This window comes from Rhodanobacter sp. 7MK24, from assembly GCF_014842995.1.
In the GTDB taxonomy this organism is placed as follows: domain Bacteria; phylum Pseudomonadota; class Gammaproteobacteria; order Xanthomonadales; family Rhodanobacteraceae; genus Rhodanobacter_A.
On the sequence record NZ_JACYXL010000011.1, the window covers coordinates 1 to 57,180 of the forward strand.

General features: G+C 64.9%; 57 protein-coding genes (1 of these 57 only partly in view). 50 read left to right on the forward strand and 7 right to left on the reverse strand.

Annotated features, from left to right (window positions below; translation table 11 throughout):
* Window positions 1–501: 501 nt before the first annotated feature.
* The 5 genes from IHE49_RS15445 to IHE49_RS15465 all read right to left on the reverse strand — a co-directional run bounded on the left by IHE49_RS15445 (window position 502) and on the right by IHE49_RS15465 (window position 4,753).
* Complete coding sequence (locus IHE49_RS15445; protein WP_192159523.1) at window positions 502–1,779, reverse strand: HDOD domain-containing protein; 1,278 nt, start codon at window positions 1,777–1,779, stop codon at window positions 502–504.
* A 103-nt stretch (window positions 1,780–1,882) separates the two neighbouring features.
* A complete protein-coding gene (locus IHE49_RS15450) occupies window positions 1,883–2,326 on the reverse strand; it encodes a flagellar protein FlgN (RefSeq protein ID WP_192159525.1) in 444 nt (147 codons plus the stop codon).
* Complete coding sequence (gene flgM / locus IHE49_RS15455) at window positions 2,323–2,643, reverse strand: flagellar biosynthesis anti-sigma factor FlgM (RefSeq protein WP_192159529.1); 321 nt, start codon at window positions 2,641–2,643, stop codon at window positions 2,323–2,325. Before flgM ends, IHE49_RS15450 begins: the two co-directional genes overlap by 4 nt.
* 101 nt (window positions 2,644–2,744) lie before the next feature.
* Window positions 2,745–3,452, reverse strand: a complete 708-nt coding sequence (gene flgA, locus IHE49_RS15460; protein ID WP_192159531.1) for a flagellar basal body P-ring formation chaperone FlgA — start codon at window positions 3,450–3,452, stop codon at window positions 2,745–2,747.
* Window positions 3,449–4,753 carry a methyl-accepting chemotaxis protein gene (locus tag IHE49_RS15465; protein ID WP_192159533.1) on the reverse strand — a complete coding sequence of 435 codons (1,305 nt, stop codon included), beginning with the start codon at window positions 4,751–4,753 and terminating at the stop codon, window positions 3,449–3,451. The genes flgA and IHE49_RS15465 overlap by 4 nt, the downstream gene beginning before the upstream one ends.
* 184 nt (window positions 4,754–4,937) lie before the next feature.
* On the opposite strand from IHE49_RS15465, the gene IHE49_RS15470 reads away from it, so the two are divergent.
* The 21 genes from IHE49_RS15470 (at window position 4,938) to IHE49_RS15570 (ending at window position 24,704) form a co-directional block, all read left to right on the forward strand.
* The gene (locus tag IHE49_RS15470; protein WP_192159535.1) at window positions 4,938–5,870 is read left to right on the forward strand and encodes a chemotaxis protein; all 933 of its coding nucleotides are present in this window, start codon (window positions 4,938–4,940) and stop codon (window positions 5,868–5,870) included.
* Between the two features lie 168 nt (window positions 5,871–6,038).
* Entirely contained in the window at window positions 6,039–6,452 is a 414-nt protein-coding gene (flgB, locus tag IHE49_RS15475) for a flagellar basal body rod protein FlgB (protein WP_192159537.1), read from the forward strand.
* The gene (gene flgC, locus IHE49_RS15480) at window positions 6,452–6,901 is read left to right on the forward strand and encodes a flagellar basal body rod protein FlgC (protein WP_192159539.1); all 450 of its coding nucleotides are present in this window, start codon (window positions 6,452–6,454) and stop codon (window positions 6,899–6,901) included. Before flgB ends, flgC begins: the two co-directional genes overlap by 1 nt.
* 10 nt (window positions 6,902–6,911) lie before the next feature.
* Window positions 6,912–7,643 carry a FlgD immunoglobulin-like domain containing protein gene (locus IHE49_RS15485; protein ID WP_192159541.1) on the forward strand — a complete coding sequence of 244 codons (732 nt, stop codon included), beginning with the start codon at window positions 6,912–6,914 and terminating at the stop codon, window positions 7,641–7,643.
* Window positions 7,644–7,680: 37 nt separating this feature from the next.
* Window positions 7,681–8,901 (forward strand): flagellar hook protein FlgE, encoded by a 1,221-nt coding sequence (gene flgE, locus IHE49_RS15490; protein ID WP_192159543.1) that lies wholly within the window; start codon window positions 7,681–7,683, stop codon window positions 8,899–8,901.
* A 20-nt stretch (window positions 8,902–8,921) separates the two neighbouring features.
* On the forward strand, window positions 8,922–9,662 hold the full coding sequence (flgF, locus tag IHE49_RS15495) for a flagellar basal-body rod protein FlgF (protein WP_192159545.1): 741 nt from the start codon (window positions 8,922–8,924) through the stop codon (window positions 9,660–9,662).
* Window positions 9,663–9,690: 28 nt separating this feature from the next.
* Window positions 9,691–10,476, forward strand: a complete 786-nt coding sequence (gene flgG, locus IHE49_RS15500) for a flagellar basal-body rod protein FlgG (RefSeq protein ID WP_192159547.1) — start codon at window positions 9,691–9,693, stop codon at window positions 10,474–10,476.
* Window positions 10,477–10,487: 11 nt separating this feature from the next.
* Window positions 10,488–11,165, forward strand: a complete 678-nt coding sequence (flgH, locus tag IHE49_RS15505; protein WP_192159549.1) for a flagellar basal body L-ring protein FlgH — start codon at window positions 10,488–10,490, stop codon at window positions 11,163–11,165.
* Window positions 11,165–12,325 carry a flagellar basal body P-ring protein FlgI gene (locus IHE49_RS15510; RefSeq protein ID WP_192159551.1) on the forward strand — a complete coding sequence of 387 codons (1,161 nt, stop codon included), beginning with the start codon at window positions 11,165–11,167 and terminating at the stop codon, window positions 12,323–12,325. Before flgH ends, IHE49_RS15510 begins: the two co-directional genes overlap by 1 nt.
* 12 nt (window positions 12,326–12,337) lie before the next feature.
* Window positions 12,338–13,318, forward strand: coding sequence for a flagellar assembly peptidoglycan hydrolase FlgJ (flgJ, locus tag IHE49_RS15515; protein WP_192159553.1), 981 nt, complete (start codon window positions 12,338–12,340; stop codon window positions 13,316–13,318).
* Between the two features lie 306 nt (window positions 13,319–13,624).
* Entirely contained in the window at window positions 13,625–15,517 is a 1,893-nt protein-coding gene (gene flgK, locus IHE49_RS15520) for a flagellar hook-associated protein FlgK (RefSeq protein ID WP_192159555.1), read from the forward strand.
* A 13-nt stretch (window positions 15,518–15,530) separates the two neighbouring features.
* Window positions 15,531–16,742, forward strand: a complete 1,212-nt coding sequence (flgL, locus tag IHE49_RS15525; protein WP_225578489.1) for a flagellar hook-associated protein FlgL — start codon at window positions 15,531–15,533, stop codon at window positions 16,740–16,742.
* 266 nt (window positions 16,743–17,008) lie between these two features.
* Window positions 17,009–17,674, forward strand: a complete 666-nt coding sequence (locus IHE49_RS15530; protein ID WP_343227588.1) for a class I SAM-dependent methyltransferase — start codon at window positions 17,009–17,011, stop codon at window positions 17,672–17,674.
* A gap of 104 nt (window positions 17,675–17,778) precedes the next feature.
* Window positions 17,779–19,248: an aminotransferase class I/II-fold pyridoxal phosphate-dependent enzyme gene (locus IHE49_RS15535; protein ID WP_225578490.1), complete on the forward strand. Its 1,470-nt coding sequence runs from the start codon at window positions 17,779–17,781 to the stop codon at window positions 19,246–19,248.
* 2 nt (window positions 19,249–19,250) lie between these two features.
* The gene (locus tag IHE49_RS15540; RefSeq protein ID WP_192159557.1) at window positions 19,251–20,783 is read left to right on the forward strand and encodes an amino acid adenylation domain-containing protein; all 1,533 of its coding nucleotides are present in this window, start codon (window positions 19,251–19,253) and stop codon (window positions 20,781–20,783) included.
* A gap of 5 nt (window positions 20,784–20,788) precedes the next feature.
* Window positions 20,789–21,607, forward strand: coding sequence for a GNAT family N-acetyltransferase (locus tag IHE49_RS18685; protein ID WP_192159559.1), 819 nt, complete (start codon window positions 20,789–20,791; stop codon window positions 21,605–21,607).
* Window positions 21,604–21,834, forward strand: a complete 231-nt coding sequence (locus IHE49_RS15550; protein ID WP_192159561.1) for an acyl carrier protein — start codon at window positions 21,604–21,606, stop codon at window positions 21,832–21,834. The genes IHE49_RS18685 and IHE49_RS15550 overlap by 4 nt, the downstream gene beginning before the upstream one ends.
* Window positions 21,831–22,907, forward strand: a complete 1,077-nt coding sequence (locus tag IHE49_RS15555) for a ketoacyl-ACP synthase III (RefSeq protein WP_192159563.1) — start codon at window positions 21,831–21,833, stop codon at window positions 22,905–22,907. Before IHE49_RS15550 ends, IHE49_RS15555 begins: the two co-directional genes overlap by 4 nt.
* Window positions 22,907–23,131, forward strand: a complete 225-nt coding sequence (locus IHE49_RS15560) for an acyl carrier protein (protein WP_192159565.1) — start codon at window positions 22,907–22,909, stop codon at window positions 23,129–23,131. The genes IHE49_RS15555 and IHE49_RS15560 overlap by 1 nt, the downstream gene beginning before the upstream one ends.
* A 4-nt stretch (window positions 23,132–23,135) precedes the next feature.
* Window positions 23,136–23,906: an SDR family oxidoreductase gene (locus IHE49_RS15565; RefSeq protein WP_192159567.1), complete on the forward strand. Its 771-nt coding sequence runs from the start codon at window positions 23,136–23,138 to the stop codon at window positions 23,904–23,906.
* A 45-nt stretch (window positions 23,907–23,951) separates the two neighbouring features.
* Window positions 23,952–24,704 carry an SDR family oxidoreductase gene (locus IHE49_RS15570; protein ID WP_192159569.1) on the forward strand — a complete coding sequence of 251 codons (753 nt, stop codon included), beginning with the start codon at window positions 23,952–23,954 and terminating at the stop codon, window positions 24,702–24,704.
* A gap of 7 nt (window positions 24,705–24,711) precedes the next feature.
* Here the strand turns inward: IHE49_RS15570 and IHE49_RS15575 are convergent, their stop codons facing one another.
* Both IHE49_RS15575 and IHE49_RS15580 read right to left on the reverse strand, forming a co-directional pair.
* A complete protein-coding gene (locus tag IHE49_RS15575) occupies window positions 24,712–25,347 on the reverse strand; it encodes a NeuD/PglB/VioB family sugar acetyltransferase (RefSeq protein WP_192159575.1) in 636 nt (211 codons plus the stop codon).
* A 139-nt stretch (window positions 25,348–25,486) separates the two neighbouring features.
* Window positions 25,487–29,044 carry a glycosyltransferase gene (locus IHE49_RS15580; RefSeq protein WP_192159577.1) on the reverse strand — a complete coding sequence of 1,186 codons (3,558 nt, stop codon included), beginning with the start codon at window positions 29,042–29,044 and terminating at the stop codon, window positions 25,487–25,489.
* A gap of 408 nt (window positions 29,045–29,452) precedes the next feature.
* On the opposite strand from IHE49_RS15580, the gene IHE49_RS15585 reads away from it, so the two are divergent.
* From IHE49_RS15585 to IHE49_RS15725, 29 genes are all read left to right on the forward strand, one after another.
* Window positions 29,453–30,700, forward strand: a complete 1,248-nt coding sequence (locus tag IHE49_RS15585; protein WP_192159579.1) for a flagellin — start codon at window positions 29,453–29,455, stop codon at window positions 30,698–30,700.
* A 193-nt stretch (window positions 30,701–30,893) separates the two neighbouring features.
* Window positions 30,894–32,399 (forward strand): flagellar filament capping protein FliD, encoded by a 1,506-nt coding sequence (fliD, locus tag IHE49_RS15590; protein ID WP_192159581.1) that lies wholly within the window; start codon window positions 30,894–30,896, stop codon window positions 32,397–32,399.
* A 13-nt stretch (window positions 32,400–32,412) separates the two neighbouring features.
* The gene (gene fliS, locus IHE49_RS15595) at window positions 32,413–32,835 is read left to right on the forward strand and encodes a flagellar export chaperone FliS (protein WP_192159582.1); all 423 of its coding nucleotides are present in this window, start codon (window positions 32,413–32,415) and stop codon (window positions 32,833–32,835) included.
* Complete coding sequence (locus tag IHE49_RS15600; protein ID WP_192159583.1) at window positions 32,832–33,128, forward strand: flagellar protein FliT; 297 nt, start codon at window positions 32,832–32,834, stop codon at window positions 33,126–33,128. The genes fliS and IHE49_RS15600 overlap by 4 nt, the downstream gene beginning before the upstream one ends.
* A 96-nt stretch (window positions 33,129–33,224) precedes the next feature.
* A complete protein-coding gene (locus tag IHE49_RS15605; RefSeq protein WP_192159584.1) occupies window positions 33,225–33,785 on the forward strand; it encodes a PilZ domain-containing protein in 561 nt (186 codons plus the stop codon).
* Between the two features lie 352 nt (window positions 33,786–34,137).
* Window positions 34,138–35,562 carry a sigma-54-dependent Fis family transcriptional regulator gene (locus tag IHE49_RS15610; protein ID WP_192159585.1) on the forward strand — a complete coding sequence of 475 codons (1,425 nt, stop codon included), beginning with the start codon at window positions 34,138–34,140 and terminating at the stop codon, window positions 35,560–35,562.
* 110 nt (window positions 35,563–35,672) lie between these two features.
* Entirely contained in the window at window positions 35,673–35,999 is a 327-nt protein-coding gene (gene fliE, locus IHE49_RS15615; protein WP_192159587.1) for a flagellar hook-basal body complex protein FliE, read from the forward strand.
* Between the two features lie 38 nt (window positions 36,000–36,037).
* Window positions 36,038–37,777 (forward strand): flagellar basal-body MS-ring/collar protein FliF, encoded by a 1,740-nt coding sequence (fliF, locus tag IHE49_RS15620; protein ID WP_192159589.1) that lies wholly within the window; start codon window positions 36,038–36,040, stop codon window positions 37,775–37,777.
* Window positions 37,767–38,786 carry a flagellar motor switch protein FliG gene (gene fliG, locus IHE49_RS15625; protein ID WP_192159591.1) on the forward strand — a complete coding sequence of 340 codons (1,020 nt, stop codon included), beginning with the start codon at window positions 37,767–37,769 and terminating at the stop codon, window positions 38,784–38,786. The genes fliF and fliG overlap by 11 nt, the downstream gene beginning before the upstream one ends.
* On the forward strand, window positions 38,786–39,418 hold the full coding sequence (locus tag IHE49_RS15630) for a flagellar assembly protein FliH (RefSeq protein ID WP_192159593.1): 633 nt from the start codon (window positions 38,786–38,788) through the stop codon (window positions 39,416–39,418). Before fliG ends, IHE49_RS15630 begins: the two co-directional genes overlap by 1 nt.
* On the forward strand, window positions 39,415–40,782 hold the full coding sequence (gene fliI / locus IHE49_RS15635) for a flagellar protein export ATPase FliI (protein WP_192159595.1): 1,368 nt from the start codon (window positions 39,415–39,417) through the stop codon (window positions 40,780–40,782). Before IHE49_RS15630 ends, fliI begins: the two co-directional genes overlap by 4 nt.
* Window positions 40,779–41,204 (forward strand): flagellar export protein FliJ, encoded by a 426-nt coding sequence (gene fliJ / locus IHE49_RS15640; RefSeq protein ID WP_192159597.1) that lies wholly within the window; start codon window positions 40,779–40,781, stop codon window positions 41,202–41,204. Before fliI ends, fliJ begins: the two co-directional genes overlap by 4 nt.
* Before the next feature lie 51 nt (window positions 41,205–41,255).
* Window positions 41,256–42,560, forward strand: a complete 1,305-nt coding sequence (locus IHE49_RS15645) for a flagellar hook-length control protein FliK (protein ID WP_192159599.1) — start codon at window positions 41,256–41,258, stop codon at window positions 42,558–42,560.
* Between the two features lie 304 nt (window positions 42,561–42,864).
* Complete coding sequence (locus IHE49_RS15650; protein WP_192159601.1) at window positions 42,865–43,338, forward strand: flagellar basal body-associated FliL family protein; 474 nt, start codon at window positions 42,865–42,867, stop codon at window positions 43,336–43,338.
* 10 nt (window positions 43,339–43,348) lie between these two features.
* Complete coding sequence (gene fliM, locus IHE49_RS15655) at window positions 43,349–44,365, forward strand: flagellar motor switch protein FliM (RefSeq protein ID WP_192159603.1); 1,017 nt, start codon at window positions 43,349–43,351, stop codon at window positions 44,363–44,365.
* Window positions 44,362–44,709 carry a flagellar motor switch protein FliN gene (fliN, locus tag IHE49_RS15660; RefSeq protein WP_192159605.1) on the forward strand — a complete coding sequence of 116 codons (348 nt, stop codon included), beginning with the start codon at window positions 44,362–44,364 and terminating at the stop codon, window positions 44,707–44,709. Before fliM ends, fliN begins: the two co-directional genes overlap by 4 nt.
* Before the next feature lie 7 nt (window positions 44,710–44,716).
* The gene (fliO, locus tag IHE49_RS15665) at window positions 44,717–45,118 is read left to right on the forward strand and encodes a flagellar biosynthetic protein FliO (RefSeq protein WP_343227589.1); all 402 of its coding nucleotides are present in this window, start codon (window positions 44,717–44,719) and stop codon (window positions 45,116–45,118) included.
* Between the two features lie 11 nt (window positions 45,119–45,129).
* On the forward strand, window positions 45,130–45,951 hold the full coding sequence (gene fliP, locus IHE49_RS15670; protein ID WP_343227592.1) for a flagellar type III secretion system pore protein FliP: 822 nt from the start codon (window positions 45,130–45,132) through the stop codon (window positions 45,949–45,951).
* A 25-nt stretch (window positions 45,952–45,976) separates the two neighbouring features.
* A complete protein-coding gene (gene fliQ, locus IHE49_RS15675) occupies window positions 45,977–46,246 on the forward strand; it encodes a flagellar biosynthesis protein FliQ (RefSeq protein ID WP_192159607.1) in 270 nt (89 codons plus the stop codon).
* A complete protein-coding gene (gene fliR, locus IHE49_RS15680) occupies window positions 46,243–47,013 on the forward strand; it encodes a flagellar biosynthetic protein FliR (RefSeq protein ID WP_192159609.1) in 771 nt (256 codons plus the stop codon). The genes fliQ and fliR overlap by 4 nt, the downstream gene beginning before the upstream one ends.
* Window positions 47,014–47,027: 14 nt before the next feature.
* Window positions 47,028–48,161 (forward strand): flagellar biosynthesis protein FlhB, encoded by a 1,134-nt coding sequence (flhB, locus tag IHE49_RS15685; protein ID WP_192159611.1) that lies wholly within the window; start codon window positions 47,028–47,030, stop codon window positions 48,159–48,161.
* 18 nt (window positions 48,162–48,179) lie between these two features.
* On the forward strand, window positions 48,180–50,270 hold the full coding sequence (gene flhA / locus IHE49_RS15690; RefSeq protein ID WP_192159613.1) for a flagellar biosynthesis protein FlhA: 2,091 nt from the start codon (window positions 48,180–48,182) through the stop codon (window positions 50,268–50,270).
* A gap of 128 nt (window positions 50,271–50,398) precedes the next feature.
* Window positions 50,399–51,811, forward strand: a complete 1,413-nt coding sequence (gene flhF / locus IHE49_RS15695; protein ID WP_192159616.1) for a flagellar biosynthesis protein FlhF — start codon at window positions 50,399–50,401, stop codon at window positions 51,809–51,811.
* 20 nt (window positions 51,812–51,831) lie between these two features.
* Complete coding sequence (locus tag IHE49_RS15700) at window positions 51,832–52,773, forward strand: P-loop NTPase (protein ID WP_192159618.1); 942 nt, start codon at window positions 51,832–51,834, stop codon at window positions 52,771–52,773.
* Window positions 52,770–53,498, forward strand: a complete 729-nt coding sequence (locus IHE49_RS15705) for an RNA polymerase sigma factor FliA (RefSeq protein ID WP_192159620.1) — start codon at window positions 52,770–52,772, stop codon at window positions 53,496–53,498. The genes IHE49_RS15700 and IHE49_RS15705 overlap by 4 nt, the downstream gene beginning before the upstream one ends.
* A 52-nt stretch (window positions 53,499–53,550) precedes the next feature.
* Window positions 53,551–53,958: a chemotaxis response regulator CheY gene (gene cheY, locus IHE49_RS15710; protein ID WP_192159623.1), complete on the forward strand. Its 408-nt coding sequence runs from the start codon at window positions 53,551–53,553 to the stop codon at window positions 53,956–53,958.
* Window positions 53,955–54,596 carry a protein phosphatase CheZ gene (locus tag IHE49_RS15715; RefSeq protein ID WP_192159625.1) on the forward strand — a complete coding sequence of 214 codons (642 nt, stop codon included), beginning with the start codon at window positions 53,955–53,957 and terminating at the stop codon, window positions 54,594–54,596. The genes cheY and IHE49_RS15715 overlap by 4 nt, the downstream gene beginning before the upstream one ends.
* Before the next feature lie 12 nt (window positions 54,597–54,608).
* On the forward strand, window positions 54,609–56,513 hold the full coding sequence (locus IHE49_RS15720; RefSeq protein ID WP_192159628.1) for a chemotaxis protein CheA: 1,905 nt from the start codon (window positions 54,609–54,611) through the stop codon (window positions 56,511–56,513).
* A 5-nt stretch (window positions 56,514–56,518) separates the two neighbouring features.
* Window positions 56,519–57,180, forward strand: the 5' portion of a protein-coding gene (locus tag IHE49_RS15725) for a flagellar motor protein (protein WP_192159630.1). 79 nt of this gene lie beyond the right edge of the window; only the first 662 of its 741 coding nucleotides appear in the window; it begins with the start codon at window positions 56,519–56,521; its stop codon lies beyond the right edge, outside the window.

A 57,180-nucleotide genomic window follows, 5' to 3' on the forward strand; every position in this document is an offset into this window, starting at 1 on the left:
GTGCACTTGCATGCAAGAGTAGGTCACCGCCAGGGGCTTTATCCCAAACACCCTTACCGATACCGGTGAGGGTGTTTCTTTTTGCGCCCCTCCAGACGAATCTCTGAAGCGTAGACACCGCTTCCCGCGGACGTATTCGCTAGCTGTAGCGTCCTCGTTGCGACGCCCCCCGGATCCTCAGGAGGTCGAGGCCGGGGCGAAGGTGGCCGAGACGTGCCGCAAGCACGGTGGTATACGTCTTCACCAGCCTGCACGCGCTTCGGTGTATGACCGAGAATTGGCGCCAGTGCTACAACCACCAACGCCCCCATCGCGCACTCGGCGAACTCTCGCCTGTCGCCTACGCCATGGCATCATCAACCACCTCTACTTCCGGCTGACTCGGAAAAGCGAGAACGCTTCAGCTTCACTTGGAAGTCGGGTCCGACCAAGAACAACCCACTCGTCGTTGCTGCGACAGATGAGGTTACGGAATGGCAGGCATTTGCGCGGGAGTGGCTGTTACGCGCTCTTTTCGTTGGCGCTGGCGTAGACCTGGTCGGCCCACTGGGTGGCATTGAGGTAAACCGTAGCCAGTCGCTGGATTCGTTGCGGTGGCACCTGCGCGCTGGTCAACTCGTTGGCTTCCCAGGCGAGGATCTGCCGCAGGATCGTAGCAAACGGGCCGCCGCGGCCGGTCAGTGCATCGCTGATCTCTGGCACAAGGCGTAGATGGGTCAGCAGGAATTCCATCGGCGCGCACATCAAGGTGTCCAGCAAGGAGAACAGGCCGACGGTGAAGGCCATCTCGGTACTGCCGTGTGGCATGCCCTGGGCAAGTTCCTCGCACATGTGGGCGCGGATAAGCGCGGCGCGCAGCAGCTCCGGCGGACGATCGTCCATGCTGCACATGGCCATGGTGTCGATCCAGTTGCGCATGCGGGCAACGCCGAAAAAGATCGCGGCCTGCTGTACCGATTTCAACTGTCGTGGCAATGCGAAATAGGCTGAATTGACGCAGCTCAGGAGCTTGTAGCTGAGCACGGCGTCGTCGCGAATGATGTTGCCGAGTTCGACCGGGCCGGGGTTGCTGTCATGCAGTGCGCCCATCAAGCGCAGCATGCTGAGGCGATTGGCGGTCAACACCGGCACGGCCATTGGCTGCGGTACCAGCAGGTAACGCCCCTGGATCGCTTCCAGCGGCAATGCGAGGCAGCGTTCATAGGTCGCATGATCGTCCACGTGACCGGCGACGACGCTCAAGTCACGGGCGTGCAGGTTTTTCGCCCGCTGCGCGAGCGCTTCAGGCGACAACAAGGTAGCGTCCAGCCGCACGAGCTGAACCATCCGCAGCAGGGCTTCGAACTCAGGACTGTTGCCAGGCTCTGTGGCACCGATATCCAGCATGAACTGGCAGCCGCGCTGCGCCATCAGTTGCAGGCGTGCCATCAGCGCTTCGTCGTCCGCCACATGGGGCTGCAACACTACGCCGATGCGCGGCTGGTGCAGCAGAACATCGGCATCTTCCGGCAACAGTTCGGCCGGCAGGTTGAGAAAGGCGCGATTGCCGCGAACCAGGCGGGTTAAGGCGCCGTCGGTGATCATTGCAAGCACGCTGCGCAGCAGTGCCTGCTCGTCACCGCTTTCGCGATGGAACAGGATTTCGTAGGCGTAGAGGTCGCGCTCACGGTTGAGCAGCGGGACGCGCAACACCGGCAATTGCGGCGATGCGCCATCGTAGGCTTGGGAGTGGGAGGCGGCTGCAGCAGTGGGGGCGGTTGTCGTGCGGGAAGAACTCATGATCGATCCGGTGGCGCGTTTATCGATTGGTCGAGCCGTGGGGCGACTCGCTATTGAAACCACTGCATAGGCTGCAGCAGGAAGTTCAGCCTCGCCTCAAGCCTCAAGCCGCAGCCAGCGGGCGAGAACGTCCTGTGGTATGCAACTCCCCGGTGCGGTCGTAAAGCCCGTTGCCACCATCCACTCCGGTCAGCACGGCAAGAGCCTGGCGCACCATCTGCAGCCGCTGGTTGACGATACTGCCATTACGTTGATTCAGCCGATGGCATTGCTGCAGCGATTGGACTATGGAAGGCCACGCTGGATCAGGTGCGTCTTCGGCCCGCGCCTGCTCGTTCGCCAACTGGCGGCGTTCGACGTCCAACTGTTCCAGCTGCTGCATGAGTGCCTGTTTGCGTGTGCCGGCCTGACCGAGCGCCACGGTATCGCCGGCGACGAGCGCGGCGCGCTCGTCTTCAAGCACTTGCTCGAACATGGTCAGCGCCACGCGCATATCGCTCAGCGTGGCGGTGATGGCTTGATCGAACTCATGCTGCAAAGAGGTCATGCCTTGCTCGTACCACCGAGCTGCTGTTCCATGGACACCAGGCGGTCGGCAATGCGGCCGGCATCGATCTTGTAGCTGCCATTTGCCAGCGACTGTCGCACCTGCTCAACCCGCTGCGAATCGACCTCGGTGGCATTGGTGCGCGATGCCTGTTGCAGTGCCTTGGCCGAGTCGGTCAGCTTGAGTTGGTCGTCGGCTTGGGCAGCGGGCGCCCCGGAACTGGTCACGGAGGAAGAGTCCGTTGCCTGACTATTGCCGGTTGGGCTGGCTGGTTGCTGGAGTTTCGGCAAGCCGCTGTTGGAAATGGTCGTATTCATGTGTCCGTACCCGTTTCAGAATGGCCCTGTACCAGTTGGATCGGCCAGCAGCATAGGAACTTTAGAGGGTGGAGTGGGATAGGTGAAGGCATGGCTGGCTCTCAGGGCAGTGCCTGTACCATGCCGGGTCCGCGGACCATGGCATCAAGCACCTTGCCGGAACTCTCGTTTCGAACCCGTAAACGGGCGCCATCGTCGCCGCTGCCCAAGGCCACGCCATCGGCGCGAACCACGATGTCGCCCAACTGGGCCAATACTTGCACATGGTCGCCCGCGCGTACCGTTTGCCGTCCCCCCAGTTCAGCCGGCGTGAGCACGCTGCCGCCCGGCAAGGCGCGGGCGAGGGAGCGTCCGGCCAACTGATCGAATGTGTCGACGTATCCGTAGCCGAGCCGGGTCACGTCGCGCTCTTCGTCGTGCACATCGGCCAGATCGAGCCCGTCGCCGCGCTGCAATGGCCGGTTGGTCACCAGCACGTGGTGGAACAGCTGCAATTGCACCTGCACGCGCACGGCCCAGCTGCCCGGGCATTGCACGGGTACGCTGAGGCGAGGCGCAGGGCGGATGGCGTCGGACAGCTCGGCGTGCAAGGGCTGCTCGCAAGGTGCCAGGTGCAGGCGCAAGGCGAGCGGCAGGGCCTGTACCTCCACGCGATTGCCCGGCAGGTCGAATCTGGCGCGCACCGCATGTTCGGCGGCTGCGCGGATGGCGTCGGGTGGTGACGCGGTGGCGAGGCCCGTGCCCGACCACGCCGCCAGGCCCAGCCATGCCGCCGCATGCAGTCCTGAGCTGGCGTGCGACCTGCTCATGCGTCCGTCAGCAGGTTGTCGAGTTGCACAAGCAGAGAGTCGCGCCCGGACTCGATCTGTTGCGAGAGTGCGCTGGCCTGGGCGGTCTCGCCGTCGCAAAGCAGAGCGACGAAACGGGTACCCTGCTCGCACAGCTGCGAGCCGGCGCTGGCAAGGCCGACAACGGCCGGTTTGTGCGGTTCCAGGGCGCCCAGCCGTTCGACGCTGGCGCGAATTGCATGGGTGTCGAACCAGCGACGATCCACTGCGGCTGGATCGAGCAGGGCCAGTTCGGCTGCTTGGCGCAGATTGAGGGAGGCTTCGCGCACGATCAGGCTGAGGCTGCCCGGGTCGTTGCCGCTGCTGGTTTCCAGCCAGTCCAGGCTCAACCGATGGGAGAGCAGCGCGGCGCGCCGCAGCGAATCGGATTGGCGTTTTGCCTCGCCTGAGCGTCGCTGCAGGGAGCCAAGCGCAGCCTGTGCGCTGGTGGCGCGAGCGTGCTGGGTGTCGTTGCTTTGTTGCAGCTTGCGGACGCGCTCGCTGGCTGCCTGCAGCGACTGGTTGCCCGCGCCCAGCGTGGTGCCCGATTGCGCCGCGCCGGTCTGGGCGCGGTCGAGCTGCTGCAGGCTGTGTTGCACATCGCCGTTCAATTGCGTGGAGAAGTCGCCGATCGAGCTGGTGACGTTCTCGATCTCGGCGGTGGTAAGGGAGGTCTTTTCCGCCAGCTGCTTGACCTCGTCGGCGACCACGGCGAAGCCCCGGCCGGCTTCGCCGGCGCGCGCGGCTTCAATCGCTGCGTTCAGTGCCACCAGATTGGTCTGATGGGCGATTTCCTGCACGGTGGTGGTGAGCTTGCGAATCTGTTCCACCTGCTCGGCCAGCTTGCTCTGGTTTCGGTTCATCGCTGCCAATGCGCTGCGCAGCAGGCGCAACTGGCCGTCGAGTTCGCTGACCGAGCCGTTGCCGGCGGCGCTGGCCTTGCAGGCCTGCTCCAGTTCGGCGCCCACCTGCTGCAGAGCCGTCGAGATACCGGCGCTGCCGTCCGTCAAGCTATCGACGCCGCTGCGACTGTCGTCGGCGGCCTTGCCCAGCGAGGCCTGCTCGCGCGCGAGCTGCTGTACGGCGGCCAGCACCAGGCTCTGCTGCTCCACGGCTTGCAGCGCAACGGTCGCCGGCGGGCGGCTGGCGGCGCGCGCCAGCAATGGCGCCAGCGTCTGCGCGGCACGGGGGTGCTGGCGGCGCAGCGTGGCAAGCCGCGCTTCGTCGCCAGCGGCGGCGGCTTCCACCAGAAGGGCGATGTGCTGGTTCCAGATCAGGCTCATGGGGCGAACGTCACCTTGAATGTCGAGGGGCGGCATACCAATGCCGGGCACTGCATCGGCCAAATCCGCCGGTTCTTGAGAAAGCAAGCCGTGTGCCATGACGGCGGACTCAAGCGGGGGACAGCGCGGTCGATACGGTGCGCGTAGAGCCGCTCTGCGCGGCGGATCAATGCGAGGAGACCGCATGGGCGGCACGCTGCTGGAAAAGGTGGAGCAACACACCCGGCTCGCCGGGCACAACCGTGTGGCCATGTTGCTGTTCCGGCTCGGTGACGCGCAACTGTTCGGCATCAATGTGTTCAAGGTGCGCGAGGTCATGCGCCGGCCGCCGCTGGAACGCATGATGGGCATACACGAATTGCTGGCAGGCAGTTGCGACTATCGCGGGCAGACCATTCCGGTGATCGATCTGGCCGCCGCGCTGGGCTATCCGCCCTTGCGCGACGAGGCTTCGGCGCATCTGATGGTCACCGAATTCAGCCGTTCGGTGCAGGGTTTCCTGGTCGCCGATCTGCAGCGCATGGTGCAGTGCGATGGCGACAAGATGGCCGCGCCACCCGCTGCGCTGGGTTTCGGCAACAAGGTCAATGCGGTGACCCGGCTGGATGGCGCCTTGCTGGCCGTGGTGGACGTGGAGCAGGTGCTGGCCAGCATCGATTCGGCACCGGCCGATCTTTCCATACAGATGCAACGCCTTGCCGACGCGCGTGTGCTGTCGCCGCGGCGGGTGTTGGTGGCAGACGATTCGCTGATCGCCCGCCGTCGCCTGGTGGCGCTGTTCAAGCAGATGAACATCGAATGCATAGTGGCGAAGGACGGCCGCGAGGCGCTGGACAAGCTGCGCAAGCTGGCCGCGGGCGATCCGGCCGAAGGCGTGAAGCTGGTGGTATCCGACATCGAAATGCCGCGCCTGGATGGTTACGCGCTGACGCGCGCTATCCGCGAGACGCCTGAGCTGTGCCGGTTGAAGGTGGTGCTGCACAGCTCGCTGTCGGGCGGTTTCAACGAGGCGATGGTGAAGGAAGTGAAGGCCGACGCTTTCGTCGCCAAGTTCCAGCCTGATCTGCTGGCGCAAGCGGTATTCGAGCTGCTACCGGCGAACGCGACGTCCACCTGACGCCCTGAAACCGACGCCGGCAGGGTGTCAACAAACCGACTTTCCTAGGACACCGCCCTTGCGGTGTCGCGGCGAAAACCCCGTCAGCCCAGTCGTGGTAAGGGTTTCGGCATAGTGGCATGTAATTTGCCTTCTGCTCCATGCGTCAATCGCACGCGGAGCAGACCGATGAGCACGATCCCGCAAGACCTGTTTGGAATCCATACCCGGGCGATGGATCTGTGGCAGCGCCGTGCCGAAGTGCTGGCCAACAATCTGGCCAACGCCGACACGCCGGGCTACCTCGCGCGCGACGTCGATTTTCGCAAAGCGCTGGCAGCGGCAAGCGGCTCTGCCGGCGGCAATCTGCCGCTGGAAACCCCTTCGGCAGGGCAAATCGGCGACGTATCCAACACGGGCACGAACGGAACGGCGCTGGCGTATCGCGTACCGACGCAGCCCAGCATGGACGGCAACACCGTCGATGCCCAGGTCGAGCAGGCCGATTTCGCCGCGAACAGCGTGCATTACCAGGCCAGTCTTTCCTTCATCACGGCGCAGATCCACATGCTGCGCACCGCTATCACCGGAGGGCAGAGCTGATGTCACTCGATTCCATCTTCAACGTGGCGGGTTCGGGCATGGCCGCGCAGTCGTTGCGGCTCAATACCGTGGCCAGCAACCTGGCCAACGCCGAGAGCGTGTCGGGCACCCCGGAAGGCGCCTACCACTCGCGCGAGCCCTTGTTCGCCGCGATCCAGAAGCAGCAGTTCGCGCAGTTCGGCGATGGCCAGGGCAACAGCAATGCCGATGCGGGTGCCAGCGAGGGCGTGCAGGTACTCGGCATCACCGAAAGCCAGGATGCGATCCCCCAGCGCTATGAGCCGGGCAACCCGTTGGCCAATGCCGACGGCTACGTCTACGGCAGCAACGTCAACCCTGTCGATGAGCTGGTGAACATGATTTCGGCGTCGCGTTCGTACCAGAACAACGTCGAAGTGATGAATACCGCCAAGCAATTGATGGTCAAAACCTTGACCTTGGGCCAGTGAGTTTTCCGTCATGACCACGATAAACACCACAAATGCGGCGAGCACTGCCAATACCGCCGGCACCACAAGCAGCACGGCAAGCGCTTCTGGCAGTTACTCGGGTTCCGGCAACAGTTCGGGCTCCGTCGGCGCCTCGCTCGGCAGTTCGTTGAGCCAGGCCGACTTCCTGCAACTGCTTACCGCCCAGTTGCAGGCGCAGGATCCCACCAACCCGATGGACAACACGCAATTCGTGTCGCAGCTGGCGCAGTTCAGCCAGCTGGCTTCCACGCAAAACCTCAACACCACCGTCAACACTCTCTCCAGCCAGGTCACCAGCGCCATGCAGACCTCGCAGGTGCTCGGCTCGGTGAGCCTGGTGGGACGCAACGTGATGGTGCCGTCGGACAGTCTCAGCTATGCCGGCAGCACGATGAGCGGAGCCGTGGGCGTCACTAATGCATCTTCCGACGTCGAGCTCGTGGTCAAGGACAGCAGCGGCAAGGAGGTGCGCACGATCGACCTTGGTGCCCAGCAGCCCGGCCTGGCGAATTTCAGCTGGGACGGCAAGGACGACAACGGCAACCAGCTGCCGACGGGCACCTACAGCATCACGGCGGCCGATCAAGGCGGCAACGCGCTTTCCACCTATGCCAGCGGCTCGGTCACTGGCGTGGGTTACGGCGGCACCAGTGTGGGCACGTATGTGCAGGTAAGCGGCGTGGGCGGCGTACCGCTCAGTTCGATCGCGCAGATCAACTGATCGCCGATAACAACCCTTTCAACGAGGTAACGAAGTCATGGCACTCAACCAAGCGCTCAGCGGCCTGAATGGCGCGCAGGCCGATCTCAACGTCATCGCCAACAACATCGCCAACGCCAACACGACGGGCTTCAAGGGCTCGCGCGCGGAGTTCGCGGACATCTACGCGGTGAGCGGCGTCAACCTCAGCGCCACTGCGGTGGGCAGCGGTACGCGCATGACCGACGTGGCGCAGCAGTTCGCCCAGGGCGACATCGAAACCACCGGCAACAGCCTGGACATGGCGATCAGCGGCAACGGTTTCTTCGTGGTGAACACCGGCAACGGCTATGCCTATACGCGCGATGGTGCGTTCCAGCAGGATGCCAATGGCAACGTGGTCACGCAGGATGGCTACAAGGTACAGGTCTATCCCTACAGCGCCGCCAGCGGCAGCGTCGATACGAGCACGCTGACCAACTTGAACCTGGTCACCGCGCAGAGCGCGGCCACGCCCACCAGCACGGCGACGATCACCTCGAACCTGCCGGCGAACGCCACAGCGCCAGCGCTGGCCTTCGACCCCACCAATCCGGCCACCTTCAACAATTCGACTACGTTCACCGTGTACGACAGCCTTGGTTCTTCGCACCAGGCCACGGTCTATTACGTGAAAACCGGCACCAACACCTGGGATGCGAACCTGTATGTGGACGGCCAATCCGCCGGCACGCAGGCGTTGACCTTCAGCTCGTCCGGCACATTGACCACTCCGGCCAACGGCATCGTCACCTACAACTCGCTGAACTACGGCAACGGTGCCAATGCGCAGGCGTTGTCGGTCAACTTCAGCCAGACCACGCAGTACGGCTCCGCCTATGCCGCAGGCACCATCAGCCAGAACGGCTACACCGCTGGCGCGCTGTCTTCGATCAATGTCGACAACACCGGCGTCGTCACCGCCAATTACTCCAACGGCCAGAGCAGCGAACTGGGCCAGCTGGCGATGGCCAACTTCCAGAACCTGCAGGGTCTGACCCAGCTCGGCAGCGCCAGCTGGTCGGCCAGCACGGCTTCGGGCACGGCCGTGATGGGCACGGCGGGCAGCGGCCAGTACGGCACCATCCAGTCCGGCGCGCTGGAGGAATCCAACACCAGCGACACCACCGCGCAGCTGGTGGACATGATCCAGGCGCAGCGCGACTACCAGGCCAATGCGCAGGTGCTGTCCACCGACGACACGCTGGCATCCACGCTGTTCAGCGCCGTCTCGCGGTAAACCCGCTGAGGTAGGTCACCATGGACCGTTCCGTCTACATCGCCATGACCGGGGCCACGCAGATCATGCAGGCCCAGGACGTGGTGAGCCACAACCTGGCCAATGCCAGCACCACAGGCTTCAAGAGCGAGCTCGATGCGTTCCGAAGCCTGCCGGTGCTGGGGCCGGGCAGCCCCACGCGCATCAACGCCGTGGCGCAGAGCATCGGACGGAACGACGGGCAGGGCACCTTGCAGCAGACCGGTCGCCCGTTGGACGTGGCGATGCGCGGATCGGGCTGGATCGCGGTGCAGGCGCCGGACGGAAGCGAGGCTTACACGCGTGCCGGCAGCCTGCAGCTGGCTGCCGACGGCACGCTCACCGATGCCGCCGGCAATCCCGTGATCGGCAGCGGTGGCCCGATCACCGTTCCCGCCAGCACGCAAATCGTGATTGGCGGCGACGGCACCATTTCATCCGTGCCGCTGGGGCAGGCGGCGAGCTCGCTCAACCAGGTCGACCAGATCAAGCTGGTCAATCCCGACCCTTCGCAGCTTTCCAAAGGCGCCGACGGCCTGCTGCACATGAACGACGGCAGCAGTGCCGATGCCGACCCCAGCGTGCAGTTGGTGTCCGGCACCCTGGAAGGCAGCAACGTCAATCCGTCGGAAGAGCTGGTGCGGATGATTTCCCTGTCGCGCCAATACGACATGCAGGTGCGGTCGATCAAGACCGCCGAAGACGACGCCGACGACAGCATCAAGCTGTTGCAGTCGAACTGAATCAAGTCACTTTTAGCGGAGCCACGCCATGTTCTCCTCACTCTGGATCGCCAAGACCGGCCTCGATGCGCAACAGACGAATCTGGATGCCATCTCCAACAATCTGGCCAACGCCAGCACTACCGGCTTCAAGTCTTCGCGCCCGGAATTCCAGGACTTGATGTACCAGAACCTGAGCCAGCCCGGTGCGCAGACCACCCAGCAGACGGAGTCGCCCTCGGGCTTGCTGATGGGTACCGGCGTGCGTGTGGTGGCCAACGAAAAGATGTTCACCGAAGGCGCGATCGCGCAGACCGGCAACGCGCTGGACGTGGCCATCCAGGGGCGCGGCTTCCTGCAGGTGACCATGCCCGACGGCACCACCGATTACACCCGCGACGGCTCGCTGCATACTGATGCCAACGGCCAGATCGTGACCGCCGACGGCTATCCGATCGAGCCGGCCATCACCCTTCCGCAGGGCGCGCAAAGCATCACCATCGGTACCGATGGCACGGTCAGTGCCACCCTGGCGGGGCAGGCCGCGCCGCAGCAGGTGGGCGTGCTGCAGATGGCTGACTTCATCAATCCCGCAGGTCTGCAGTCTGTTGGCCAGAACCTGTATCAGGAGACGGCGTCCAGCGGCACGCCGCAGACCGGGCAGGCCGGCGTGAACGGCATGGGCACCCTGCTGCAGGGCTCGCTGGAGTCCTCCAACGTCAACGTCGTGGAGGCGATGGTGGACATGATCCAGACCCAGCGCACCTACGAAATGAATTCCAAATCCATCAGCGCCGCAGACAGCATGCTGCAGACGCTCACCACCAACATGTGAGGTTGGCCAACGTGCGCACCACGGCCCTTTTCCAGTATTTCGCGCTCGCCTTCGCCCTGCTCGTGCTGTCCGGCTGCGCTGTTCTGCAGCAGCAGAAGCGCGACGATGCGACGTGGGCTGCCACGCCGCCGGAGCCGGCACAGTCGGCGCCCCCTGCCGATGGCTCGATCTATCACGACGAGCAGGGCATGGAGCTGTTCTCCGATTCGCGCGCACATCGTACCGGCGACGTCCTGACCATCGTGCTGGTGGAAAACACGCAGGCCGTCAAGAAGGCCAGTACCAGCACCAGCAAGACCGACAAGACCAGCTTCGGTGCTCCTACCATCCTCGGCCGTACGATCAATGGCGCCACGGTGGCAACCGACGGCGATCGCAGCTTCGACGGCACCGGTTCCAGCAGCCAGAGCAACCAGCTCACCGGCAACATCACCGTCACCGTGGTGAAGCGCCTTGCCAACGGCACCCTGATGGTGCGCGGCGAGAAGTGGCTCACCATCAACCAGGGTCAGGAGCTGATCCGCATCGCCGGTATCGTGCGCCCGCAGGACATCGGGCAGGACAATTCCGTGCCCTCCACGCGCGTCGCCGACGCGCAGATCTCCTATACCGGTCGCGGCACCTTGGCCGATGCGAACACGCAGGGCTGGCTGTCGCGTTTCTTCAACTCTAAGTGGATGCCTTTCTGATGAACGCTCGTGGCTCCGCTGCCGTCGCTGTTGCGCCGCTGCGCAAGTGGGTGCAATCCATTGCGCTCGGGCTCGTCGTCGCGCTGCTCGCATTTCCTGCCGCCCCGGCCCGCGCCGACAAGATCCGCGACCTTGCCTCGGTGGGTGGAGTGCGCAGCAACCAGCTGATTGGCTACGGCCTGGTGGTGGGTCTGGACGGTTCCGGCGACCAGACTACGCAGACGCCGTTCACCACGCAGAGCGTGGAGAACATGCTGCAGCAATTCGGCGTCAACATTCCGGCAGGCGTGACGGCGCCGCAGCTGAAGAATGCGGCGGCGGTGACCATCACCGCCGAACTGCCGCCGTTCGCCAAGCCAGGCCAGGCCATCGACGTCACCGTGGCCTCGATCGGCAACGCAAAGAGCATCCGCGGTGGCGAACTGCTGATGTCGCCGCTGCGCGGCGCCGACGGCAACGTCTATGCGATTGCCCAGGGTAGTGTGGTAGTGGGCGGCATCACGGCAAAGGGCAAGAGTGGCAGCAGCGTGGAGAAGAACATCTCCGCCAGCGGCCGCATTCCCGGCGGCGCCACGGTAGAGCGCAGCGTACCTTCCGCATTCGCGGGTACGGACGACCTGCGGCTGAACCTGAACTCGCCGGACTTCACCACCGTGTCGCGCATCGTGAGCACGATCAACCGCACCTACGGCTCCGGCACCGCGCGCGCGGTGGACGGCGGCACGGTGGACGTGCGCGTGCCGCAGGACCCCACCCAGAAAGTGGCGTGGCTGGGCACCATTCAGAACCTGGACGTGACCCCGGGCGACCCGCCCGCGCGGGTGGTGGTGAACTCGCGCACCGGCACCGTGGTGATTGGTTCGGATGTGCGCGTTTCCGCGGCCGCGGTGGCGCATGGCTCCATCCAGGTCACCATCAGCGAGCAACCGCAGGTCAGCCAGCCAGGGGCCTTCAGCAAGGGCCAGACCGTGGTGGTTCCCTCCAGCAACGTGCAGGTCAGCGAGGATGGCGGCCACATGTTCAAGTTCGGCCCGGGTGTGAGCCTGGACACCATCGTGCGCGCGGTGAACCAGGTGGGCGCCTCGCCCAGCGACCTGATCTCGATCTTGCAGGCGCTGAAGCAAGCCGGCGCGCTGCATGCGGATCTGGTGGTCATCTAGCCAGCCACTGCCATGAGCGACGCCGCGCTGCCTTCCAACAATTCGCTGAGCACCTGGACCGATCTGTCCGGGTTCAACCGGCTGCGTGCGCAGGCCCAGAGCGACAGCAAGGCGGTGTTGCCGGCGGTGGCCAAGCAGTTCGAGGCCATGTTCACCCAGATGATGCTGAAGTCCATGCGCGAAGCCAGCGACAGCCTTGGCGACGCGATGGGTGACAGCGACGCCGGCAAGACGTACCGCGACCTGTTCGACCAGCAGCTTTCGGTAAGCCTCTCCCAGAGCGGCAAGGGGCTGGGCATCGCGCAGATGCTGGTTCGCCAGCTGGGTGGACAGAACGCGTCGGCGGCAGGTGCCGCTGGCGGTGCGAACGGCTCGGCGGACGATCCCGACGGCATCGGCGACCCCACCAAGCTGCCGGCCAATGCCGACCAGTTCCAGCGTCGCCTCGCCAATGTGGTCGAGGCGGGGCGTGAACTGGGCCGCAGCGCGATGAAATGGTTGCCGCAGGACGCGCAGGAGTTCGTGCGCGCGCTGGCGCCCTACGCCGAAGCGGCCGCCCAGAAGCTGGGTGTGTCGGTACGCACCGTGCTGGCCCAGGCGGCACTGGAAACCCAATGGGGCAAGCACATGCCGCGCAGCTCCGACGGCTCCACCAGCTTCAACCTGTTCGGCATGAAAGCCGGCGGCAGCTGGGACGGCCAGAAGGTCAGCGTACCCACACTGGAGTACGAAGATGGCGTGGCGGTGCGCCGGCATGCACAGTTCCGCGCCTACAGCTCGCCGGCGCAGTCATTCCAGGACTACGCCTCGCTGATCGCCTCCAACCCGCGCTACGCGGCGGCGAAGGGTCATGGCGACGACGTGCGAGGCTTTGCCAATGCGCTGGCGCAAGGTGGCTATGCCACCGACCCCGACTACGCCGAGAAGATCAGTGCCATCGCCAACAGTTCGCAGATGCACCAGGCGCTGGCGGCCTTGAGAGCCGGTATATGACCTCCCCATGGCCCGCGTTGCCTTGCCGTAGCCACCAGGTGGTAGTGCGTGGCGCAGCGCCTGCCTGGCTGGCAGGCCAAGCCGCGCGCTGCCGCATGGCGGCTACGGCAAGGCAACCCTGCGGGCTGGGTCTGTTTGCCCGCATGCCGGCGTCATCACTCAGTCGTGGACGGACGTCCACTCCTTCGTTCTTCCTTGGCCTGCGCGCAAACAGCTCCCGGCGCGGGCCATGGGGAGGCCATATACCGGCTCTAAAGATCCCGGCTGGCCTGCCGAACCAGTAGTCGAATTCCGGAGGTTTCGGTCATGTCCAGCCTGTTAAACATCGGTGTCACCGGGCTCAATGCGGCCCAGCTCGCCCTGCAGGTCACCGGCAACAACATTGCCAATGCCAGTACCGCGGGCTACAGCGAACAGAGCGTCCAGCAAGTGGACATGGTGGGCCAGAACAATGGTCGCTACACCATGGGCACCGGTGTGGACGTGATCGGCGTGCAGCGCGCCTACAGCCAATACCTCACGCAGGCGCTGTGGAGCAGCAACAGCACCATGCAGGGCGCCACCACCACCGACAACCTCACCACCGCGCTGAACGGCCTGTTGCAGAACAGCGGCAACCTGCAGACCGCGCTGGACAGCTTCTACGGTGGCTTCAACGACGTGGCCAATTCGCCCAGCGACCTTTCCTCGCGACAGGCCTTGCTGGGTGACGCATCCACGCTAACCGCCGCTTTCAATACCTTCGGCCAGCAGCTCGACCAGCAGCGCCAACAGATCAACACGCAGATTTCCAGCACCGTCAACGACATCAACTCGGTGGTGCAGCAGATCGCCACACTCAATACCAGCATCAGCCAGGCCGGCAGCACCCAGCCCAACGCGCTGCTCGACCAGCGCGATCAACTGGTCAACCAGCTGGCGGGAGATACCGGCATCTCTGTCGCCGCGCAGCCCGACGGCACGCTGAGCATCTACAGCACCTCCGGGCAGGTGATGGTGAGCGGCAGCTATTCTTACGGTTTCCAGGTGGGTAGCAGCCCCTACGACACCAGCACCACCGACGTGCTCAATGCCAGCGGCACCGACATCACCTCCAGCCTTTCCGGCGGCACGTTGGGCGCATTGTTGTCGTACCGGACCAACACGCTCGATGCGGCGCAGAACCAACTGGGGCGCACCGCACTGGCGGTGGCGCAGAGCGTCAACACACAGCAGTCGAATGGCCTGACCCTGACCGGGGCCAATGGCCAGCCGATCTTCGTGGTGCCGTATCCGAGTGTGGCCGCGATGAAGGCCAACCTGGGCACCGCCACGGTGAGCGCCAGCGTGAGCGACATTTCGTCGCTCACCAACGACAACTACATACTCACCTATACCGGAAGCAGCACCTCGCCCTCGGTCAACGGCTGGTCGCTGGCGACCACCAGCGGCACCTCGGTGGCGATGACCGCCAATGCCAACGGCACGCTGTCGGCCAACGGCCTTACCTTCACGGTGTCCAATGGCGCGCAGGTCGGCGACAGCTTCCAGATCCTGCCGACCCAAAACGCGGCTTCCGGTATCTCGGTGGCTACCAGCGACCCCAATGCCATCGCCGCGGCTGCGGCATTGATCGGCACGCCCGCCAGCGCCAACACCGGCGGTGCCACGGTGAGTTCGGTGAACGTGGCGGACAGCACCAACGCCAACCTGTTCTCCGGCGCCACGGTGACGTTTGGCGCAGGCAACAGCTACACCGTCACCGACGGTGCGGGCAATACCACCACCGGCACCTATACCAGCGGCACGCCGATCCAGTTCGACGGCTGGAGCATGAGTCTCAGCGGCACCCCGGCCAGTGGCGACAGCTTCACCGTGGCCGAGAACAGCAGCGGCCTGAACGACAACTCCAACGCGCTGACCATGGCCGGGCTGGGCAACGTCGGCGTGCTCGATGGCGGCAAGACCACCACGGTCGGGGCCTATGCCAACCTGACTAACCAGATCGGCTTGGCGGGCAGCATGGCCTCCAGCAATCTCACCACCCAGACCGGCCTCTACAACCAGGCGACCAGCGCGCAGCAAAGCCTGGCGGGCGTCAACCTGGATCAGGAGGCGGCCAACCTCATCAAATACCAGCAGGCCTACCAGGCTTCCGCGCAGGTGATCTCCACCTCGCAGACCCTGTTTTCCAGCCTCATCACCGCCATCCAGGCCTAGTGGGAGCGTCTCCATGATCCGAGTTTCCACCAGTTGGATGTACCAGCAGGCGCTGGGTTCCATGCTCAGCCAGCAGGCGTCGATCGCCGATACGCAGAACCAGGTGAGCAGCGGCCAGCGCATCAACCTGGCCTCCGACGACCCCAACGGCGCCGCGGAAGTGGTGTCGCTCAACCACGTGCTGGCCAACAACACGCAGTACACCTCCAACATCAACAACGCCAACGCGCGGCTCTCCACAGAGAGCAGCACGCTCGACTCCTTCAATTCGCTGCTCAATCAGGTGGATTCGATGGCGATCCAGGGCATCAACGGCACGCTGTCGTCGTCCGATCGCCAGGACATGGCCACGCAACTCGTGCAGATCCGCGCGCAACTGGTGCAACTGGCCAACACCTCGGATGCCAACGGCAACGCGTTGTTCGCGGGCACCAGCACCACCTCCACGCCGTTCGTGCTCAACAACGATGGCTCGGTGACCTACAACGGCAACGGTTCCAACCAGATGGTGAGCATCGGCAGCGGCCTCACCCTGCCCGACAGCGACAATGGCGCCGCGTTGTTCATGAACACCCCGCAGGGCAACGGCTCGTTCGCCGCCAGCGCCGCGGCCGGCAATACCGGCACCCTGCTGGTGGGCGCCAACAGCGTCACCAACGCCACGCAGTGGGCCGCGGCCACCGCCGCCGGCCCGGTGAACTATACGATCAGCTTCGACGCCGCCGGCAACTGGACGGCTACCGATGCCGGTGGCAACACCGTGGCCACCGGCGCCTACCAGAACGGCGGCAGCATCAGCTTCAACGGCATGAGTATCGCCCTGAGCGGCACGCCCAACGCAGGCGACACGGTGAGCGTGCAATCCGGCCAGACGCAGAGCGTGTTCTCCACGTTGACCAACATGATCAACGCGCTGAACAGCACCAGCACCAGCAACACGCAGCTCAGCAACACCCTGAGCCAGCAGATGGCATCGCTCGGCCAGGCGCAGAACCAGATCTCCGCCACCCAGACCGACGTGGGCGGTCGCCTGAACCGCCTGAGCCAACAGCAGACCGCCTACAGCGGCCTCACGCTGACCTACCAGACCGTGCTCTCCGGCGTACAGGACACCGACATGGCCAGCGCCATCAGCCAGCTGGAGCTGCAAACCACCGCACTGCAAGCTTCGCAGCAGGTATTTGCGAAGGTGCAGGGGATGAGTCTGTTCAACTACATCCAGTAGCGGGCTTCGGTGCGGACGGTTGGCGCGGTCCGTGCTTCAGATGATCTGGGTCGATATGTGGCGCTGGCGGTTTGACGTCATCGTTCTGCGTGGCCCGACAGATAGGGCCTGAGCCGTCGTTGCTGGGCAGACCCGCTGCAGATTCATGGAGGCGATCGTTGCCGGTATCGCACGAGCCGGCCTGAAGTTGGCAGCAGCCAAGCCCGGCCCATGCCCCCCGAATTCGATGAGGGAGCTTGCTTGTTATGGCATCAATGATTCCAGCCGTGGATCACACGGCGTTGCGGAACCTGTTTGGCGAGGCCCGGGTGAAGAAGGGCATCGACGACATCTGGGATGTGGTTGGGGCCATATTCGAAAAGGAGCAAAAGGAGCTGCCGCCGTCGCTGGCCATGGCGCGCAAGGAATTGTCCTTTCACGATCATGTGAAGTTGCTGGGCTATCTCTGCCTGCTGATTGGCGAGGTGCCGGGGGACCTGGTCGAGATCGGCGTGTGGAAGGGCAAGTCGCTTTGCTTCATGAGCCAGATGTGCGGCAGGAAGCGGCGCCTGTTCGGAATCGATCCGATGGAGCTCGAGCGGCAGGCCGATGAGCTTGGGTTCTATCACGGCAAGCTGTTCGCCGAGGCGACGCTGATACGCGGATACTCGGAGCTGGCGGCGGAGCGCTTTCTGGCGAATTCGCCCAAGGTTGCTTTGCTGCACATCGACGGCGGCCATGCTGGCCGCAACGTGCTGCTCGATTTCCTGCTGTACTCCACCTGTGTGGTGAGCGGCGGTTTCGTCGTATTCGACGATTATGGAGATCACCTTTATTCGCCCGAGGTTGGCCCGGCAGTCGATCTGCTGCGGGCTGGCGGGTACTTCAATGGTTTCCGGGTGATAGGCCCGGTTGCGGGCTTCGAAAACAGCTACCTGCTGCAGCGCCTGTGACATCGTGCGCAGCCAGGATGCGTGCCGACGCCTATGGGTAATGCCGTCGGCACCTGGTTGGGAATTCCGGTCCGGGGCTGCGCCTAGCAACGACATTGTTATCGATGGGTATCCGGTCGCGATTACCGTTACGCACCGTGGGATTTTCCGCAGAGGCTGCTGCAGGTCCTGCAGCGGATGTTTGTGAAGGTGCGGAAGATGCGTCCGTTCAACCGCATCCAGCAGTCGGGCTTTGTAAAATCGCTTGGCGCGATCCATGCTTCATGACCTGGTCGGCATCCTGTGGCGACGGTGATTTGACGCCGCCATTTGGCTCGACAGGCTGGGTTTGTGCTGTCGCTGCCGCACAAGTCCGATACAGACCTCGTGCGGGGAGATTGTTGCCGGTGTTGAACAAGCTGACCAAGACCATACGCAGCAAATCCGACCTCGCCATTCACGATGCGCCGCCGGCATTCGCCGAGCCGCTGCACGTAGGACGTCCCAACATCGGCAACCGCGACGCGTTCCTGCGCCGCATGGAGCAAGTGCTGGACAACCAGTGGCTGACCAACAACGGCCCGATGGTGCAGGAGTTCGAGCAGCGGATTGCCGAGCACTTGGGAGTGAAACACTGTGTGGCGATGTGCAACGGCACCATTGCGCTGGAAATCGCCATCCGCGCGCTGGGCCTGTCGGGTGAAGTGATCGTGCCGTCGTGGACCTTCGTGGCCACCGCACATGCGTTGTACTGGCAGGACATCATGCCGGTGTTTGCCGATATCGACCCGGTTACCCACAACCTTGATCCGGCTGCCGTGCGCCGAATGATCACGCCACGCACCAGCGGCATCATCGGCGTGCACCTGTGGGGACGGGCGGCGCCGGTGGAGGAACTGCGAGCCATTGCCGACGAGCACGGATTGAAGTTGATGTTCGACGCAGCACACGCCTTCGGCAGCACTTATCAGGGACAGAGCATCGGTCGCTTTGGCGAATGCGAGGTCCTCAGTTTTCATGCCACCAAGGCCTTCAACACGATGGAAGGCGGTGCCGTCGTGACGAACAACGACGAATTGGCCGAGGCCATGCGTCTGATGCGCAATTTTGGTTTCAAGGGCTATGACAACGTCATACATCCGGGAACCAATGGCAAGATGATCGAGGCCTGCGCCGCGATGGGTCTTGCCAATCTTGACGGCTTCAGCGAGGTCGTGGCCGCCAACGTGCGCAACCACGCAGCCTATCGCGAGGCGTTGGCAGGCATACCGGGCATCTCGCTGCTGGACTACGACCCGGCCGAGCGCAACAGCCACCATTATGTGGTGATCGAGGTAGACGAGTCCTGTCCGGTCACTCGCGACGACATCATCGTGGCACTGCACGCGGAGAACATCCTCGCCCGCAAGTACTTCTGGCCTGGCTGCCACATGATGAAACCCTATCGTGATCTGTTTCCGCACGCGGGTTTGCTGCTCGAACATACGCGATTCGTCGCCGAGCGCGTGGTCGTGCTGCCCAACGGCACGGCGCTCACGGATGAGGTGACCGCCGTCATTGCCGATACTTTACGGGTGCTGGCCACGGACATTTGACCATGATGCTCAACGTCATCGATTTTCTCGAGCAAGGCGCGTTGCGGCGTTTTCCCGACAAGGCTGCGATCGTCGAGGGCGGCCGGGTGCTCGCGTTCGCCGAGCTGGCTGCAGGTGCCAAGCTATGTGCTACGCAACTCGCGCGCCGCTTGGACGGAGTCAATCAGGCAGTCGCAGTCTACCTGCCCAAATGCGCCGAAACGGTGATCGCGAACCTGGGCATCGTCTATAGCGGCAATGCCTACTGCAATCTGGACATCAAGTCGCCGGCGCAGCGCATACGCAATATCCTGGACAAGATCGGGCCCGCCTGTGCGATTACCTCGCGTGCTCTTGCCGGCACTCTGCGCGATATCGTCGGTCCGGACCTGGAGATCGCGTGCGTCGAGGATATCCTGGAAGGCGAGATCAACGATGCCCTGCTTCAGGATCGCTTGCGGCGAGTTATCGACACTGATCCCCTGTGCATCATCAATACATCGGGTTCGACCGGCACTCCGAAGGGTGTGGCACTCAGTCACCGGGGCACCATCGACTTCATGGAGTGGTTGTTCGCCACTTTCGATTTCGACGAAAGCGTGCGCATCGGCAGCCTTTCGCCGCTGTATTTCGATATCTACATCCTCGAGTTGTTCCTCTGCCTGTACAAGGGGGCGACACTCGTTTTCGTGCCCGAGCAAACGGCGACGTTCCCGGCTCGCCTGCTCGAGTTCCTGCACGACCAGCGAATCAGCTTCCTGTTCTGGGTACCCTCGATCATGGTGGCCATCGCGAACCTGGATCTGCTCGGAAAGTACGACCTGGCTGCCCTGGAAAACATCTTCTTCGCCGGCGAGGTATTCCCCACCAAGCAGCTCAACCACTGGCGGCGGACCCTGCCGAAGGCGCGCTTCGTCAACCTCTACGGGCCGATCGAGATCCACGTCGACTGCACCTATTTCATCGTCGACCGCGAATTCGACGACGACGAACCGCTACCCATCGGCCGTCCCTGTCGAAACACCGACATCCTCATCCTCGACGACGAAGGGCATTCATGTGCGCCCGGAGAGCGTGGCGAGCTATGCGTGCGCGGCAGTTCGCTTGCGCTCGGGTATTGGAATGACCCGGACAAGACGGCCCGGGCCTTCGCGCAAAACCCGTTGAACACGCGCTATGCGGAACGCATCTATCGCACCGGCGACGTGGCCTGGCGCCGCGAAGACGGCGAGATATTCCTGGTCGGGCGCAAGGATTTCCAGATCAAGCACATGGGATACCGGATCGATCTGCAGGAGATCGAACATCAGGTGCATTGCGTGGAAGGCATCGGCCAGGCCTGTGTGCTTTACAACCAGGCCGTCAAGGAAATCACATTGTTCTACGAGGTGCTTTCCGCGGATGTGGAGCCGGCGCACATCCGGCGCAGACTTGCGGAGATCTTTCCGAAATACATGATACCCACGGCATTCCGCTCCATGGCGTCCCTGCCGAGAAACCCCAACGGCAAGGTCGACCGCAACGGGCTGGCCATTCTGCTGTCCTCGCCGCAATGAAACGCGTGACCGAAGCCGGCGTGCTGCTGGAAGCCATGGACCGGATCGAGCGCAGTGGCGCGGAATTCGCCGTCAGTTTCTTCGCGCCGGCGTCGAAGATCGAGGTGTGGAGCGCGGAGGGGGTGCTCTCGATACTGCCGTGCGAAGGCGCGCTGCTGATACTGCGTCACGATGGTCCGTTGCTGCGGGTCAGCCACCTGGCATCCGATCAGCCGTCATTGTCGGCAGCGCTCGGAAAACTCATCGCGATGATGCCGGACCAGCTCATGGTGGCCGATCTCGTCGGCAAGCCGGGAGATATCGAGCGGGTTGCCCAGGCATATCGTCGACACGGGTTCGCGCCATATGCGCAACTGGTGCGCATGCAACGCATGGGTGTGCCGACCATGACAGCGGATGGCGTGGTGGGCGTCGAACTGGCTCGGGCGGAGGACGTGCCGACATTGCATGCCTTCATGCAGCGTTGGCTGGATCCCTTGTCGGAGCAGATACAAGGCGTGCGAGAACTGCAGGAGGCCGTGGCCGCGAGTGCCGTGTTCGTGGTGCGGGCGGGTTGCGAGCTGGCGGGCTTCCTGATCCTGGAGGCCACGGGACAGAGTGCGGTGCTGCGCTATTGGCATGTCGCCGGCCATTGTCACGGCCAAGGTATCGGGTCCCGACTCATGCATGCCTTTTTCGGCCGCTGCGCATCGAGTCGACGCGTTACGCTGTGGGTGGTCGCCGACAACGTCGACGCCATTGCCAAATACCATCATTACGGATTCAGCGAAGACGGCATGATTGACAGCATCATGGTGAGGCGAGCGGAGACGGCGACGCGATGAAAAGCATCCTAGATATCCTGTCCGGCATCCGCCCCGAGTTCGATTTTTCGGCGTCGCAGGATTACCTCGCCGACGGCATGCTCGATTCTTTCGACATGCTCGCCCTGGTTTCGGATCTGGACAGCGAGTTCGGTATCCGCATCGAGGGCACGCAGATCGTGCCGGAGAACTTCTGCAACCTGCAGGCGATCCGCCTGCTGCTCGGCAGATACGGTGTCGACGCATGAATCTCGTCTTCCACGGGAAAAGGATCGAGGGGCTGCTGGCAGTGCTGCCAGCCAACGAGCGCCTGTTCGTCGACGAGATGGACCAGTTCGATTTCCCGCGTGCGCGCTCTTTGAAGCTCAAGGAAGTCATGGGCTACGACCGCCATCGGATCGTTGATGGCCCGGTGTGCGTGTCCGACCTCGCGGTTCACGGTCTCGAGCATCTGTTCGCGCAGGGTCTGCTGGGTCGCGACGATTTTGATGCGCTCATCCTGGTGACCCAGTCGCCCGACTACTTCATGCCGGCCACCAGCAGCGTGATTCAAGGCCGGCTCGGGCTCAAGCACGACATGTTCTGCATGGACATCAACCAGGGTTGCGCCGGCTTTCTGATCGGCCTGTACCAGGCTTTCATGCTGCTGGAGCAGCCGGCCATCCGTCGCGTGGTGCTGGTGAATGCCGACGTGATGAGCCGCAAGGTGTCCGTGCGCGACCGCAACAGCTATCCCTTGATCGGCGATGCCGCGTCGATCACCGTGATCGGCCGTTGCGACGACGACGCGCCGATCCATGCCAATCTCAAGATGGACGGCAGCCGGCGCGATGCGTTGATGATACCGGCCGGCGGGATGCGGGAACCGTCGAGCGCGGAGACGCGCGAGCTGCATGCAGACGCGGAAGGCAACCTGCGGGCACGCGACGACCTGGTGATGGATGGCTCGGCGGTCTTCAATTTCGTCCAGACCGAGGTGCCCCCGATGATCGAGGCCTTGCTAGCGGCTGCGCAGACGGAGGCCGCTGCGGTGGACACCTATCTGTTCCATCAGCCCAACCGGTTCATGCTGCAGAAGCTGGCCGACAAGTTGCAGGTACCCTACGCAAAGATGCCAAGCAACGTGGTGGAGCATTTCGGCAATTCCAGCGGTGTCACGATACCGCTTGCATTAGCCCTGAACCTGCGCGAGCAGGTCTTGGACAAAACACTTACGGCGGTACTCGGCGGCTTCGGCGTCGGGCTCACATGGAGCTCGATGCTGCTTCCGTTGGGGCCATTGGCATTCTGCGACATCATCGACTATCCACGGGTGCACTGATGGAAGAGTTTCTGAAGGAAATGGCCGATATCCTCGACGAGGAAACCGTCAAGGAAGATGACCGGCTTGACGGTTTCGAGTCCTGGGATTCGCTCGCCGTTCTCTCGGTGGTTGCGATGGCGGATTCGCGCTACCGCGCCACATTCGCGGCGCGGGAGATTCGCGGCGCCACCACTGTCGGAGACCTCTATCGGCTGCTGTCCGCGGGGGCTAGGGCGGGCTGAGCGCGTGAATACGCCTTCACCCAATCCGCTTGATCTGACCGGTTGCCGTTACCTCGTCACGGGGGGCGCATCCGGCATCGGGCGCGCCACTGCGGGTTTGTTCGCGGCGCTCGGTGCACGTGTCAGTCTGATTGATCTCGACGGAGGGGTGCTCGGTGAGCTCGCTGACAGCCTGCCGGGCAGCGGGCACGACTATCATGTTCATGATCTTGCCGACGTTGACGGCATCGATGCTCTCGTGCGCAAGGTCGTGTCCGAAGGCGGATTGCTGCATGGCATGGTCCACGCAGCGGGAACCCAGGTCGTGATGCCGGCGCGTGACATCAAGCCGGAAACCTGGCGGCATATCCTCGCGGTCAACACCGAGGCAGCATTGGCGCTTGCGCGCAACATGGCTCGCAAGCGCGTGTGCCAGGGAGGCGGGTCGGTGGTGTTCATCTCCAGCATCATGGCCTTGGCCGGCGGCGCCGGTTCGGTGGCGTACTCGATGAGCAAGTCGGCCTTGCACGGGCTCGCACGTTCCCTTGCGCTGGAACTGGCGCCGATAGGCGTGCGGGTGAACTGCATTGCACCTGGTTTCGTGCGCACGCCGATGTTCGATCGGCTGGAGCGCGGCTGGGATGCGGCGCAGCGCGATGCCGTCGAAGCCTTGCACCCGCTCGGTTTTGGCGAGGCGGAAGACATTGCCCATGCCGCTGCCTTCCTTGTCGCAGCCACTGGCCGCTGGATCACCGGCACGGTGCTGGTGGTCGACGGTGGCTATCTTGCGAAATGACGGGACACCCGATTACAAGGGAACGACATGACAGAGCCGGAAACCATGCCTCGGGATGAAGGCTGCCTGCTGATTACCGGTGCCTCCTCTGGACTGGGCAGCGAGATGGCGCGGCGGTTTTCCGCAAGCCATCGCCTGATTCTCGCCGGACGCGACGAAGCGCGTCTGCAGCGCACGCGATCGACCTGCCATGCACCGGAGCGCCAGTTGATCTGGCGCCACGATCTGATGGATGTGGAAGGCATCGCCGGCCAGCTGGGCGATTTCCTCGCGATCAACGACGTGCGTGTGGCCGGGCTGGTCCACAGTGCCGCCCATCTGAGCGTGCTGCCCTTGCGCAGCCTGACGCCGGACATGGTGCTGGACACGTTCCGTGCCAACGTATTTGCCGCGATGGAACTTGTCAGGACATTGACGAAAAAGCGGGTCAACCAGCAGCGGTTGGGCGCCGTGGTGTTCGTTTCCAGTATCGCCAGTCAGTTCGGTGCGAAGGGCTTCTCCGCATATAGCGCCAGCAAGGGTGCGCTCGACGCGCTGATGAAATCGCTGGCGGTCGAGTTGGCGCCTGGCGTGCGCGTGAATTCGGTACTGCCCGGTGCGCTGCGCACCGCGATGACCGAGTCGATGTTCGATGATCCCGGGATGGCTGACCGCCTGGCTGCCGACTACCCGCTGGGTATCGGCGTGCCTGCCGACATCGTCGACGCCGTCGAATTCCTGCTTTCGGAAAAGGCGCGCTGGATCACCGGGCAGCAACTGGTGGTGGATGGCGGACGGACGACCAACATCACGGCTTGAACCGCATTCAGTGCAACGGCTTGGCCGGGTTGCCAAAGACGGTTTGTCCAGCGGCGACATGGCGGAGCACCACGCTGCCCATGCCTACCGTGGCACCAGAGCCAATTTTCTTGCCGGGATGAATGATCGCGCCCGCGCCGACCAGTACACCTTCGCCGAGGGTCACGCTGCCATTGATGCTGGCCCCGCCCAGCAGCGAGCAATAGGAGGCGATCACGCAATCGTGTCCAATCGCCGTGCCACCGTTGACCAGCACGTGTTCACCGAGGGTGGCGTCGGACGAGATCGAGCAACGCGGAAAGATCATCGTCCCTTTGCCGATCGTGAGGTTGACGCCGAGCAGGGCGGATTCATGCGTGTACGTGCCGGCTTGCCAGCCCAGAGCGTCGAGCTCGGCGGAGAGCCGCTTGCGTTCCATGGGATTGGCGACCGCAATGAGATATTCGACCCGCTGCAGCCGACGGGCCTGCTCACGGCTCATGACGGGAATGCCGTCGTAGCTGTCGAACGCCGCGTCGTCGACCACGAAGGCCGCCATGCGCGCCCTGGGCCGGCCATCTCTGGCGGTTTTCATCCAGCCCCACAACTCGCGGGCAAGCCCACCCGTGCCGAAAATCACCAGGGGGAGGTCGGCGGCGTGCATGTCGTTTTCCATTCGGAGGCGTGGCCTTTGATGCGTCGGGCGAGGGAATTCTGCACGATGCCAGGTTCCCGGCAACGGGCGGCCTGCACGGAAAGTGGAGCCGCCGGGAATGCCGTGCCCATGGCAGATGCCCCTGTCATCAATCCGGCAGCCAGGCGTCGCGCCAGGCAGTCAGGTTGTGGCCGGTGAGCATCCAGTCGCGCAGCACCACCTCGCGCAGCGCATCGCCCATCCTGGCCGTGCTGTCGCGGTCGGCAATGTGCATGCGAATCGCGTCGACCCACTCCTTGAAGCGGTTGCGCACGCGCGTCACCGGCAGGTCGCCGCGATAGCAGACGATGTCGCTGCATACCACGGGAAAGCCACAGGCACCGTACTCGAGCAGCCGCAGGTTGCTCTTGCAGACGTTGAACAGGTTGTCTTCCAGCGGAGCCAGCGCAAGGTCGAGATCGAGCGAGGCCAGCTTGGCCGGGTACTGGGCGATCGGCACGCCGTTGTGGAACTCGTGCATGTATGGGCGCAGTTTTTCCGGACACATGCCGAAGAACACCCATTCCACTTCGTCGGCCAGCTCGCGCACCACATCGGCGATCAGCTCCAGGTCGCCACGGTGGCTGCTGCCACCGCCCCAGCCCACTCGAGGCTTGGCGTCCTTACGGCGTTCGCCGCGTACTTCGCTCCACCACTCCACCGGCAGGCGGTTCTCCACTACCCGGATGTCACTGTGCAGGCCGGCAAACGCCTCGGCCAGCGGCGCGGTGGATACCACGAAGCGATCGGTGAAGCTCACCGCTTTGCGCAGGGATTTCAGGATGTCCTTGGGTATGTCGGCGCGGTGCACGCTTTTCAGCGGAGCGTTCGGCAGGTAGTCGTCCAACTCGTAAACTTTGAATGCACGGCTGAACTCCCGGTAGTTGCGCAATATGCGCAGTTGGCTGCCGGTGGTCTGACGCTGCAGCACGATCGTGTCGGGCGCGAAGCGCTCCATCAGCACCGGGCTGAAATGCGTGCTGCTGACCATGCCTTCGGCCAGGTTTTCGCGCCGCATGGAATGGAGGGGCTGCATGATGCGGTAGTGACCGCAGCCGGCTTCATCGGCGGCAATGCAGAACAGGTTCGGCAACACGGGCCGTTCGAAGGGTTGCCAGGCCTGGGCGCGCGTTGCGTCGAGGTCGAAACCGGAGCCGGTCAGGCTGAGGTTGCGGTTGTAGGCCGGGTCACGGGCCAGCAGAGGCAGCCACTTGCGATACATCGCTTCTTGTTCGCCCCTGAAGCGAGCGGCCTTGGCATCGTTGTCGGTCTTGTCCACCTTGGTCTGGCTGACGCTGCCCTCATGCATCAGGCGTGCATACGGCGTCCACACCGTGAGATAGCCGGCCCGGTGTGTCTTCAGGCAGAGATCGACGTCGTTGTAGGAAACCTTGAAGTCCTGTTCGTCCAGGCCGCCGACTTCGTCGTACACCGACTTGCGGATCATCAGGCACGCGGCGGTTACCGCGGTGTAGTTCTGGTCCACCAGAAGGCGATGCATGTAGCCCGGGGCATCCATCGTTTCGCCGATGTAGGGATGGTCGGCCGGGCCGCGCAGGCCCAGCACCACGCCGGCATGCTGGATGCGCCCGTCCGGGTAGTGCAGCTTGGCGCCGACGATGCCCACTTCGGGCCGTTGCGCATGGTTGAGCAGGGCTTCGATCCAGTCGTCGTGCAGCACCGCGGTGTCGTTGTTGAGCAGGACCAGGTACTCGCCGCGCGCTTGCGCGGCGGCGAAGTTGTTGATGGCGGAATAGTTGAACGGGTGCGGCCAGCGCAGCACCCGCAGCTGCGGATTGTTCAGGCTTTCAATGCCGTCGAGATAGGCGCAGGTGGCGGTATCGCGGCTGTCGTTGTCGACGATCAGCAGTTCATAGTTCCTGTAGCTGGTCTTGGCCAGCAGGCTGTCGATCAGGCCGTTGAGCATCGGCAACTGGTCGCGCGTGGGGATGATGATGGAGACAGGGGGCTGGCGGTTGTTGAGATAGCGCACGCGATGGATGCCGGTGGAAGCATCCGTTGCGACGTCGTGGGCGATACCCAGGCGATCGAGGTGGTTCGCCACGATGGCGGCGGAATGCTCGCGCACGGAGGGCGAGGACAGCCAATGTCCGAAGGGCTGACTGGCGTGGTACAGCACTTCGGCCAGATGTCCGACCGATGCCAGGCCTTGTTGTTCGATGCAGCGGAACACGAAGTCGTAATGTGCGAGCGGGCCGTGCTGCGCATCCAGTCCGCCCAGCGCGAGCAACACCTCCCGGCGCATGGCCAGGACCCGGCCCGGGTAGGGGTAGCTGCGCAGCATGTCCAGATTCAGATCGGGCTTGAACACCGGTTGCCCGTAACCCTCGTCGCCACGTGCATCTTCATCGACGTAGCAGCAGGCATGCTCCGGATGCAGGCCGGAGTTGTCTGCCAGCAGCAGCAGCGCATGGGGCGCCAGTTCGTCCCCGGCGAACAGCGGCAGCAACCAGTCCGCATCGCTGGTGGCCGCCAGTTCGTTGATACGCGCCGCCCAGTCGCCCCGATGGGGCTGCGTGTCGGCATCGTCGCCGGGCATGTCGGCGCGATCCGACAGCACGGTGACATGCAGGGTGCGATGTTGTTGCGCGGCGAGGCTGTCGAGGCTGGTCTGCACCTCGGCAGGGTTGCCGTCGACGTCGATCACGAACACGTCCACCTTGCATGGCGCCTGGCGACCCTCTGCCAGTGCGGCTTGCGCCGGCGACAGGCGTTGTGGCTCCAGCCATTGGCGATACTGTTCACGGGGCGAAGTCGGATGACTGGCGATCGACAGCGTGGCATGTGGCTCCAGCACTGACGTGCGGAAGTAGTCACCATGGTGGATTGCGGTCGTGGCGTTCATGTAGGCATGGGTCACACCCATGGCCAGCAGGCGCTCGTAGGTATCCCAATCGCCCGGGCAGCAATACTTCCAGTTCGTACCGGCGCTGCGGAAGGTCTTGAGGCCGGCGTGGCAGAGGCTGCTGATGCTGGAAATGCCGCCCTGCTGGAGCTCGGCATTGCCGACGACGCCTTGTTCATTGCCGTGGTCGTCGAGGAAGCGGACGTTCCCGTGCACCCATTCGACCCGGTTGGCCCGGGCTACGTCCAGCAACGAAGACAGGTGGTTGGGCAAGTATTCGTCGTCGTCGTTGAGCACCGCGATCCACGAGCCACGGGCCACGCGCAGTCCGAAGTTGTAGGGCTTGGTGCCGGCGACGTACCACATGGGCGCCTTCATCGTGGGGTACTTGCCACGATGGCGCAGGTTGTGGAAATGGACGCGCGGATCGATGGTGGCGGCCTCGCGCAGCAGGGCGGCCTGTTCCTCGGCCATGCAGTCGCCGATAACGAGCAGCTCCCAGTTCGTGTAATCCTGACGCAGCACGCTGGGCAGCCCGCGCTCGATGAAGATGCGCGCGCGCTGGTAGGTGGGCACGATGATCGAGACCAGCGGCTGCTCGCCATAGGCGTCGTCGTAGCGCGGGCTGCTGCGTACGCGCTCCAGCCGTTCCGCGTCGTGGCGCCTGTGCCTGGGCTTTTCGCGCAGGGCGTGCTCCTCGAAGAACTGCTGCATGAAGTCGATGCGCTGCTGCAACGCGTCGATCTGCTGCTGCATGGCCTGCTGGGTCGTGGCGGATATCGTCGCTTCGCTGTTTGACATGATTCGGGTGTGCTCTGCCTTCTTGGCGCCACGGGGCCGGCGGGCGCATCGCATCTGCCGGTGCCTTGCGAGTCGTGCAGACAGTACCGGCATCGCCGGTTTTCTGTCGGTTGGGAAACAGCCTGAAAGATGCCAGCAAACATGGTGCCAATCCGCGAGACCTCTCCTTACCAATAGGTGGGCGCGAGACGGCTGTCGGGTGTGATCCGTCATCCATGGCCCAACCGGCTTCTTCTGGCGGACGGTAAAGGCCGGGGTGGCGCACGTTCCGTGCCAACAAAAAATATCGCTCAAGAACCCTGTGCCAGCGCCGAAACGCACCCTGAGGCGGTTGGCACTCCGGTCTGAGGAGCACCGCCGGAGAACGTATCCGACAGCTTCAAGACCGACCTTTTCAGGAGACACCCCATGGCACTGGTTATTAACACCAACATCGCCTCGCTGCAGGCGCAGAACAACCTGGTCAGCTCGCAGAACGCGCTGAACCAGGCCACCGAGCGCCTGTCTTCAGGCCTCAAGATCAACAGCGCCGCCGACAATGCGGCGGGTTACGCGATTGCGAACCGCTACACCACCCAGATCGGCGGCCTGCAGCAGGCCAGCTCCAACGCGTCGGACGCCATCAATCTGGCGCAGACCGCCGGCAGCGCGCTGGACCAGGTCACCTCCAACCTCAACGCCATCCGTGATCTGGCCGTGCAGGCTGCCAACGGCACCTACTCCGCCTCCGACCGCGCTTCGATGAACGTGGAAGTACAGCAGCGTCTGCAGGAAATCAGCCGCATCGCCAACCAGACCACGTTCAACAACTCCAATATCCTGAACGGTGCGCTGGGCAACACCACCTTCCAGGTGGGTGCCAACGTGGGCCAGACCATCAGCGTGGATCTGCAGACCAACGTGCAGGCTTCCGCGATGGGCGGCATCGGCGCCTACGACTCGGGCAACCTGAGCGGCGCGTTCGTCACCAGCGGCTCCAACCCGGTTGCCACCGGCCTGGACATGAGCACGATCACCATCGGCCTGACCGGCTCCAATGGCGCATCCAGCAGCATCACGCTGAGCGGCGTCGCCACCAGCGCGCAGGCACTGGCCGATGCGATCAATGCCCAGACCAGCGGCGCCGTCAATGCGGCGGTGGATGGCAATGGCGGCATCAACATCTTCACCAGCACCACCAGCACCGGCTTCAGCGTTTCGGGCGGCGCGTTTGACGCCGGTTCCGCAGGCGGTGCCAGCGACAGCCTCACCTCGTCCGCAACCACCGGCGGCGTGGCGGGCCTGGCGTCGGGCAGCTACACCGCCGGGACTGCCATCAATTCCGCAACCAGCGGGACGAGTGGCATGCTGGCCAACGGCGACGTGAACAGCGTTCAGGACGCCAATGCGCTGATTGCCCAGGTCGACTCGGCCCTGTCCACGGTCAGCAACTTCGCCACCCAACTGGGTGCAGTGCAGAACCGCTTCCAGTCCACCATCTCGACGCTGTCGGCGCAGACCACCAACCTGCAGTCTTCGCAGTCCACCATTCAAGACGCGGACTTCGCGGCCGAAACAGCAGCATTGAGTCAGGCGAGCGTGCTGCAGCAGGCGGGTATCTCGGTGCTGGCGCAGGCCAACTCCAATCCGCAGATGGCGCTGAAGCTCCTGCAATAACAGCAAAAGGGAACCACCCGCACCGCATGCGGCGGGCGGTTCCACCTCACAATGGCGACCCGGTCCCGGGTCGCCATTGGCACGAGGCTCCCTGGTAAAGCCCATGTGGTTGGCGTGAGTTTTGCCTGTGAACCTTGATACCGCGTCTGGATACTCCCGCCGGGCGGGATCGGATCGCTAAAGGAACGCCTCCATGACCTACATCTCTAGCGTCGGCTCCAGCACCACAGCGGGCAGCTACACCGGCAGCACCAGCGCCAGCAGCGGCACGAGCAGCAGCGGCTACAGCAACTACAGCGGCAGCACCAGTTCAAGCTCCGGCAGCTACAGCAGTGCAGGCAGCAGCGCCATACTCAGTTCGCTGGGCGTGGGCTCCGGGCTGGACGTGAATTCCATCATCAACGCGCTGGTGAATGCCAAGGCCGCTGGCCCCAAGCAACAGATCAGCAGCCAGACCACGCAGCTGCAATCGCAAGAGGCTGGATTGACCGCGCTCAGCAGTGCGCTCAGTTCCATGCAGGATGCGCTCACCACGCTGGGTAGCGTCACCACCTATACGACCTACGATTCCACGCTCAGCAACACCGCCGTGGGCAGCGTCACCACCCAGTCCAGCGCGCAGCCAGGCACCTACAGCTTGGTGGTGAACAGTCTCGCTACTGCGCAGAAAAGTGTCAGTAATGCCTCCGCCTCGGGTACCCCGGTGGGCGCCGGAACTTTGACGGTGACCGTCGGCGGCAACGCGATGAACATCGCGGTTGGCGCGAGCGACACGCTCAGCACCATCGCCTCGGCGATCAACGGTTCCAGCAGCAACCCCGGCGTGCAGGCCACCGTGGTCAGCGGAACCAATGGTCAGCAGCTGTTGTTGACCTCCACCAGTACCGGTGTGGCCAACGCCTTCACCGTGACCGCCAGCTCCGACAGCAGCAGTGGCCTGAGCAGTCTGGCATCCGCATTGAACACACCGAGCAGCGCAGCGACCGACGCCAGCTTGAGCATCGATGGCATCGCCGTGACCAGCGCCAGCAACACGGTGAGCAGCGCATTGCCTGGCGTTACGCTCAGCCTTGCGGCGACCGGCTCCTCCACCTTGACGATCGCGCAGGATCCCAGTGCGATCACTACGGCGGTCAACAATTTCGTCTCCGCCTACAACAGCTATGCCTCCACCGTGACTTCGCTGGACAGCTATGACCCGACCACCCAGCAGGCGGGCGTATTGCTGGGCGATTCCACGCTGATGTCGATACAGCGTCAGGTCAACAGCATTCTGAGCGGCGGTGTGGCGGGCAACAGCATCGGTTCGTTGGCGGCGTTGGGCATCACGCGCAATGCCGACGGCACGCTCAGCGTGGACAGCAACCAGTTGAGCAGCCAGATCCAGAGCAACCCAAGCGCGGTGCAGAACCTGTTCGCCGGCAGCAACGGTTACGCCACCACGCTTGGCAATGCGCTGACCAGCTTCAGCGGAAGCGGCGGCATCATTTCGACGCGTATCAGCAGCATCCAGTCGCAGCTCACCAATCTGAGCCAGGAACAGACGGCGCTCACCGCGCGTATGACCGCCTATGCGACCCAGCTGCGCCAGCAATACACCGCGCTGGACACGCTGATGTCCACCTTGAAAAACACCAGCAGCTCCATCACCACATCGCTGAACGCGATGCTGAACAGCAATTCTTCTTCGAGCGGCTGACGGAGGCCGTCCCGTGACGAACGCATACATGCGCCAGGCCAGCGCGTTGTACCAACAGACCGGCCTCGCGGGCCGCGTGGAAAGCGCGGACCCGCACCAGTTGATCGCCCTGCTGCTCGATGGCGCGATCGAGCGCATCGCCCAGGCGCGCGGACACCTGCGCCGCGGCGATGTGGCCGCCAAGGGGGCCGCTGTCACCAAGGCAGTGGCCATCGTGGGCGAGCTGCGTGTCAGCCTGGATCACAAGGCTGGTGGCGAGGTGGCCCAACGGCTGGACTCGCTTTATGACTATGTCACTCGCCGCCTGCTGTTCGCGCAGTTGAACAACGACGAGGGAGCGCTGGCCGAGTGCATGGATCTGCTCGATCCGGTGCGCAGGGGCTGGAACGGCATTCGCGACAGCTATCTTGCCAACCGTGCCGGAAACGCCGCATGAGCGAAGGTCACACCTCGCTGGAACGGGCACTGGAGGTCAGCAATAACATGCTGGCCGCCGCACGCGAAGGCCAGTGGGACAGTTTGCCCAAGATGGAAGTGGAGCGCGCGCCCCTGCTGCGCGCCAGCCACCCGCGCGATGATCGCAGCCGCGAACTGCTGGAGCAGTTACTGGCGTGCAACGAGGAAATGTTGAGCCTGGCCGCGCGCGCGCGCGCGCAGATTGCCGACGCCTTGAGCCGGAACGGTTACGCCCATCGGGCCTTGAATACATACGTGGGCCTGGGGCGCTGACCCCGAAACGCATTGAAGAGCTTGATTCGTCGGCGTCCGGCGAGCATCTTGCTGCGTCAAAGTACGGACTGTCGCCCTCACCGATGCGGAGCCGCCATGACTGCCAGCAGCTGGGAAGAATTCGAGCAACGTCTGAGCAGCGAAGAAAACCTGCACGCCGACTGCGAACCGCTGGTCTGGCCACCCTCGCCGGAACGGTTGCAGCGCCTGGCCGAACGCAACGCGAATACCTTGGCGACGTTGGACGCACTGGAAGAACGTCGGCTGGATCTCGGCGACGACGACAATCCGCTGATGCAGGAAATGCTGCGCATGGATGCCAAGCTCACCGCGCTGGTGGAGATCGTGAACCAGATGCTGGCACCCGACGCGTCGCTGCCGCCGCGTCAGACCCTGCGCTTCAATGCCATAGGTGCCGTGTTGCCGTCCGCACTGTTGCCTGTGCCTGCGGAAGAGGGCGTGTTGCTGCGCTTGCGTTTTGACGCTTGCCGCAGCCTTCCGTTGGAATTGGCGGGTCGTCTTTCACATAAGATCGACGAAAGTCAAAGTTATGTGGAATTCGTGAATCACAACGATGCGACGAGTGACGCCATCGAGCGCCTCGTATTTCGTCATCACCGACGCAAAGTGGCAGGTGCGCGTCAGCAACTCGGTTGAGGTGCGACGATTAACGTCACTCGAAATGTGATGCGAATCACAGAACGACGAGGCGTGCGCAAATTTCCCGACGCGCGTTATACGACTTTAGCCGCCCCTGTCGTTCGAATGGCGGTTTGCCTAAATCTTTCCGCATCATGCGTTTGCGCCAAACGGTTACGCATGGGGCAGTCGTGCGTGCACATTTTATTGACGCCGCGTGATGATCAATTGTCATACCTATCTGCAGAATTGGCCTTATTGATGCTTTCTGTTCAGTGAGCCAGCGACGGAAAGCTGGCACTGACGAAGTCTGCGTCGCTCCTTCAGGAAGCCAAGCGAGCGCGTGAAGCGGGTTCAAGGATTAGGGGTCATGCAAAAATTTGATTTTCTCGTCATCGAGTCCAGCGCGACTCGTGCAGATGCCGTGATGTCGGCACTTCACTTCCTCGGCTATCGCCCGCAACGTGCGGCCGACTGCCAATCGGTTGACGCCGCCACCCACGCTTGGCAAGGCGCGTACGTAGGTAGTGATGCAGACGAGGTAGAGGTCGAGCACCAATTGGCCTTGCTCGGCGACGCGATAAACCGCATTCCCATGCTGGTGGCCGCGGATGCGCCGCTGGCTGCGCGCTATGGGAAGGTGACTCCTGCTTCCCGTGCTGCGCTCGTGGAATTTCCCCTGCGCTACGAACAGATGGCCGAGGCGCTGCGCGGCATTCATGCGCGCCTGCTGGGTGGCCAGTCGGGTTCATTGCGCTTCGTGGGCCATTCGACGCCGATGCTGCATGTCAATGCGTTGATCCGCCAGGTGGCTCCGTTCGATTCCACCGTGCTGGTGCTGGGCGAGTCCGGCACCGGCAAGGAAATGGTGGCGCGCGCCATCCATGAGCATTCCCAGCGCAGGGACAAGCCGCTCGTCGCGATCAACTGCGGTGCGATCCCGGCCGAATTGCTGGAAAGCGAGCTGTTCGGCCACGAAAAGGGCTCCTTCACGGGGGCGATCAGCGCACGCAAGGGCCGTTTCGAGCTGGCGGAAGGTGGCACGCTGTTCCTCGATGAAATCGGCGACATGAGCCTGCCGATGCAGGTGAAACTGCTGCGCGTGCTGCAGGAGCGCGTGTACGAGCGCGTGGGCGGCGCCAAGACTCAGCGTTGCGATGTGCGCGTCATCGCCGCCACCCACCGCGATCTGGAACAGTCCATCACCGATGGGCGTTTCCGCGAGGATTTGTTCTACCGCCTGTCCGTGTTCCCGCTGGAACTGCCGGCGCTGCGCGAGCGGCTGGAAGACCTGCCGGTGCTGATCGATGAGTTCAACCAGCGCCTGGCCAGCCGCGGTCTCGGCGTGGCGCGCTTCAGTGCGGGCGCAATGCAGACGCTGCGTGAGCATTCTTGGCCGGGCAACGTGCGCGAGCTGGCCAATCTGGTCGAACGCATGGCGATCCTGTGTCCGCATGCCGAGGTGCGCGCCAGCGAATTACCGTCGAAATACCGTCACGTGCCCACGGGCGCGGAGGCACATGGTGCTGCCCTGTTGGCGCTGATGGAGGAAAACCTGCCGTCAGCGCCAGTGTTTGGCATGCATGCTGTGGATGAGTCGCAGCGTCTGCTGCCCGAAGACGGCATCGACCTGAAGGATCATCTTGCCGACATCGAGGTGGGGCTGATCCGCCAAGCGCTCGACGCCACCGGCGGTGTGGTGGCGCATGCCGCGCGTCTGCTGCATATGCAGCGCACGACGCTGGTGGAGAAGTTGCGCAAGTACGGGCTGCAGGCCAGCGGCATAGCGGCCTGAGATAGAACCGCACCGTCGGTGCGGGCCGTGGCACGGCTCGTGCATTTGCCATGTTGGAACCCTGTCTTGCGACGGGATTCCGTCTCCCTCCAGCGGCATGGGTCCACGCCATGAGCACGATCGACGTCAACAACCTGCTTGCCCAGATGCGCCAGATGACGGCGCAGGTGCGCATGCCGGAAACAGCGGTGCAGGCGCAGCCTGGTGGCAGCACAGGGGATTTCTCTGCGCTGCTCAAGCAGGGCATCGCCGCCGTGGGCAACACCCAGATGGAGGCGGGGAGCATGGCCGCGAGCTACGAACGCGGCGACCCCGGTGCCGACCTTGGCCGCACCATGGTTGCGCTGCAGAAGGCCGATCTTTCGCTGCGCACCGCCGTGTCGGTGCAGAGCAAACTGGTTTCGGCTTACCAAGACATCATGAACATGACGTTCTGACGCCGACCATCAAATAGCACCGACAGACGAGCAGAAGCATGGCCGATACCGCCATCGCGACGACCGACAGCAACGGCTCCGGCGTGCGCCTGGACTCCCTCAAGCAGATCACCCGCAATCCCGCGGCGCGCCAACTCGTCCTGCTGGTGGCGGTGGCGGCGGCGGTGGCGCTGGGTGTGGCGGTGGTGCTGTGGTCACGCGGCCCGAATTACGGCTTGCTGTACGCGGGCTTGGATCAGAAGGACGCCGCTGCGATCACGCAGGAGTTGCAGGCCGCCAATGTCGCGTACAAGGTGAGCGACGATGGCTCCTCGATCATGGCGCCTGCCTCCGACCTCGGCGCAATGCGCTTGCGGCTGGCGGCGAAAGGGTTGCCGCAGGGAAGCGCTGCGATCAATGCGCAGGCGAACAACGACTCGCCATTTGGCATGAGCGATCTTGCCGAGCGCACGCGTTACCAGCAAATGCTGGAAAACGACCTGGGCTCCACCATTGCCTCGTTGCAGTCGGTGCGCGCCGCACGTGTGCACCTGGCACTGCCCAAACCGTCGCCGTTCATCCGCGACAACCACGAGGCCAGCGCCTCGGTGCTGCTCACGCTGTACCAGGGTCGCTCGCTCGACCCCGGACAGGTGGCGGCGATCGTGCACCTGGTGGCGTCCAGTGTGCCGGGCCTCGATCCCAGCCAGGTTTCTGTGGTCGACCAGCAGGGCCAGTTGCTCACCAGTAATACAGCGGATGCGGCAGGCGCAGCTGGCGACAGCCGCCTGCGCCTGGCCACGCGCATCGAGAACACCTATGCCCAGCGCATCGAGGACCTGCTGACGCCGCTGGTCGGTCCAGGTCGCGTGCATGCGCAGGTCAACGCGGACCTCGATTACAGCCAAAGCGAGAAGGCCACCGAGACCTATAACCCGGAGAATCCGGCGTTGCGCAGCGAACAGGTCAGCAGCGAGCAGCACAGCGGGGGCGATGCCAACAGCGGCATTCCCGGCGCGCTCAGCAACCAGCCGCCGGCGACAGTGGCGCAGCCTACCGCCGCGCGGCCCAATGCCGGCACGGCGGCCGCTCCGGGCAGCGCCTCTGCTTCGACCAGCAGCCGTGACAGCTCCAGTTCCAGCAGTGCCACACGAAATTTTGAACTGGATCGCACCATCAGCCATGTCAGCGACCCGGCCGGCCGACTGGCTCGCCTCACCGTGGCCGTAGTGGTAGACGACAAATTGCTGGGCGGCGGGGTTGGGACGGGAGGTGCCAAGGCCGCGTCGAAGAGCGTGCCGTTCACGGCGCAGGAACTGCAGCACCTCACCGACCTGGTGAAGAACTCCGTGGGCTTCGACGCCACGCGTGGCGACAGCGTCAGCGTGGTCAACCAGGCCTTTCACGACGTCGCTACGCCGGATGCGGGACCGTCGATTCCGTTCTGGGATCGCCCCGGCATGCTGGACCTGATCAAGCAGGGCGTTGGCGTGTTGATCGCCTTGCTGGTGGCGTTCGGTCTGCTGCGGCCGCTGCTCAAGGGCTTGTTGCGGGCTGCTCCGGCAAGGATGGAAGCTGCTGCCGCGTTGCCGACGCCGTTGCCGACAGTGTCCGTGCGCGTAGGCGACGACGATCACATCGGGCTGGGTCAACAGCAAAAGGCGGCGCACGCGCGCATCGACGCGACGCCGACGCAGGCTTACGAGCAGCGCGTGGGCCATGCGCGCCGCATGGTGGGTGAAAACTCCAAGCAGGTGGCTCAGGTGGTCCGGAACTGGGTGAACGAAGATGGCACCTAACCGTTCGGAGCCAGCGGTCACTGGCGCGCAGCGCGCGGCGATCCTGTTGCTGACGCTGGGCGAGCAGGACGCGGCGGAAGTGCTGAAGCACCTGAGTGCGCGCGACGTCCAGGCCGTGGGTACCGCGATGGCGGGGCTTTCCAGCGTATCGCGCGAGCAGGTCGAACACGTGCTCGACAAGCTCGACGAAGACATGGGCCGTCAAACCTCGCTCGGCGTGGGCACCGAGGAATACATCCGCAAGATCCTCACCAATGCGCTGGGCGAGACCAAGGCGGGCGGCCTGATTGACCGCATCCTGCTCGGTCGCAGCAGCAAAGGCCTGGAATCGCTGAAATGGATGGAAAGCCGCGCGATCGCGGAGATGATCAGCCAGGAGCACCCGCAGATCATCGCGCTGGTGCTGGCGCATCTGGAACCTGACCAGGCAGCCGAAGTGATCGGCTACCTGCCGCCACGCACGCGCAGCGACGCGGTGATGCGCATCGCTACGCTCGATGGCGTGCAGCCGCACGCGCTGAATGAGCTGGACGAGATCATGGAGCGCCAGTTCAACGGCAACACCAAGAAGCTCAAGTCCGCCAATGTCGGCGGCCTGAAGGCCGCCGCGAACATCCTCAATGCGATGGAAAGCAGCCGCGAAGCCGAGCTGATGACGGCCATCCGCAGCCAGGACAGCGCGTTGGGCGGCAAAATCGAAGACCTGATGTTCGTGTTCGAGGATCTCGCCGACCTGGACGACCGCGGCATGCAGACTCTGCTACGCGAAGTGCCCTCGGGCATCCTCATCACGGCGCTGAAGGGTGCCGAACCCGCAATACGCGAAAAGATTTTCTCCAACATGTCCAAGCGTGCCGCCGACATGATGCGCGACGACCTCGAAGTGAAGGGTCCGGTGCGCCTGAGCGAAGTCGATGCGGCCCAGAAGGAAGTGCTGGCCGCCGCCAGGAAGCTGGCCGATTCCGGTCAGATCAACCTCGGCAGCGGCGGCGGGGATGATTACGTCTGATGATCGCCACGATCCACGATGCCTCGGCGGAATTCCGGCGCTGGGAGATGCCGAGCTTCGATGCCGCGCCTGAACCGCCGGTGGTCGACGAAGAGGTGCCGGCGCAGCCCTCCGTGCACGATCTGGAGGCGCTGGAGCAGCAGGCGCGCGACGAAGGTCGTCTCGCAGGATTGGCGGAAGGGCGCGCCGCGGCAAGACAGGAACTTTGCCAGCGGGTGGCGCAATTCGATGCCGTGTGCGTCGCAGCGTCGCGTCCGTTGCAGGCGCTCGACGAGCAGGTCGTGCAGGAGCTGACGCGGCTGGCGATGGTGGTGGCCAGCCGGGTGATTGCACACGAGCTGCAACTTTCGCCCGAGCTTGTCGCGCGCGCTGTGCGCGAAGCAGCCAACGCACTGCCGGCCGCGACCCGCGAGTTGCGCGTGCATCTGCATCCGCTGGACCTTGCCCTGCTGCAGAGCATGGGTTCGGCCGAGAATCACTGGCGGCTGTTGGCCGATCCCGAACTGTCCCGCGGCGATTGCCGGATGGAAAGCGAGCACTCGCGGCTGGATGCCCGGGTGGAAACGCGCCTCGCCGCGATGGTCGATGCCGTGCTCGGCGAAGCCGTGGAGCCGGAAGGTGGCGGTCCATGAGCGCCGCCGTCGATCCCGCCGCACGCAATGAAGGCTGGGGCCGGAAAATCGCGCGGCGGACAGCACGCGCCGAGGCCACGCGCACTTTGACGGTGGAGGGCAGCCTGCGCCGCGTGGTCGGCCTGACCCTGGAGGCCGAAGGCTGCGAGGCCGCCCTGGGTGCGCGTTGCCTGGTCGATACCGCCGCCGGCGACCAGTTGGAAACCGAGGTGGTCGGCTTTGCCGACGAACGCCTGCTGTTGATGCCGGTGGACGACATGCGTGGCGTACTGCCGAATGCGCGTGTGCGTCCCTTCGCGCACAGCGGCGGCTTGCCGGTAGGCATGCATCTGCTGGGCCGTGTGGTGGGTGCCGACGGCCTGCCGCTGGACGGGCACGGCCCGCTCGACGTCGACGAACACGCCGCGCTCAAGCGCGAACCCATCAACCCGATGGCACGCAAGCCGATCGATGCGCCGCTGGATGTGGGTGTGCGTGCGATCAACGCGCTGCTCACCGTGGGGCGCGGCCAGCGCCTGGGCCTGTTCGCCGGCTCCGGCGTGGGCAAGTCCACCTTGCTCGGCATGATGACCCGTTACACCAACGCCGACGTGGTGGTGGTAGGCCTGATCGGCGAACGCGGCCGCGAGGTGAAGGAGTTCGTCGAGCACACCCTGGGCGAGGAAGGCCGCCGTCGTGCGGTGATCGTGGCCGCGCCGGCGGACGCGCCGCCGCTGAAGCGGCTGCGCGGCGCGCAGTACGCTACCGCCATTGCCGAGTGGTTCCGCGACCGCGGCATGCGCGTGCTGCTGCTGATGGATTCGCTCACCCGTTATGCACAAGCCCAGCGCGAGATCGCGCTGGCCATCGGCGAGCCGCCGGCCACCAAGGGCTACCCGCCGTCCGTATTCGCGATGATGCCGGCGCTGGTCGAGCGCGCGGGCAACGATGCCGAAGGCAAAGGTTCCATCACTGCGTTCTACACGGTACTGACCGAGGGCGACGATTACCGCCACGATCCGATCGCCGATGCCGCGCGTGCGATCCTCGACGGCCATATCGTGCTCTCGCGTGATCTGGCCGAAGCTGGTCATTACCCGGCCATCGACATCGAGGCGTCGATCAGCCGCGTGATGCCTCAAGTTGCGTCGCGTGAACACCTGCAGGCGGCGCAGCGATTCAGACGAGTCTATTCGGCGTACCGCCAGCAGCGGGACCTGATCGCGGTGGGCGCCTACCAGCGAGGTTCCGACCCGCAGGTGGATCTGGCCATCGAAATGTGGCCGCAATTGCGCGAGTTCCTGCAGCAGGAAGTCGATGAGCCGGTGGCGCTTGAGGAAGCCATCGACCGGCTGGCCCTGATTGCCGAGCGGGTGGTCGCATGACGCCGCGTTCCGAACGACTGCAGCCGGCCGCAGACCAGGCCCGCCAGAAAGCCGAGGACGCGCTGGCGAAATTCGCTGCGCAACAACAGGCTCTGGCCAAGGCCGAACACCAGCTCGGAGAGCTTGAGCGCTATCGCCGCGAATACGCCGACGCGGGTGCGGGCGCGGTCAGCGTCGGCGCACTGCTCAACCGCCAGCAGTTCGTCGCACGTATCGACCAGGCGATCGCCCAACAGGTCGCCGAGGTGAGCCGCCAGCACCGCCGGCTGGAGCAGATGCGCGACCACTGGAAGAAGGCGCATGCGCGCGAAAGCGCGCTGGGCAGCGTGATCGCACAGCATCAGGAATACGAGCGCCGCGCCGAGGACAGGCGCGAGCAAGCCGAGATCGACGAACGCATGCAGCACCGGCGGCCGCGATAGCGCGCTTTGCGCGATCCCGCACCCGCCAGCCGGCAGAGGAGACTTTTCACCATGGCAGCACCCGCCACGCTTTCCCCGATACCTGCCGCGAGCAGCCTGCCCAGCACGCTCGCCAGCGCGCCTTCCAGTACGCCGGGCAGCGACGCGCCGGGCAATACGTTCGACCAGCAACTGCAGGCCGCGCGCAATTCGCAGTCCAGCGACAGTTCCTCCTCGTCCGACGCGCCGCCGGCATCGACGCCAGGTGCGAGCAGGCAAGGCGATCCATCCTCTTCGGGTGCGGCAAAGTCCACCCAGGAATCGAACATGGCAGCGGTTGGCACGGCCTCCACAACCTCAGCGGCGGGTGCGGCATCCACAGCATCGGCGAATGCTTCGTCCAAGACGAATGCAGCAACGAACGGGCAGACGGTGGATGCCGCGCTGGCGGCGCTGGCCCAGACTGCGCAAACTGCCACCGGCGCGGGATCTGGCGACGCCGCGCCGTCCGCCACGGCGAAAGCGCCTGCGTCGAAAACCGATGCGACCGACGACGAAGGCGCGGCCTCGCTGGCCGGTGCCATGCTGGCCATGCTTGGCCAGGTAAACGGCAACATGGCGGGCGCACAGTCCGACGCGGACGACGGCACCGTTTCGGCGGACGGCTCGTCGTCCGGGCAGGCCAAGGCGGCCATGGCGTTGCAGGGCCTGAACGCGAACGGTCAGGCGTCGGCTGCCGATGGCGCGACAGGCGGAGTCATGACAGGCACCGCCGCAGGCAATGCAGTGTCGCTCGCGAACTTCGCCAGCATGCTTGGCAATGCAGCCGGTGCGGCTGCGGACACGGGCACCGACACGCACAAGGCCACCTCCGGTCTGGATGCTTTGGCGTTCGCCGCGACACCCATGCTGCCGCAGACGGCCAATGCACAGGCAGTTGCACTGCCGCAGCTGCAAATGTCGTCGCCGACGGGCAGTGCCGGCTTTGCCGGCGAACTTGGCCAGCAGGTGATGTGGCTGGGCCAGCAAGGTGTCCAGCAGGCGAAGATACGGCTGAATCCGCAGGACTTGGGTTCGCTGGACGTGCACGTCACCGTCAATCAGAACCGCATCGACGTAGTGTTCAGCGCACAGCATCCGGCGGCCGTCACGGCCGTGCAGCAGAGCTTGCCGCAGCTCGACAACATGCTTAACCGCCATGGCCTTTCGCTGGGCCATGCGGAGGTGGGGCAGCAGCAGAGCGGCAGCGGCCATTCGCGCGGCGAAGGCGGCAGCGGTGCGCAAGCTTCCTCCGGCGACGACGTCGGCGAAGTGCAGGGCGCATCGCTTTCTGCTGCCACGACAAGCCAAATCGGCTTGCTCGACGCCTTCGCCTGACCCGCCCGGCGCGCTCCGCGTGCGGAAGGCGCTCCAGGGCACGAGGCATCCGTGGGCAGGCTTCCCTCCCGTGCGCATGCCGACATCGGTTTAATGTCGTCTGCTGTTTCATGGCGTGTGTCGTCAACACGACATGTCATGAGTTTGGCGCGCGTCAAGAAAGCGCCATCAATCTCGGTTTTTCGCACGTCACCCTCCATGGATGCGTTCATGGCAAGGTGCGGCGTGCGTGGCACGTGGATTGCATTGACTCGGCAGACGCGCCCGCGCGCATCCCAAAACAACCGAATGTATTGAGGGCTCCATGGCGGACGAAGAACAGGCAAGGGTGGCACCACCGGCGGGCAAGTCGAAGCGCTTGATGGTGATCGGCGCGGCGGTAGTCGTGCTGGCATTGGCCGGTGGCGGCTATTTCTGGCAGGCGCAAAAGTCCGCGCATGCGCCTGTCGAGGCGCCCAAGGTCGATCTCTACATGCCGCTGGATCCAGCGTTCGTGGTGAATTTCAAGGATGGCGATTCGCTGCGCTACCTGCAGGTGTCGGTAACGCTGATGTCGTACGACCAGAAGGCGCTCGATGCGGCGAAGGATGCCAACCCGGTGGTGCGCGACGCGCTGGTGTCGCTGTTCAGCAACCAGGAGTACTCGATCATCAGCAGCGCCGATGGCCGCCGCAAGCTGCAGGAACAAGCGCTGGCGGCCGTGCAGAAGATCGTCAAGGAGCGCACCGGCAAGCCCGGGATCGACGCGCTGTACTTCACCAGCTTCGTGATGCAGTAAGGCTGCCGGTATGAGCGATCTGCTTTCACAGGACGAAATCGATGCGCTGCTCGACGGCGTGACCGATGGCGCGGTGGAAACCGGCAGCGACCAGCCGCTGCCGCGCGATGCGGTGCTGTCCTACGACTTCACCCAGCAGGACCGCATCGTGCGCGGTCGTCTGCCCACGCTGGAGATGGTCAACGACCGTTTCGCGCGCTATTTCCGCACCGCGTTGTTCGGCGTGTTGCGCAAGACCTGCGAGGTCTCGGTGTTGGGCGTGAAGATGCTCAAGTTCGCCGAGTACGTGCATGGCCTGGTGGTGCCGACCAACCTGAATCTGGTGAAGATCAAACCGCTGCGCGGCACCGCGCTGGTGGTATTCGAGCCGCGGCTGGTATTCAGCGTGATCGACAACTTCTTCGGCGGTGACGGGCGTTTCCACGCACGTATCGAGGGCCGCGACTTCACCGCCACCGAGAACCGCGTGATCCAGATCCTGCTGGGCGAGCTGTTCGGCGCGATGGTCGAAGCCTGGGCACCGGTGCTGGGCCTGTCGTTCGAGTACCAGAATTCCGAGATCAACCCGCAGTTCGCCAACATCGTCAGCCCGACCGAGACGGTGGTGGTGTCGCGCTTCCACGTCGAGCTGGACGGCGGCGGTGGGGAGATCCATCTGACCTTGCCGTACGCGATGGTCGAGCCGATCCGCACTTTGCTCGACGCGGGTGTGCAGAGCGACCGCGTGGACCGCGACGACCGCTGGGCCGAGCTGCTGCGTGACGAGGTGCTCGACGCGGAAGTGCCGCTGAGCTCGCAACTGCTCGACTTCGATATCACGGTCGGCGATTTCCTGCGCCTGCGCCCAGGCGACGTGATCCCGATCCAGTTGCCCGACGTGGTCACCGTGTATGCCGAGGACGTGCCGCTGTTCCGTGGCCGTTACGGCCAGGCCAACGGTCGCAATGCCATCCGTTTCCAAACCCAGGTCGGGCGGCGCGAAACGCGCACCACCGGCGATCAGACCAGCAGAGAAGAAATCGCATGAATCAGCCCCATGAAGCCATGATCGACGACGGCGGCGACCGCGTTCAGTTCGACTCGTTGCGCGGCGCCGCCGGCGGCAACAGCGAAGTCAATCTCGACATGATCCTGGACGTACCGGTGACCCTGGCGATGGAAGTCGGGCGCACCCGCATCAGCATCCGCAACCTGCTGCAGCTCAACCAGGGTTCGGTGGTGGAGCTGGATCGCGCCGCCGGCGAGCCGCTGGATGTGTTCGTCAACGGCACCCTGGTCGCGCATGGCGAGGTGGTGGTCATCAACGAAAAGTTTGGCATCCGCCTCACCGACGTGATCAGTCCGGCCGAGCGCGTGCGCAAGTTGCGGTGAGCGGATCGTGGCCGGGAAATCGAAAATAGGCGGCTTCGTCGCGCTGGCACCTGCCGCGTTGCCGGCGGCCGACATCAACGTCGGCGGCGAATTGCTGCGCGTGCTGCTCAGCCTCGTCGCGGTGGTGGCATTGATCTTCGTGGCAGGCTGGCTGAGCCGGCGCCTGCAGGCGCGCAGTCGGCCCGGCGGTCGACGCATCCGCTGCGTGGAGACGATGGCGGTGGGCGCGCGCGACCGCGTGCTCTTGCTCGATGCCGACGGTAAGCGCCTGCTGGTGGGCGTGGGGCCGGGAGGCATGCGCACCTTGCACGTCTACGAGGGCGCGGCGCCGGTCGAGGCCGATCCGCCCGCGCTGCCGGCGGTTCCCGATATCGCGCAGCTGCTGTCGCGCTGGAAGGGGCGGTCGTGAGCGTCCATCGAATTTGCTGCGCACGCTGGCTGCTCGCGCTCGTCCTGCTGCTGTTGCCGCTGTTCGCGTCGGCTGCGCCCCAGGCGCACGGTGCCGCATCCGCGCCTGCGGTGCCGACGCTGACTATGCCGGCCAGTCCGCCAGGCCTGGGCAATACGGGCCTGCCCGTGCTGAGCGTGCACGACGCGCCGGACGGCACCAAGAACTGGACGCTGTCCTTGCAGATGCTGGCGCTGCTCACCGTGCTGACCATGCTGCCAGCGATCGTGCTGATGATGACGTCGTTCACGCGCATCATCATCGTGCTGAGCTTCCTGCGGCAGGCGCTGGGCACGCAGACCACGCCGCCCAACCAGGTGCTGCTCGGACTGGCGCTGTTTCTCACTCTGTTCGTGATGTCGCCTGTGTTGAACCGCGCCTACGACGACGGCGTCAAGCCGTACATGAGCGGGCAGATGAGCGCGGAGCAGGCGCTGCCCGCAGCCACCGCCCCGTTCAAGCGCTTCATGCTCGACCAGACCCGCGAGGCGGATCTCGCGCTGTTCACCAAGCTGGCCGGCGCGCCACCCTACGCGAGCAAGGCCGATGTGCCGTTCACGGTGGCGATGCCGGCCTTCCTCACGTCGGAGCTCAAGACCGCATTCCAGATGGGTTTCCTGTTGTTCATCCCCTTCCTCATCATCGACCTGGTGGTGGCCAGCGTGCTGATGTCGATGGGCATGATGATGGTGTCGCCGACGATCATCTCGCTGCCCTTCAAGATCATGCTGTTCGTGTTGGTGGATGGTTGGACGTTGCTGCTGGGCACGTTGGCGGGGAGCTTCTACACATGAGCGTGCACGCCTGCGGAGGACGCCCGTGACGCCCGAATCCATCATGGGGCTCGGCCAGCACGCGCTGTACGTGGCGATGCTGGTGGCCGCGCCGCTGCTGCTCACGGCGCTGGTGGTGGGCCTGCTGATCGGCGTGGTGCAGGCGGCCACGCAAATCAACGAGATGACGCTCTCCTTCATTCCCAAGCTGATCGCAATGGCGCTGGTGATGCTGATCGCCGGTCCATGGATGCTGCACTTGCTGGTGCAGTACACCACGCAATTGATTGAGAGCCTGGCGGGAGTGGTGCGGTGACAACGCTGGACGTGGCCCTGCTGCTGCCGTGGCTGGGTCGCTTCCTGTGGGCGCTGGCTCGCGTGGGCGGTTTGTTCCTGCTCGCGCCGGTGTTCAGCTCTTCGGTGATGTTGCCGCGCATACGCCTGAGTCTGGCTCTGATGCTTGCCGCCATCCTGGCGCCGCTCGCCCCCGGTACGGTGGATGTGGTCGGCATTGCCGGCATGGTCACCCTGGCGGAACAGGTGGTGATCGGTGCAGTGGTGGGTTTCGTGCTGAAGCTGGTATTCGGCGCGGTGCAGTTCGGCGGCGACCTGGTGGGGCAGAGCATGAGCCTGAGTTTCGCCCAGGACGTCGATCCGCAGGCGGGCGGCAGCACCGGGGTTCTGGGCCAGTTCTACCTGACCCTGGTGAGCTTGATATTCCTGGCGATGGACGGCCATCTGCAATTGATCGAGTTGCTCGCTGACAGCTTCCACGGCGCGGCGTCGCATACCGCCGCGATCGACCCGGCAGGCCTGCACGCGGTGTTGGCCTTCGGTGCGCAGCTGTTCGGCGGCGCGGTGCGTGTGGCCTTGCCGGCGATGACGTCGCTGCTGGTGGTGAATATCGGCTTTGCGGCGATCAGCCGGGCAGCACCGGCGATGAATCTGTTCGCGGTGGGCTTTCCGATCACGGTGACGCTGGGTTTTGTCGCCCTGTGGCTTTCGCTGCGTAGCTTGCCCGGCGCCTTCGAGGCCTTGCAGACGCAGGCGTGGGAGCTGATGCGGCAGCTTCTTGGGTCATAAGCGGATTCTGAGAAGTGGCCGACGACAGCGACCAGGAAAAAACCGAACAGCCGACAGAAAAACGGCTGCGCGAGTCGCGCGAAAAGGGCGATATCCCGCGATCGCGCGATCTTTCCGGCGCTGCGGTGGTGATGGCCGGCGTAGCGGTCCTGATGACCGGCGGAGAGCGCGCGTTCGAACACGCGCGGCGCATCTTTTCCTTGGGCCTGGGCTATTCGCGCGAAGCGTTGTTCAGCGACACGTTGCCGCAACGCATGTTGGGCGCGGCGCTGCATGAGGCGTTGTCGCTGTTCTCGCCGGTGGCGCTGGCCACCCTGTTGGCCGCGCTGTTCGCCCCGATCCTGCTAGGCGGCCTCAATTTCAGCGGCAAGGCGCTGGAGCCGAAGTTCGAGCGGCTGAACCCCATCGAGGGGCTGGGCCGCATCTTCGCCATGCGCGGGCTGGTGGAATTGGCCAAGGCGCTGCTCAAGGTCATTTTCATCGGCGGCGTGCTCGCGATGCTGCTGCGCCATTGGCAGGACGCGCTGCAGGCCACCGGGCGCGGTTCGGTGGCGACGGGCATCGCCCAGGCGATGGGCCTGCTGGGCCAATCGGCGCTGTGGTTCGGCGGCATCCTGGCGCTGCTCGGCGGTATCGATGCGGTGTATCAGAAGTACGACCACGGCAAGCGCCTGCGCATGAGCCGGCAGGAGATCAAGGACGAGATGAAAGAGAGCGAGGGCAGTCCCGAGATCAAGGGTCGCATCCGCCAGGTGCAGATGGCGCAGGCGCGGCGACGCATGATGCAGGAGCTGCCCAAGGCCGACGTGGTGGTGGTCAACCCCACCCACTACGCGGTGGCGCTGCGCTATGACGATGGCCGCATGGGTGCGCCGCGGGTAATCGCCAAGGGCGTGGACGTGCTGGCCATGCAGATCCGCCAGGTGGCGGGCAGCCACCACATCCCGCTGGTCGAGGCGCCGCCGCTGGCACGAGCCTTGTATGCCACCACCAAGTTGGATCAGGAGATCCCCGCCGCGCTCTACGTGGCGGTGGCCCAGGTGCTCGTCTACGTCTACCAGCTCAAGCAGGCTGCGGCGCATGGCGACGCGCCACCGGCCGCACCAAACCCCGAGATCGATCCGGATCTCATGGGACCTTATCGCTAACAGGCAAGAGTCAAATCCATGACGGGCACGCAGGTACTGGGCAGCTTCAAGCAACTGGCGCGACGGGGCCTTGGCGCACCGGTGATGATGCTGGTGATGCTGGCGATGATGATGTTGCCGCTGCCGCCGTTCCTGCTCGACATCCTCTTCAGCTTCAACATCGCGCTCTCGCTGGTCATCCTGCTCGCGGTGGTCTACGTGATGCGGCCGCTGGAGTTCGCCGCGTTCCCCACCGTGGTGCTGATGGCCACCCTGCTGCGGCTGGCGCTCAACATCGCCTCCACCCGCGTGGTGCTGCTGCACGGCCACGATGGCGCCGCCGCGGCCGGCAAGGTGATCGAGGCCTTCGGCGAGTTCGTCATCGGCGGCAACTTCGCCGTCGGCCTGGTGGTGTTTGCGATCATCACCATCATCAACTTCGTGGTGGTGACCAAGGGCGCTACCCGCGTGTCGGAAGTGACCGCGCGCTTCACGCTGGATTCGATGCCCGGCAAGCAGATGGCAATCGACGCCGACCTCAACGCCGGCCTGATCAACCAAGAGCAGGCGCGCGACCGCCGCCAGGAAGTGCGCGAGGAAGCGGACTTCTACGGCTCGATGGACGGCGCCTCCAAGTTCGTGCGCGGCGACGCCACCGCGGGCATCCTGATCCTGCTCATCAACATCGTGGGCGGCTTCTTCGTGGGCGTGATGCAGCACGGCCTGTCCGCCAGCGAAGCGGCGCAGACCTATACCTTGCTCACCATCGGCGACGGCCTGGTGGCACAGGTGCCGGCGCTGATGCTTTCGGTAGCCACGGCGATCATCGTCACCCGCGTCTCCAAGGCGCAGGACATGGGACGGCAACTAGCCGGCCAGGTATTCGGCCAGCCGCGTGCGCTGGCGGTGGCGGCCGCGGTGCTGGTAGTGATGGGCCTGATCCCCGGCATGCCGAACCTTGCCTTTCTGTTGCTGGGCTGCGTGTGTGGCGGCGCGGCGTGGCTGCTGTTCAAGCGCCAGCGCGAGACGCGCCAGCAACTGGCCGTCGACACGGCGGCGGCACCGACCCAGGCATCCCCTGCCGAGCGCGTGGAACTGGGCTGGGAGGACGTCACCACGGTCGATCCACTGGGTCTGGAAGTGGGCTACCGCTTGATTCCGCTGGTGGACACACATCAGGGCGGCGAATTGATGGGGCGCATCAAGTCGGTGCGCCGCAAGCTGTCGCAGGAGCTTGGCTTCCTGGTTCCCGCGGTGCACATCCGCGACAACCTCGATCTCGGTCCCACCGCCTACCGCATCATGCTGATGGGCGTGCCGATGGGCGAAGCCGAGGTGCATACCGATCGCCTGCTGGCGATCAATCCCGGCCAGGTGCATGGCACGGTGCCGGGCATCGCCACCCGCGACCCGGCGTTCGGACTGGAAGCGGTGTGGATCGAATTGGGCCAGCGCGAGCTGGCGCAGGGGTATGGCTACACCGTGGTGGATCCGGCCACGGTGATCGCCACGCACCTGTCGCACATCCTGCAGGGCCATGCGCACGAATTGCTCAGCCACCAGGATGTGCAGCAGCTGCTCGACCGCCTGGCGCAGAGCGCGCCCAAGCTGGTCGAGGACCTGGTACCCAAGCGCCTGACGCTGGGCGTGGTGGTGAAGGTGCTGCAGAATTTGCTGGCCGAGCGCGTGCCGATCCGCAACATGCGCGGCATCGTCGAATCCTTGGCGGAGAACGCCGGCCAGAGTCAGGATCCCGGCGTGCTTACCGCCGCCGTGCGCGTGGCGCTGGGCCGCCAGATCGTGCAGGAAATCGCCGGCTTGGGCACCGAGATCCCGGTAGTCACGTTGGCACCGGAACTGGAGCAGATCCTGCTGGGCTCGATCTCCGGCGGCGGCATGGCGGGAGCGGCGGTCGAACCGGGCCTTGCCGACCGCCTGCAGCAGGGCGTGGCCGAGGCCGCGCGCAAGCAGGAAATGAGCGGAGAACCGGCCGTGCTGCTGGTCGCGCCGCAACTGCGGCCGTGGCTCGCGCGCTTTACCCGTCACGTGGCACAAAACCTGCACGTACTGGCTTACAACGAGGTGCCCGACAATCGCCGGGTGCGCTTGGTGCAGGCGTTGGGGCGTTGAGAACCGGGAATCGGCGGAATGCGGCATAGGCAGTCGGAACGGCAGTGGTCACGGCAAACATCCCGCGGCGACGCTTCAACCGGATTCCTGTTTCCCGTTCGAGAATCCCGCTCCTGGAGCGAACACATATGAAGATCAAACGTTTCGTGGCGCGCGATATGCGTCAGGCGATGCGGGAAGTGCGCGAGGAACAGGGCCCGGATGCGGTGATCCTCTCCACGCGCAGGCTGGACGACGGTATCGAGGTGATCGCTGCGATCGATTACGACGAGGCGCTGGTGCGCGAGGCGGCCAAGCATGGCTTGCCCGAACTCGTGGCTTTGCAGCCGCCAGCAAAGCCGGAGACGAAGGCTTCGCCCGCGCCGCGATCCGTCGTGCAGCAGGTGGCGGCCCGGGTCGTACGGTCCCCCGCGCCGGCGCCGGCGCCGGTTCCGGCTCCAACCCCGGCCCCAACCTCCGCCCCAGCCACCGTGCCGCAGCGCGCACACAACGCCATGCCGACTGCCGCCAAACCCGTCACTGCGTCTGTCACGGCGTCCAGTGCGCCGGCCGCGACGGTGCGGCCGCCGGTTGCACAGCCGCCGACTGTGCATCCGCTGGTGGAGCGTGCCGCCCGCGACACCGCGCAACTGCGCAGCGACTTCAACGAACTGCGCTCGATGCTGGAAGTGCAGCTGTCCAGCCTCGCCTGGAACGACATGGAGCGGCGCCAGCCGCTGCGCGCGCGCATCCTGCGCGAATTGACCCGGCTCGGCATCGAGGCCGGAGTCGCGCGTACCCTGGTGGACGAACTGCCGGAACAGATCAACGCCGACCAGGCCCGCTATCTGCCGCTGGGCATGCTCAGCCGCAACCTGACGGTGAGCGGCCGCGACCTCTGCGCCAACGAACGCAGCATCACCGCGCTGGTTGGACCCACCGGCGTGGGCAAGACCACCACCATCGCCAAGCTCGCCGCGCGGGCGGTGATGCGCCATGGCGCCCCCCAGGTGGCGCTGGTCAGCACCGATCATTACCGCATCGGCGCCGCCGCACAGCTGGAACACTACGGCCGCCTGCTCGGCGTGCAGGTTTACCCGGCCTACGATGCGCGCAGCCTGGGCAAGGTGCTGGAGATGCTGCATGGGCGCCATACTGTGTTGATCGACACCGCCGGCATGGCCGGCAGCGATCCCCGGCTGGCGCAGCAGTTGGAGATCCTTGCCGACGCCGGCGAGCTGCGTTCCTGCCTGGTGTTGGCGGCCAATGCGCAGGTGGCCTCGCTGGAAGAGGCGGTGGACGCCTATCATGCGCTGAAGCCGCACGCCTGCATCCTCACCAAGCTGGACGAGGCGCCGCGGCTGGGCGGCGCGCTGTCGGTGCTGATTCGCCACCGGCTGCCGTTGGATTATGTTACCGACGGGCAGCGCGTGCCCGAGGACATCGCCACGGCCGACGCGCGCGAGCTGGTATGCCGTGCCGCACGCTCGGCCAAGGCGAGCGCGAACCCGGACGACGATACGATGGCCGAACGCTTCGGTCTTGCCATGGCTGAAGCATGAATGTGAATGGAGTATCTGTAATGAACCAGGCTTGGGGATTGCAACAGTTGTTGGCCGCGATGGTCGTGCCGCCATCGCCGGCGACGGCGGCTGCATCCGGCGACCAGGCCGACGGCTTGCTCGCGGCGGTACCGTCGGCGCGGCGGCCATGCCGCACGATCGCGGTAGCCGGCGGCAAGGGCGGTGTGGGCAAGAGCACGGTGGCGGTGAACCTCGGCGTGGCGCTGGCCAGCGCCGGCCACGAGACGATCCTGCTGGATGCCGACACCGGGTTGGCGAACGTGGACGTGCTGCTCGGCCTTTCGCCTCCGCAGCACATCGGCCACATGCTCGATGGCGAATGCACGCTGGAGTCGTTGCTGACGCCTGCGCCGGGCGGCCTGCAGATCGTGCCCTCGGGCTCCGGTGCGCGCCGGCTGGCGCAGCTGGACAACAACCAGCTGGCCGCGATCATCCGCGCTTTCGACGATTTGCCGCAGCCCCCCGAATACCTGCTGGTGGACACCGCCGCTGGCCTGTCCGACAGCGTGACAATGTTCGCCGCCGCTGCCGCCGAGGTGATCCTGGTGGTGTGCGACGAGCCCGCCTCCCTGACGGACGCCTACGGGCTGGCCAAGGTGCTCAGCCGCGATTTCGGCGTGCGCCGCCTGCGGATGGTCGCCAACATGGTGCACAACGAGGGCGATGCGCGGCTGTTGCACCAGAAGCTGGCCCGGGTCAGCGACCGTTTCCTCGACGTGGCCATGGAGTTCAGCGGCTGGGTACCCCACGACGAACGTCTACGTCAGGCGATCAAGCGCCAGGCAGCCGTGGTAGAACTGTGGCCGTCGAGTCCGTCGGCCAGGGCATTCAAGAAACTGGCCGAGTCGGTCGATAAGTGGGTCGAGCCCGGTCGCGCGGGTCTCGATCGCATCTCCTTCTTCAGTGGCCGAGAAGCTTCGGCCGGGGAAAAACCGGGATGAGCGCGACTTCGGAATATCTACAACTCTCCCGCGAGAGTGCCGACGAGCTTGTGCGTCGGCATGCGCCGTTGGTTCGGCGGATCGCCTATCACCTGATGGGGCGGTTGCCGGCCAGCGTCGACGTGGGCGACCTGATCCAAGCGGGGATGATCGGTTTGCTCGAAGCGGCACGCCATTTTGCCAACGACAAGGGAGCCAGCTTCGAGACGTTTGCGGGCATCCGCATCCGTGGTGCGATGCTGGACGAGCTGCGTCGCGCCGACTGGACGCCACGCTCGGTGCACCGCAAGACCCGCGAAGTGGCCGAGACCATCCGCCAGATCGAAGCCGAGACCGGTGCCGAGGCGGATGGCGCCGAGGTGATCCGGCGGCTCGGCATCAGCGCGGAGGAGTATCACCAGGTGCTCGCCGATGCCCTTTCGTCGCGCCTGCTCAGCCTCACCTCGTCGGACGACGGCGAGGAGACCGGCGTGCTCGACGTGGCCGACGAGAACAGCCTGACACCCGACGAGGGCATCGAGCACAGCGGCATGCGCGAAGCGCTGATCGAGGCCATCACCGCGTTGCCGGAACGCGAGCAGCTGGTGATGTCGCTGTACTACGAGCAGGAATTGAACCTCAAGGAAATCGGCGCCGTGCTCGGCGTGAGCGAGTCGCGCGTATGCCAGATCCACGGCCAGGCCGTGATCCGGCTGCGCGGCAAGCTCTCCGGCTGGCGCACCTGAGCGCAGCCACCCCGCATACCCCCGTACAACGCAACGCACGCGGAGCACACGTTTGGACAAGAACATGAAAATCCTGGTGGTGGACGATTTCTCCACCATGCGGCGCATCGTCAGGAACCTGCTGGTGGAGCTGGGCTTCACCAACACCCTGATCCAGGAGGCCGACGACGGCAACAACGCGCTCACCATGCTGCGCAGCCAGCCGTTCGACCTGGTGGTGACCGACTGGAACATGCCGAACATGACCGGCATCGACCTGTTGCGCGCGATCCGCGCCGAACCCTCGCTGAAGGGCCTGCCGGTGCTGATGGTGACAGCGGAGAACAACCGCGACCAGATCATTGCCGCCGCGCAGGCCGGCGTGAACGGCTATGTCGTCAAGCCATTCACCGCCGTCACCCTCAGGGAAAAACTTACCAAGATCTTCGAGCGGATCGCCGCCAGCGGAGCCAGCGCATGAGCACCATGATCCCCTTCGTTGCCGACGAGAGCCTGCCGGCCGAACTGCGCGACCTGCTGAACAGTCCGGAAGGTCCGGCCTTCGAGCACGCCCTGGACAGCATGGTGCGCCAGCGCGAGCAGCACCTGTTCCGCGCGCTTGGTCACCTGGCCCGTGAACTGCACGATGCCATGCGCCGCCTTGGCGGCGAGCTGGCGCAGGAAGGCGTGCCCGGCATCGTCGCCGATGCGCGCCAGCACCTGCAGGACGTGCTGGAAATGAGCGCCAGTGCCGCCAATCGCAGCATCGACTTCGCCGAGCGCCTGCGGCCACAGGCCGAATCGCTGGCACAGCGCGCCGACGACGTGCTCAAGCGCGCGCCTGGCGACGAGCTGGCCACCGGGCTGGCGCGCGAGGCGGGGGGCTTCGCCGAAACCTGCCGCGCCGGCCTCGCCGACATGGTGGTGGCGCAGTCCTGGCAGGATCTCACCGGCCAGCGCGTCAAGAAAGTTTCCGCCTTCATCGGCACGGTGGAGTCCTCGCTGCTGGAACTGGTGCGCCTTACTGGTGCGCTGGCCGGAGCCGAGGCACCGGTCGACGTGGCCAAGGTGACCAGCCAAGAGGATGCCGACCGGCTGCTCAGCGAATTCGGGTTCTGACGGGTACGCGCGGTGAATGCCGATTTCGACAACGAACTGCGCCAGGATTTTCTGGTCGAGGCCGGCGAACTCGTCGAGCGCCTGGGCGAGCAACTGGTCGGGCTGGAAGCGGCGCCGCAGGATGGCGAGTTGCTGAATGCCGTGTTCCGCGCCTTCCACACGGTGAAGGGCGGTGCCGGCTTCCTCGCGCTGGAGCCGATGGTGCAGTTGTGCCATCACGCCGAGGACCTGCTCAACCTGGCCCGCAACGGCAACCTGATGCTGGACGCCAGCTACATGGACGCCCTGCTGCAGACGCTGGATCGGCTGGTCGAAATGATGGCCGCGCTTGGCACGGGTTCGCCGCTGGCGATGCCGTCGCCGGAACTGCTCAAGGCATTGCTGCCGCGCGGTGCCGTCGCGCATGCCCCGGCGCCTGCACCTGTTTCCGCGCCGGCCCCGGCGGCCGTGCCAGCTGGCGGGGCCATCGACGACAGCGAATTCGAGGCCCTGCTCGACAGCCTGTACGGCACCGCGGCACCCGGCACCATTGAGCCGGTTGCGTTGCCACCGATGGCGGCGCCTGCGCCGGCCGCTGCTGGCACCATCGACGACGATGAATTCGAAGCGTTGCTGGACGCACTGCACGGCGCGAGCGGACAGCCTGGCAAGGACGCGTCCGCGCCTGCGACATCCGCTCCGGCCGCGACGCCAGTAGTACAGGCTGCAGCGCCCGCTGCACGCCAGGCCGCGGCTCCGGCAGCTGAAACCACCGTGCGCGTTGACACCGCGCGACTGGACATATTGGTCAACCATGCCGGCGAGCTGGTGCTGGCGCGCAACCGCCTGCTCAGCCTTGCCGCACGTCATGGCAGCGAGGCCCTGGCCGCGGCGGCCGGCGAGCTGGATCGCATCACCGACGAGCTGCAGGGCGCAGTGATGGGCATGCGCATGCAGCCGGTGGGGCGCCTGTTCCAGCGCTTTCCGCGTATCGTGCGCGATCTTGCCCGCCAGCTCGGCAAGGAGGTGGAACTGGTGCTGGAAGGCGAGGGTACCGACCTCGACCGCAGCCTGGTCGAAGCCCTGGCCGACCCGTTGATCCATCTGCTTCGCAACGCGCTGGATCACGGCCTGGAACAACCCGTCGACCGCGAACGCGCAGGCAAGGCACGCAAGGGGCGCGTCGTGCTGGCAGCCAGTCAGCGCGGCGAGCGCATCGTCATCACCGTGTCCGACGATGGTCGCGGCATGGATCCGGAGATCCTCAAGCGCAAGGCGGTGGAGAAGGGCGTGATCGACGCGGCCCAGGCCGCGCGGCTCTCCGAGACCGAGTGCTACGAGCTGATCTTCCGCCCCGGGTTCTCCACCGCCGCGACGGTGTCGGACATTTCCGGCCGCGGCGTCGGCATGGACGTAGTCAAGACCCGCATCACCGAACTGGGTGGCACGCTGGCCGTGCATTCGCGCCTCGGCCACGGCAGCGAACTCGAGCTGGCGGTGCCGCTGACGTTGGCCGTGGTGCGCGTGTTGATGGTGCGCGTGGGCAACCGCCTGCTCGGCTTGCCACTGGGCAACGTGGAAGAGGTTTTCGAACTGGCCACCGGCCAAGATAGCCTGCTCGACGGCCGGCTGGTGGCCCGCCATCGTGGCCGCGCATTGCCTTTGGTCGACATGGTCGATTGGGCCGGTGCGGCGAGCGAATCCGTTCGCCACATCGCGGTGCTGCACATCGGACACCAGCGGTTGGGCTGCCTGGTGCACGAGGTGCTTGGCCGCGAGGACGTCATCGTCAAGCCGCTGGGCCACCTGTTCGCCGGCGTGCCCGGCGTGGCTGGCGCCACCGTCACCGGCGACGGCCGGTTAGCCCTGGTGATGGATCTGGCCGGCTTGGCCGACACCGCCGCGCGATCTTTCGCCCCCCTGGCCCAGACCGGCTGAATCTCATGGATTTGATCAGCCTCATCGGGACGATCCTGGGTTTCGTGGTCATCATCGTCGGCACCATCCTCAAGGGTGCCCACGTCAGCGCGCTGGTGAACCCAGCCGCATTCGTGATTGTGTTCGTCGGCACGCTGGCTGCCCTGCTGGTGCAGAACTCCGGGGCGGTGCTCAGGCACGCGCTGAAGGTTGCGGCCATGATCTACAAGCCGCCGCAGCACAGGCCGGAAGACCTCATCAGCCGCATCGTGGGTTGGAGCGAGATTTCACGGCGGCAGGGCCTGCTGGGGCTGGAACCGCAGATCGACTCCGAGCCCGACCCGTTCATCAAGAAGGGCCTGCAGATGCTGGTCGACGGCGGCGAGCCGGAGGCAATCCGCAACGTGCTTGAAGTGGACATGGAAACCCGCGAGGCCAAGGACCTGGCGGCTTCCAAGGTGTACGAAAGCGCAGGCATCTTCTCTCCCACCATGGGCATCATCGGTGCGGTGATGGGCCTGATGGCGGTGATGGAAAACCTCGCCGACCCCAGCAAGCTCGGCCACGGCATCGCCGCGGCCTTCGTGGCGACCATCTACGGCGTCGCCCTGGCCAACATGTTCATGCTGCCCATGGCCGCGCGGCTGAAAAGCCTGATCGGCAAGCAGACCAGGATGCGCGAAATCCT

Bases quoted from the DNA above. Each gene is read 5' to 3' on its own strand.
- IHE49_RS15550 (WP_192159561.1), top strand. From the start codon at position 21,604: ATGAAAAGCATCCTAGATATCCTGTCCGGCATCCGCCCCGAGTTCGAT.
- IHE49_RS15650 (WP_192159601.1), top strand. From the start codon at position 42,865: ATGGCGGACGAAGAACAGGCAAGGGTGGCACCACCGGCGGGCAAGTCG.
- flgL (WP_225578489.1), top strand. From the start codon at position 15,531: ATGATCCGAGTTTCCACCAGTTGGATGTACCAGCAGGCGCTGGGTTCC.
- flgJ (WP_192159553.1), top strand. From the start codon at position 12,338: ATGAGCGACGCCGCGCTGCCTTCCAACAATTCGCTGAGCACCTGGACC.
- IHE49_RS15535 (WP_225578490.1), top strand. From the start codon at position 17,779: ATGGGTATCCGGTCGCGATTACCGTTACGCACCGTGGGATTTTCCGCA.
- IHE49_RS15560 (WP_192159565.1), top strand. From the start codon at position 22,907: ATGGAAGAGTTTCTGAAGGAAATGGCCGATATCCTCGACGAGGAAACC.
- flhF (WP_192159616.1), top strand. From the start codon at position 50,399: ATGAAGATCAAACGTTTCGTGGCGCGCGATATGCGTCAGGCGATGCGG.
- IHE49_RS15450 (WP_192159525.1), bottom strand. From the start codon at position 2,326: ATGACCTCTTTGCAGCATGAGTTCGATCAAGCCATCACCGCCACGCTG.
- fliF (WP_192159589.1), top strand. From the start codon at position 36,038: ATGGCCGATACCGCCATCGCGACGACCGACAGCAACGGCTCCGGCGTG.
- flhA (WP_192159613.1), top strand. From the start codon at position 48,180: ATGACGGGCACGCAGGTACTGGGCAGCTTCAAGCAACTGGCGCGACGG.
- IHE49_RS15645 (WP_192159599.1), top strand. From the start codon at position 41,256: ATGGCAGCACCCGCCACGCTTTCCCCGATACCTGCCGCGAGCAGCCTG.
- IHE49_RS15570 (WP_192159569.1), top strand. From the start codon at position 23,952: ATGCCTCGGGATGAAGGCTGCCTGCTGATTACCGGTGCCTCCTCTGGA.
- IHE49_RS15605 (WP_192159584.1), top strand. From the start codon at position 33,225: ATGACTGCCAGCAGCTGGGAAGAATTCGAGCAACGTCTGAGCAGCGAA.
- IHE49_RS15540 (WP_192159557.1), top strand. From the start codon at position 19,251: ATGATGCTCAACGTCATCGATTTTCTCGAGCAAGGCGCGTTGCGGCGT.
- IHE49_RS15705 (WP_192159620.1), top strand. From the start codon at position 52,770: ATGAGCGCGACTTCGGAATATCTACAACTCTCCCGCGAGAGTGCCGAC.
- IHE49_RS15470 (WP_192159535.1), top strand. From the start codon at position 4,938: ATGGGCGGCACGCTGCTGGAAAAGGTGGAGCAACACACCCGGCTCGCC.
- IHE49_RS15630 (WP_192159593.1), top strand. From the start codon at position 38,786: ATGATCGCCACGATCCACGATGCCTCGGCGGAATTCCGGCGCTGGGAG.
- flgF (WP_192159545.1), top strand. From the start codon at position 8,922: ATGGACCGTTCCGTCTACATCGCCATGACCGGGGCCACGCAGATCATG.
- flgK (WP_192159555.1), top strand. From the start codon at position 13,625: ATGTCCAGCCTGTTAAACATCGGTGTCACCGGGCTCAATGCGGCCCAG.
- fliI (WP_192159595.1), top strand. From the start codon at position 39,415: ATGAGCGCCGCCGTCGATCCCGCCGCACGCAATGAAGGCTGGGGCCGG.
- fliM (WP_192159603.1), top strand. From the start codon at position 43,349: ATGAGCGATCTGCTTTCACAGGACGAAATCGATGCGCTGCTCGACGGC.
- IHE49_RS15575 (WP_192159575.1), bottom strand. From the start codon at position 25,347: ATGCACGCCGCCGACCTCCCCCTGGTGATTTTCGGCACGGGTGGGCTT.
- IHE49_RS15510 (WP_192159551.1), top strand. From the start codon at position 11,165: ATGAACGCTCGTGGCTCCGCTGCCGTCGCTGTTGCGCCGCTGCGCAAG.
- flgB (WP_192159537.1), top strand. From the start codon at position 6,039: ATGAGCACGATCCCGCAAGACCTGTTTGGAATCCATACCCGGGCGATG.
- IHE49_RS15445 (WP_192159523.1), bottom strand. From the start codon at position 1,779: ATGAGTTCTTCCCGCACGACAACCGCCCCCACTGCTGCAGCCGCCTCC.
- fliE (WP_192159587.1), top strand. From the start codon at position 35,673: ATGAGCACGATCGACGTCAACAACCTGCTTGCCCAGATGCGCCAGATG.
- IHE49_RS15465 (WP_192159533.1), bottom strand. From the start codon at position 4,753: ATGAGCCTGATCTGGAACCAGCACATCGCCCTTCTGGTGGAAGCCGCC.
- flgC (WP_192159539.1), top strand. From the start codon at position 6,452: ATGTCACTCGATTCCATCTTCAACGTGGCGGGTTCGGGCATGGCCGCG.
- IHE49_RS15485 (WP_192159541.1), top strand. From the start codon at position 6,912: ATGACCACGATAAACACCACAAATGCGGCGAGCACTGCCAATACCGCC.
- flgM (WP_192159529.1), bottom strand. From the start codon at position 2,643: ATGAATACGACCATTTCCAACAGCGGCTTGCCGAAACTCCAGCAACCA.
- IHE49_RS15715 (WP_192159625.1), top strand. From the start codon at position 53,955: ATGAGCACCATGATCCCCTTCGTTGCCGACGAGAGCCTGCCGGCCGAA.
- IHE49_RS15585 (WP_192159579.1), top strand. From the start codon at position 29,453: ATGGCACTGGTTATTAACACCAACATCGCCTCGCTGCAGGCGCAGAAC.
- IHE49_RS15700 (WP_192159618.1), top strand. From the start codon at position 51,832: ATGAACCAGGCTTGGGGATTGCAACAGTTGTTGGCCGCGATGGTCGTG.
- flgA (WP_192159531.1), bottom strand. From the start codon at position 3,452: ATGAGCAGGTCGCACGCCAGCTCAGGACTGCATGCGGCGGCATGGCTG.
- IHE49_RS15610 (WP_192159585.1), top strand. From the start codon at position 34,138: ATGCAAAAATTTGATTTTCTCGTCATCGAGTCCAGCGCGACTCGTGCA.
- fliJ (WP_192159597.1), top strand. From the start codon at position 40,779: ATGACGCCGCGTTCCGAACGACTGCAGCCGGCCGCAGACCAGGCCCGC.
- fliG (WP_192159591.1), top strand. From the start codon at position 37,767: ATGGCACCTAACCGTTCGGAGCCAGCGGTCACTGGCGCGCAGCGCGCG.
- fliN (WP_192159605.1), top strand. From the start codon at position 44,362: ATGAATCAGCCCCATGAAGCCATGATCGACGACGGCGGCGACCGCGTT.
- flgG (WP_192159547.1), top strand. From the start codon at position 9,691: ATGTTCTCCTCACTCTGGATCGCCAAGACCGGCCTCGATGCGCAACAG.
- flgE (WP_192159543.1), top strand. From the start codon at position 7,681: ATGGCACTCAACCAAGCGCTCAGCGGCCTGAATGGCGCGCAGGCCGAT.
- fliD (WP_192159581.1), top strand. From the start codon at position 30,894: ATGACCTACATCTCTAGCGTCGGCTCCAGCACCACAGCGGGCAGCTAC.
- IHE49_RS15555 (WP_192159563.1), top strand. From the start codon at position 21,831: ATGAATCTCGTCTTCCACGGGAAAAGGATCGAGGGGCTGCTGGCAGTG.
- IHE49_RS15600 (WP_192159583.1), top strand. From the start codon at position 32,832: ATGAGCGAAGGTCACACCTCGCTGGAACGGGCACTGGAGGTCAGCAAT.
- IHE49_RS15580 (WP_192159577.1), bottom strand. From the start codon at position 29,044: ATGTCAAACAGCGAAGCGACGATATCCGCCACGACCCAGCAGGCCATG.